48 protein-coding genes, 1 tRNA gene and 2 pseudogenes are annotated in these 57,671 nt (G+C 45.9%); 19 read left to right on the top strand and 32 right to left on the bottom strand.

Features of this window, described 5'->3' with window-relative positions; genetic code table 11:
• Positions 1–55 precede the first annotated feature (55 nt).
• Both AC3FZD_RS11900 and AC3FZD_RS11895 read left to right on the top strand, forming a co-directional pair.
• Positions 56–715 carry an NAD(P)H-dependent oxidoreductase gene (locus AC3FZD_RS11900; RefSeq protein ID WP_488736233.1) on the top strand — a complete coding sequence of 220 codons (660 nt, stop codon included), beginning with the start codon at positions 56–58 and terminating at the stop codon, positions 713–715.
• Between the two features lie 72 nt (positions 716–787).
• Positions 788–1,036 (top strand): hypothetical protein, encoded by a 249-nt coding sequence (locus AC3FZD_RS11895; protein WP_488736232.1) that lies wholly within the window; start codon positions 788–790, stop codon positions 1,034–1,036.
• A gap of 87 nt (positions 1,037–1,123) precedes the next feature.
• Here AC3FZD_RS11895 and AC3FZD_RS11890 read toward each other — a convergent pair whose 3' ends face one another.
• From AC3FZD_RS11890 to metH, 9 genes and pseudogenes are all read right to left on the bottom strand, one after another.
• On the bottom strand, positions 1,124–1,852 hold the full coding sequence (locus AC3FZD_RS11890) for a Bax inhibitor-1/YccA family protein (RefSeq protein ID WP_488736231.1): 729 nt from the start codon (positions 1,850–1,852) through the stop codon (positions 1,124–1,126).
• A gap of 89 nt (positions 1,853–1,941) precedes the next feature.
• Entirely contained in the window at positions 1,942–2,154 is a 213-nt protein-coding gene (locus tag AC3FZD_RS11885; RefSeq protein WP_488736230.1) for a hypothetical protein, read from the bottom strand.
• A 105-nt stretch (positions 2,155–2,259) separates the two neighbouring features.
• Positions 2,260–5,091, bottom strand: coding sequence for a HEAT repeat domain-containing protein (locus tag AC3FZD_RS11880; protein ID WP_488736229.1), 2,832 nt, complete (start codon positions 5,089–5,091; stop codon positions 2,260–2,262).
• Positions 5,092–5,180: 89 nt separating this feature from the next.
• Entirely contained in the window at positions 5,181–5,510 is a 330-nt protein-coding gene (locus tag AC3FZD_RS11875; RefSeq protein WP_017303085.1) for a type II toxin-antitoxin system PemK/MazF family toxin, read from the bottom strand.
• A complete protein-coding gene (locus AC3FZD_RS11870; RefSeq protein WP_488736228.1) occupies positions 5,498–5,758 on the bottom strand; it encodes an AbrB/MazE/SpoVT family DNA-binding domain-containing protein in 261 nt (86 codons plus the stop codon). The genes AC3FZD_RS11875 and AC3FZD_RS11870 overlap by 13 nt, the downstream gene beginning before the upstream one ends.
• 110 nt (positions 5,759–5,868) lie before the next feature.
• Positions 5,869–7,536: an NACHT domain-containing protein gene (locus AC3FZD_RS11865; RefSeq protein WP_488740330.1), complete on the bottom strand. Its 1,668-nt coding sequence runs from the start codon at positions 7,534–7,536 to the stop codon at positions 5,869–5,871.
• A gap of 443 nt (positions 7,537–7,979) precedes the next feature.
• Positions 7,980–8,072 (bottom strand): annotated as a pseudogene (locus AC3FZD_RS11860) (type II toxin-antitoxin system VapC family toxin); the annotation flags it as partial.
• Positions 8,073–8,116: 44 nt separating this feature from the next.
• On the bottom strand, positions 8,117–8,302 hold the full coding sequence (locus AC3FZD_RS11855) for a hypothetical protein (RefSeq protein ID WP_488736227.1): 186 nt from the start codon (positions 8,300–8,302) through the stop codon (positions 8,117–8,119).
• Positions 8,303–8,434: 132 nt separating this feature from the next.
• On the bottom strand, positions 8,435–11,968 hold the full coding sequence (metH, locus tag AC3FZD_RS11850) for a methionine synthase (RefSeq protein WP_488736226.1): 3,534 nt from the start codon (positions 11,966–11,968) through the stop codon (positions 8,435–8,437).
• A gap of 171 nt (positions 11,969–12,139) precedes the next feature.
• On the opposite strand from metH, the gene AC3FZD_RS11845 reads away from it, so the two are divergent.
• Positions 12,140–13,486 (top strand): hypothetical protein, encoded by a 1,347-nt coding sequence (locus AC3FZD_RS11845; protein WP_488736225.1) that lies wholly within the window; start codon positions 12,140–12,142, stop codon positions 13,484–13,486.
• Positions 13,487–13,507: 21 nt separating this feature from the next.
• Here the strand turns inward: AC3FZD_RS11845 and miaB are convergent, their stop codons facing one another.
• From miaB to AC3FZD_RS11830, 3 genes are read right to left on the bottom strand one after another with little or no spacing between them, the layout of a single operon-like run.
• A complete protein-coding gene (gene miaB, locus AC3FZD_RS11840; RefSeq protein WP_488736224.1) occupies positions 13,508–14,866 on the bottom strand; it encodes a tRNA (N6-isopentenyl adenosine(37)-C2)-methylthiotransferase MiaB in 1,359 nt (452 codons plus the stop codon).
• Positions 14,867–14,910: 44 nt separating this feature from the next.
• The gene (locus AC3FZD_RS11835) at positions 14,911–15,411 is read right to left on the bottom strand and encodes a PIN domain-containing protein (RefSeq protein WP_488736223.1); all 501 of its coding nucleotides are present in this window, start codon (positions 15,409–15,411) and stop codon (positions 14,911–14,913) included.
• Positions 15,408–15,653: a UPF0175 family protein gene (locus tag AC3FZD_RS11830; RefSeq protein ID WP_488736222.1), complete on the bottom strand. Its 246-nt coding sequence runs from the start codon at positions 15,651–15,653 to the stop codon at positions 15,408–15,410. Before AC3FZD_RS11830 ends, AC3FZD_RS11835 begins: the two co-directional genes overlap by 4 nt.
• A 122-nt stretch (positions 15,654–15,775) precedes the next feature.
• Between AC3FZD_RS11830 and pgsA the strand changes: the two genes are divergently transcribed.
• The 4 genes from pgsA (at position 15,776) to AC3FZD_RS11810 (ending at position 19,523) form a co-directional block, all read left to right on the top strand.
• Positions 15,776–16,288 (top strand): CDP-diacylglycerol--glycerol-3-phosphate 3-phosphatidyltransferase, encoded by a 513-nt coding sequence (gene pgsA, locus AC3FZD_RS11825; RefSeq protein ID WP_488736221.1) that lies wholly within the window; start codon positions 15,776–15,778, stop codon positions 16,286–16,288.
• Positions 16,289–16,412: 124 nt separating this feature from the next.
• Positions 16,413–18,491: an NAD-binding protein gene (locus AC3FZD_RS11820; protein ID WP_488736220.1), complete on the top strand. Its 2,079-nt coding sequence runs from the start codon at positions 16,413–16,415 to the stop codon at positions 18,489–18,491.
• A gap of 174 nt (positions 18,492–18,665) precedes the next feature.
• Positions 18,666–19,001, top strand: coding sequence for a photosystem II reaction center protein Psb28 (gene psb28 / locus AC3FZD_RS11815; protein WP_488736219.1), 336 nt, complete (start codon positions 18,666–18,668; stop codon positions 18,999–19,001).
• Positions 19,002–19,058: 57 nt separating this feature from the next.
• Entirely contained in the window at positions 19,059–19,523 is a 465-nt protein-coding gene (locus AC3FZD_RS11810; RefSeq protein WP_488736218.1) for a DNA phosphorothioation-associated protein 4, read from the top strand.
• A 46-nt stretch (positions 19,524–19,569) separates the two neighbouring features.
• Here AC3FZD_RS11810 and AC3FZD_RS11805 read toward each other — a convergent pair whose 3' ends face one another.
• The 3 genes from AC3FZD_RS11805 to AC3FZD_RS11795 all read right to left on the bottom strand — a co-directional run bounded on the left by AC3FZD_RS11805 (position 19,570) and on the right by AC3FZD_RS11795 (position 22,053).
• Positions 19,570–19,884: a hypothetical protein gene (locus AC3FZD_RS11805; protein ID WP_488736217.1), complete on the bottom strand. Its 315-nt coding sequence runs from the start codon at positions 19,882–19,884 to the stop codon at positions 19,570–19,572.
• A 96-nt stretch (positions 19,885–19,980) separates the two neighbouring features.
• The gene (locus AC3FZD_RS11800; protein ID WP_488736216.1) at positions 19,981–20,577 is read right to left on the bottom strand and encodes a GDSL-type esterase/lipase family protein; all 597 of its coding nucleotides are present in this window, start codon (positions 20,575–20,577) and stop codon (positions 19,981–19,983) included.
• Between the two features lie 171 nt (positions 20,578–20,748).
• Positions 20,749–22,053, bottom strand: coding sequence for a dihydroorotase (locus tag AC3FZD_RS11795; protein ID WP_488736215.1), 1,305 nt, complete (start codon positions 22,051–22,053; stop codon positions 20,749–20,751).
• 198 nt (positions 22,054–22,251) lie between these two features.
• Between AC3FZD_RS11795 and AC3FZD_RS11790 the strand changes: the two genes are divergently transcribed.
• Positions 22,252–23,586: an aminopeptidase P family protein gene (locus AC3FZD_RS11790; protein ID WP_488736214.1), complete on the top strand. Its 1,335-nt coding sequence runs from the start codon at positions 22,252–22,254 to the stop codon at positions 23,584–23,586.
• Positions 23,587–23,652: 66 nt separating this feature from the next.
• On the opposite strand, the gene AC3FZD_RS11785 is transcribed toward AC3FZD_RS11790, so the two are convergent.
• Positions 23,653–24,048 carry a bacteriohemerythrin gene (locus tag AC3FZD_RS11785; RefSeq protein ID WP_488736213.1) on the bottom strand — a complete coding sequence of 132 codons (396 nt, stop codon included), beginning with the start codon at positions 24,046–24,048 and terminating at the stop codon, positions 23,653–23,655.
• A gap of 220 nt (positions 24,049–24,268) precedes the next feature.
• Between AC3FZD_RS11785 and mrdA the strand changes: the two genes are divergently transcribed.
• Positions 24,269–26,026, top strand: a complete 1,758-nt coding sequence (gene mrdA / locus AC3FZD_RS11780) for a penicillin-binding protein 2 (RefSeq protein ID WP_488736212.1) — start codon at positions 24,269–24,271, stop codon at positions 26,024–26,026.
• A 49-nt stretch (positions 26,027–26,075) separates the two neighbouring features.
• Positions 26,076–26,651 (top strand): rhomboid family intramembrane serine protease, encoded by a 576-nt coding sequence (locus tag AC3FZD_RS11775; RefSeq protein WP_488736211.1) that lies wholly within the window; start codon positions 26,076–26,078, stop codon positions 26,649–26,651.
• A gap of 52 nt (positions 26,652–26,703) precedes the next feature.
• Here the strand turns inward: AC3FZD_RS11775 and AC3FZD_RS11770 are convergent, their stop codons facing one another.
• The 3 genes from AC3FZD_RS11770 to AC3FZD_RS11760 form a co-directional block, all read right to left on the bottom strand.
• A complete protein-coding gene (locus AC3FZD_RS11770) occupies positions 26,704–29,580 on the bottom strand; it encodes a sensor domain-containing protein (RefSeq protein ID WP_488736210.1) in 2,877 nt (958 codons plus the stop codon).
• A 215-nt stretch (positions 29,581–29,795) separates the two neighbouring features.
• Entirely contained in the window at positions 29,796–30,818 is a 1,023-nt protein-coding gene (hpnH, locus tag AC3FZD_RS11765; RefSeq protein WP_488736209.1) for an adenosyl-hopene transferase HpnH, read from the bottom strand.
• 115 nt (positions 30,819–30,933) lie between these two features.
• A complete protein-coding gene (locus AC3FZD_RS11760; RefSeq protein ID WP_488736208.1) occupies positions 30,934–31,209 on the bottom strand; it encodes a DUF3493 domain-containing protein in 276 nt (91 codons plus the stop codon).
• Between the two features lie 97 nt (positions 31,210–31,306).
• On the opposite strand from AC3FZD_RS11760, the gene rnhA reads away from it, so the two are divergent.
• A complete protein-coding gene (rnhA, locus tag AC3FZD_RS11755) occupies positions 31,307–32,167 on the top strand; it encodes a ribonuclease HI (RefSeq protein WP_488736207.1) in 861 nt (286 codons plus the stop codon).
• Between the two features lie 76 nt (positions 32,168–32,243).
• Here rnhA and AC3FZD_RS11750 read toward each other — a convergent pair whose 3' ends face one another.
• Entirely contained in the window at positions 32,244–32,516 is a 273-nt protein-coding gene (locus tag AC3FZD_RS11750; RefSeq protein WP_488736206.1) for a hypothetical protein, read from the bottom strand.
• Between the two features lie 105 nt (positions 32,517–32,621).
• On the opposite strand from AC3FZD_RS11750, the gene AC3FZD_RS11745 reads away from it, so the two are divergent.
• From AC3FZD_RS11745 to AC3FZD_RS11730, 4 genes are all read left to right on the top strand, one after another.
• The gene (locus AC3FZD_RS11745; RefSeq protein ID WP_488736205.1) at positions 32,622–33,551 is read left to right on the top strand and encodes an exopolyphosphatase; all 930 of its coding nucleotides are present in this window, start codon (positions 32,622–32,624) and stop codon (positions 33,549–33,551) included.
• A gap of 168 nt (positions 33,552–33,719) precedes the next feature.
• On the top strand, positions 33,720–34,454 hold the full coding sequence (locus AC3FZD_RS11740; RefSeq protein WP_488736204.1) for a DUF928 domain-containing protein: 735 nt from the start codon (positions 33,720–33,722) through the stop codon (positions 34,452–34,454).
• 37 nt (positions 34,455–34,491) lie between these two features.
• The gene (locus tag AC3FZD_RS11735; RefSeq protein WP_488736203.1) at positions 34,492–37,272 is read left to right on the top strand and encodes a CHASE2 domain-containing protein; all 2,781 of its coding nucleotides are present in this window, start codon (positions 34,492–34,494) and stop codon (positions 37,270–37,272) included.
• 175 nt (positions 37,273–37,447) lie between these two features.
• Complete coding sequence (locus AC3FZD_RS11730; RefSeq protein ID WP_488736202.1) at positions 37,448–38,899, top strand: phosphoglucomutase/phosphomannomutase family protein; 1,452 nt, start codon at positions 37,448–37,450, stop codon at positions 38,897–38,899.
• Between the two features lie 75 nt (positions 38,900–38,974).
• Here AC3FZD_RS11730 and AC3FZD_RS11725 read toward each other — a convergent pair whose 3' ends face one another.
• The 7 genes and pseudogenes from AC3FZD_RS11725 to AC3FZD_RS11695 all read right to left on the bottom strand — a co-directional run.
• On the bottom strand, positions 38,975–41,089 hold the full coding sequence (locus tag AC3FZD_RS11725) for a pentapeptide repeat-containing protein (protein ID WP_488736201.1): 2,115 nt from the start codon (positions 41,087–41,089) through the stop codon (positions 38,975–38,977).
• Between the two features lie 112 nt (positions 41,090–41,201).
• Positions 41,202–41,510: a hypothetical protein gene (locus AC3FZD_RS11720; RefSeq protein WP_488736200.1), complete on the bottom strand. Its 309-nt coding sequence runs from the start codon at positions 41,508–41,510 to the stop codon at positions 41,202–41,204.
• Positions 41,511–41,594: 84 nt separating this feature from the next.
• The gene (locus tag AC3FZD_RS11715) at positions 41,595–42,077 is read right to left on the bottom strand and encodes a TM2 domain-containing protein (protein WP_488736199.1); all 483 of its coding nucleotides are present in this window, start codon (positions 42,075–42,077) and stop codon (positions 41,595–41,597) included.
• A 118-nt stretch (positions 42,078–42,195) separates the two neighbouring features.
• Entirely contained in the window at positions 42,196–44,694 is a 2,499-nt protein-coding gene (locus tag AC3FZD_RS11710) for a vWA domain-containing protein (RefSeq protein ID WP_488736198.1), read from the bottom strand.
• Positions 44,695–45,189: 495 nt separating this feature from the next.
• On the bottom strand, positions 45,190–45,414 hold the full coding sequence (locus tag AC3FZD_RS11705; protein WP_488736197.1) for a hypothetical protein: 225 nt from the start codon (positions 45,412–45,414) through the stop codon (positions 45,190–45,192).
• Positions 45,415–45,607: 193 nt separating this feature from the next.
• Complete coding sequence (locus AC3FZD_RS11700) at positions 45,608–45,712, bottom strand: NACHT C-terminal alpha/beta 1 domain-containing protein (RefSeq protein WP_488740329.1); 105 nt, start codon at positions 45,710–45,712, stop codon at positions 45,608–45,610.
• 55 nt (positions 45,713–45,767) lie between these two features.
• Positions 45,768–46,763 (bottom strand): annotated as a pseudogene (locus AC3FZD_RS11695) (NACHT domain-containing protein); the annotation flags it as partial.
• A 377-nt stretch (positions 46,764–47,140) separates the two neighbouring features.
• Between AC3FZD_RS11695 and AC3FZD_RS11690 the strand changes: the two are divergent.
• The gene (locus AC3FZD_RS11690) at positions 47,141–47,374 is read left to right on the top strand and encodes a hypothetical protein (RefSeq protein ID WP_488736196.1); all 234 of its coding nucleotides are present in this window, start codon (positions 47,141–47,143) and stop codon (positions 47,372–47,374) included.
• A gap of 106 nt (positions 47,375–47,480) precedes the next feature.
• Here the strand turns inward: AC3FZD_RS11690 and AC3FZD_RS11685 are convergent, their stop codons facing one another.
• On the bottom strand, positions 47,481–49,934 hold the full coding sequence (locus tag AC3FZD_RS11685; protein ID WP_488736195.1) for a pentapeptide repeat-containing protein: 2,454 nt from the start codon (positions 49,932–49,934) through the stop codon (positions 47,481–47,483).
• A gap of 192 nt (positions 49,935–50,126) precedes the next feature.
• Complete coding sequence (locus AC3FZD_RS11680; protein WP_488736194.1) at positions 50,127–51,170, bottom strand: pentapeptide repeat-containing protein; 1,044 nt, start codon at positions 51,168–51,170, stop codon at positions 50,127–50,129.
• Between the two features lie 166 nt (positions 51,171–51,336).
• On the opposite strand from AC3FZD_RS11680, the gene AC3FZD_RS11675 reads away from it, so the two are divergent.
• Complete coding sequence (locus AC3FZD_RS11675; protein ID WP_488736193.1) at positions 51,337–52,212, top strand: SDR family oxidoreductase; 876 nt, start codon at positions 51,337–51,339, stop codon at positions 52,210–52,212.
• A 29-nt stretch (positions 52,213–52,241) separates the two neighbouring features.
• Here the strand turns inward: AC3FZD_RS11675 and AC3FZD_RS11670 are convergent, their stop codons facing one another.
• Both AC3FZD_RS11670 and AC3FZD_RS11665 read right to left on the bottom strand, forming a co-directional pair.
• Complete coding sequence (locus AC3FZD_RS11670; protein WP_488736192.1) at positions 52,242–53,093, bottom strand: class I SAM-dependent methyltransferase; 852 nt, start codon at positions 53,091–53,093, stop codon at positions 52,242–52,244.
• Positions 53,094–53,252: 159 nt separating this feature from the next.
• Positions 53,253–54,404, bottom strand: a complete 1,152-nt coding sequence (locus AC3FZD_RS11665; RefSeq protein ID WP_488736191.1) for a pyridoxal-phosphate-dependent aminotransferase family protein — start codon at positions 54,402–54,404, stop codon at positions 53,253–53,255.
• A gap of 201 nt (positions 54,405–54,605) precedes the next feature.
• On the opposite strand from AC3FZD_RS11665, the gene AC3FZD_RS11660 reads away from it, so the two are divergent.
• Together AC3FZD_RS11660 and AC3FZD_RS11655 are read left to right on the top strand one after the other, a co-directional pair.
• Entirely contained in the window at positions 54,606–55,766 is a 1,161-nt protein-coding gene (locus AC3FZD_RS11660) for a histidine kinase (RefSeq protein WP_488740328.1), read from the top strand.
• 86 nt (positions 55,767–55,852) lie between these two features.
• Positions 55,853–55,924 (top strand) — tRNA-Lys (locus tag AC3FZD_RS11655).
• A 164-nt stretch (positions 55,925–56,088) separates the two neighbouring features.
• Here the strand turns inward: AC3FZD_RS11655 and AC3FZD_RS11650 are convergent.
• Entirely contained in the window at positions 56,089–57,573 is a 1,485-nt protein-coding gene (locus AC3FZD_RS11650; protein WP_488736190.1) for a glutamate synthase subunit beta, read from the bottom strand.
• Between the last annotated feature and the right edge of the window lie 98 nt (positions 57,574–57,671).

Below are 57,671 nucleotides of genomic sequence, written 5' to 3'. Positions count from 1 at the left end.
CTTAAAATAATTCAGGGCGATCGCATCCCCACTAAACTTTCTTGAGAAAACATCTATGACTCTAGACACCCCCTCTGCTGATACCGTCCTCCATCAACTCCACTGGCGCTATGCCACCAAAAAATTCGATCCTACCCGTAAAATCCCTGATGCAGTATGGAACGTCCTAGAACAGAGCTTAGTCCTGACTCCCTCCTCCTTCGGACTGCAACCCTGGAAATTTTTTGTCCTCACCGACTCCCCCCTGCGCCAGCAATTAGTCGAGCATTCCTGGGGCCAAACTCAAGTGGTTGAAGCCTCCCATTTAATCGTATTAGCGATCAAAAAAGACTTTGGTGTAGCCGAAGTCGATCGCTATATCGACTATACAGCTCAAGTGCGAAATACGCCCCCAGAGCAATTAGAAGGCTTTGGGAAAGTAATCAAAGGGTTTATTGGGCGATCGCCCGATCAATTCAACGTCAACGACTGGTCAACCCGCCAAGTCTATATTGCCCTCGGTCAACTCATGACCACTGCTGCCATGCTCGGTATAGACGCTTGCCCCATGGAAGGCTTCGTTCCCGATAAATATGATGAAATGTTGGGATTAACCGACAAAGGCTATCATAGCGTCCTCCTCTGTCCTGTAGGATATCGGGCAGAAGACGATAAATACAGTGAACTGCCCAAAGTTCGCTATCCCACCGCAGAAATTGTAGAGTATATTCAATAGCTTTCTAGGGGCAATTGATGAATTGCCCCTAAAATCAAGATCCTATCCTCTTACTCTCCCCCAAAAACCTTCATGCTAGATGACCTGCTCGATCCCAAAAAAGCCAGGAAGACCTTTAAAAAAAGCTTCTCGACCTTTGAAAAACTGGCCACGAATAGTTTAAGCGATAAAGAAATTTCGGACTTAATCTATAAAGCTAAGAAAAATGGCTTAAGTGATGAAGAAGTGGCCAGTTTACTCGAACAAGGCACAAAAGGCTATAAATTCATTCAGGAAAACTTCATCAGCAAGAAAAAGAAAAAGAAAAAAGAGTATTTTTAATTGCTGATTCTCTAGGAGGAAACTTTACCGTAGTTATAGGGTGCGTTACGCTGTCGCTAACACACCCTACTATTCAAAGGGAATCCCTTAATCTCGGCCAACAATAGAAATTAGTAGGCGCAAGATAAAGATAAACAAGTTAATGTACGTCAGGTACATTGACAAAGCGGCGGATAGATATTGTTCATCTCGATAGGTACGGGGGAGAATAAAGAAATCTACCACCGCAACCCCACAGAAGAGGAAAACCCCAAAACCAGAAATAGCAATTTCTAACCAATTGGGGGTATAAACGCCAAACAGAGCAAAGAGAAACTGGGCTAAAATCACCACGACAAAGGCAACTAAGGCCATTTGAATCGTTTGGGTTAGGGCCAAGCCATCTTGCTCAGAGAGATTTGATCCAATTTGGCGAGCAAGGATAAAAGCTACGCCACAACCGAGAGCAGCAAAAGCAATGCCTTGTATTCCCACCCCATCAGTCCCTAGGGCAACGTAAACTAAGCCACTGAGGGTATAACCAGAGAGGAGACTATAGGTTGCCAGTAAGGGGAGAGCGGTGCTGTTGTTGGCTTTTTCCGCTACTCCTCTAGCGATAAAGAAAAGCACTAACTCAGCAATCATGGCCACAATAAAGCTGGACATGAAGATACTGGGGTTCGTGTTGATGACGGTTAAGCCGCCATAGGTTCCGAGGGCGGTTAAAACCAGACCTCCACCGACATAGGGAAGGGCGTTAGGAATTACATTGGGGCCAACAACGAGTTGTCCCTTTGCTTCGCGAATGTCATTGAGAAAGTTAGAGCTGTTACTCATGGGTGTTTAAGTCAAACGTCACAAAGCCATATCTTCTATTGTGGCGCAAAGCTCTGTAGAGTTTCCAAAAATCACTCAGTTTGTTTAATCTAAATCAGGATCAGCAGGACAATGACGGTCATCAGGGCGAGGATCAGGGCGGAGGGGCGATCGCCTTCATAATCTTGATAATGGCGATCGTGACGATCCAAAGATCGCTCTAATCCACATTTCAAGCAAACGTAGCGACGCGGGTTTCTGGGATCTTGTACAAAAGGACAATTATTTTGGGAACAATCGGTCAAACAAGTTTTTGGAGGCATAAGTAGAAGTCCTCAACCCTGTATAGTGTTGTCTTCTGCAAAGGGTTTAAGGTTCCTTCCGGATATTTATTAGGAATCATATTTTGCACCTAGAAAAAGCCGATATTAAAGCTTTGGGGGGTGAGGAGTGGTGGGGGAGTGCCAGGCTTGATAAAATTCGGGATAGGGGAGATTTTCGGCACACTGCCAGATGACTTTGTAGAGGTTTTTTGGGTAAACTTCATAGCTAAGGCAGCCTTTTAAGGCGGAAACCACCCCTGCATATTGTTGCGGTGTGGCGAGAATTTTTTGCAGACTCTCGGTCGCTTCCCTCCGGGTATCTTCATTCTCAGTTGTGGCGATCAGATTGCCCAAAACAGCGATCGCCTGGGCATTCCCGACACCGATTTTCCCTAAACTCCATGCCGTCCGCGTACGGATCTCTTTATGTTCAGAGGTGGAGATAATTTCGACGCTTTCCTCCAGTGTATGGATATCATAGATATCTCCATCCTCAGTGGTGCGGATAATTTCGACTAACCCAGCGATGGCATCGGCATTTCCTGGGTCAATTTTCCCTAAACTATATGCCGCCCGCCAACGGGTAGATTGATCCTCAGTAGTGGCGAGCATCTCAAGCAACTCAGCGATGGCATCAGCATTTCCTTGTCCGATTTCCCCTAAACTCTCTACCGCCTGATAACGGGTATCTTCATCCTCAGTAGTGCGGATAATTTGGAGCAACCCGGCGATGGCATCGGCATTTCCCCGTCCGATTTTCTCTAAACTACTAGCCGCCAGAGAAAGGGTCCAGTACTCTGTAGTGCGGATAACTTGGAGCAACCCAGCGATCGCTTCGGCATTTCCGACACCGATTTTCCCTAAACTCTCTGCTGCCTGAGAAAGGGTCAAGAGATCCTCAGTGCGGATCATCTCAAGCAACCAGGCGATCGCATCGGCATTTCCTTGTCCGATTTCCCCTAAATTATATGTCGCCTCCCTACGGGTAAATTCATTCTCAGTGGTGCGGATAACTTGGAGCAACCAGGCGATGGCATCGGCATTTCCTGGGTCAATTTGCCCTAAACTCTCTGCCGCCCGCCAACGGGTATTTTCATCCTCAGTGGTGCGGATAATTTCGACCAAACCAGCGATCGCATCGGCATTTCCTTGTCCGATTTTCTCTAAACTCTCTGCCGCCTGCCAACGGGTCAATTCATGCTCAGTATTGCGGATAACTTGGAGCAACCCGGCGATGGCATCGGCATTTCCTGGGTCAATTTGCCCTAAACTCTCTGCCGCCCGCCAACGGGTATTTTCATCCTCAGTGGTGCGGATAATTTCGACCAAACCAGCGATCGCATCGGCATTTCCCCGTCCGATTTTCTCTAAACTCTCTACCGCCTGCCTACGGGTATCTTTATCCTCAGTGGTGCGGAGTACCTCAAGCAACCCGGCGATCGCATCAGCATTTCCTTGTCCGATTTTCCCTAAACTTTCTACCGCCTGCCTATGGGTATGTTTGTTCTCAGTGGTGCAGAGTACCTCAAGCAACTCAGCGATTGCATCGGCATTTCCTGGGTCGATTTTCCCTAAACTCTCTGCCGCCTGCATACGGGTAGATTCATTTTCAGTGGTGCGGAACACCTCAAGCAACCACGCATCGGGACTTCCTGGGTCGATTTCCCCCCAACTCTCTGCCGACGGGCAACGGGTATCTTCATCCTTAGTGGTGCGGATAAATTCGACCAACCCAGCGATGGCATCGGTATTTCCGACACCGATTTTCCCTAAACTCTCTACTACCTGCCAACAGGTAGATTCATTCTCAGTGGTGCAGATAATTTGGAGCAAGCCGACGATCGCATCAGCATTTCCTTGTCCGATTTTCTCTAAACACTCTGCTGCCTGCTTACGGGTATCTTTATCCTCAGTGGTGGCGATAACTTTGAGCAACGCCTCAATTGCCTCTGGGTTGCCTTGTCCGATTTCCCCTAAACTCTCTGCCGCCTGCCGACGGATATATTCTTCTGGGCAATTCTCCATAACGGCACTGAGTTCTGGAATAGCCAGCCGTCGAATGGTTTCTGGTATTGCCTTTCTCGCCCCTTTTGAAATAGGATCGAGCAAACTTGTCCATTTCTGCTTCTGAATATTAAACTCACCAAACCCCCACTTCACCACCTGCCGCACAATCTCAGCCGCCAGGGAACAAGCCTTAAACTCATTAATTCCTGCTGCTGCCAGAAAATAGGCTTGATATTCATAAAAATCTCTGACCCCATCCTTAAACTCAACCAACGCCCGAATAAACGCCTCCTTCTTCTCATCCTCAATATCCCCACGCCCCAACCACAACAAAATCACCTGCTTCCACTGCTTCTCAAAAATCCGATACCGCTTCCCCGCCACCGGACAATTAACATGATTCCGAGGCAAAAAATAATCCCAATCCTCCACCGACAACGCCGCAAAATACTCCTGAAAGGTGGCATGATAAAACGCAAAAATAGCATCGCCGCGCCCATCTGTGCCCACCCGATTTAACCAGCCCAACCGCAACGCCAAATAAGCCAAGGAAGTCTGATCCCATTCCTCCCCTAGATACTCTTCCACCAAAGCCTGTGATAACCGAAATCGCTCCTGGGGCAAATTCAGCGCCGCCTTTGCCAGTTCCCCCAATTGCTGATTCAAATTCTGCTTTAATTTCGTGGTGGTCGTACCACAACGTTCAGCATGGTCTTCCAACTCATGCCAATTCTGATTCCACCCATAAATCTTTCGCAGGTAGCGAGCATATAACTCCGCCTGAGTTTCCGGCAAGGATGACCCATCCCAAGTCATGCAGAGCAAGGTCAAACGCAAGGGGTTTCGGACCAAATCAAGGAGGTGTTCCCGTCCCGGTTCATGGAGGGCGGCAATGAGAGCATCGGCAGGATTTCTAGTTGAATTTGTCATCACATTCTTGTTTGAAAAATCAAACGCTAACCATTAAAGTATTGTTTATCGTCCCGGTAATGAGCGATCGCATCCCCCCCTCGATTGGCTCATTCGGAAAACATCTCAGCCAAGGTGTCGAGAACTCCGCTTTGCTCATCTGGACTAATTTGACCCAGTTTTTTGACTAATCGAGTTTTATCAATGGTGCGGATTTGATCCAGAACAATTTGCCCTTCCTTACCCTGAAACTGGCAGGAAATTCGCGTCGGGTAGGCTTTCCCTTTTGTCGTCATTGGTGCAATGATCACCGTGGCAATATGGCGGTTCATTTCATCCGGTGAGATGATCACACAGGGTCGTGTTTTCTGAATTTCACTGCCAATTGTAGGGTCAAGATTAACCAAAAAAACATCGAAACGCTTGGCTACCACTCCCATTCACTTTCCTCCCAGTCGGTACTGTTGACTCGATCGAGAAGAACATCATCTTGTTCTTTCGCCATTGCTGCAAAGGCTTGATCCCAGCCGTTGCGTAACCGTCGTGCGGTGCGAATCGTGAGATGATCGCCCTCCACTTCAATTTCAACATCTGTCTGAATACCGCTTTGCTCTAAGAGTAGTTTAGGAATACGCACACCTTGGGAGTTGCCAATTTTAACGATTCGGGTTCTAATCACTGTGCTCATACTTAGACGATCTCAAAAGCAAATGTGATTACATTGTAGCTACCCCCGAAAGGGTCGTCAAGGGTTGCTCGATGTTCAATCCTAAGATATCAAGGAGAATCAAGATCGAATCACTGTTCTCGATCGCTCTGGGCAAAGAATCGCCGGATAAAGGTTTCCATTTGATCCGCTTCAAAGGGTAAATTCCGATACACATCAAACCCAGAAAAGGCATTTCGATCCGCTTCCCAGACATTCACCCGACAGGTAATCATCGCCCTTCCTAACCCCACCCACCCGGTTAATAACTGGGACACATGGGGCTGTTCAATCCGGGCTACCATTTCATCCAAGCCATCCATCAATAACCAGAGATGCTCTTTATGGTCTTGGAGAGAGGCGATCGCCCCTTCAACTCCCGCTAATTTCAACCATTTTTCTTGCAGATAATCCACTAGGGTCGGTTCGGTAAATCGTGCCAACTCAATCCAAATGGGGATGCCGAGATGTTCTGCCAATATCCAATCAGCGATCGCCTGTAATCGCGTCGTTTTTCCTGACCCCGGTTCGCCAATCACCGCAATCCGTCGCCCCTGACTTTGGGGACTTTTCCCCTGCCGCAAAACCTGATTAAAAAACTCATCCTCGGCGATTGGGGTAATGATTTCTTCATCCCGTTCTTGCTCCAGATTTTCCCGACTTTGCCCCGGTTTCCGTTGCTGAGTTTGGCGACGTTCTACTAATCCCAACGGCACATAGACATTCACCCGCTTAAATGCCGGATTAGCGGTTAATGCCTGTCGTTCAGCCAGCATTAACTCGGCAATGGGTCGCCATTCTGCCAAGGAAAGATGGGGGTTAGCGGCATCAAAATGGGAGCGAATTTCTGCCACCAAACTTTCTAGAGTCCTTTCCAGTCCTTGCAACAACTGAGTAATCTGGGTTTCCATCACCCCCAACCGCTGACAGACCTCCGCAAAACCGGAATCAATCCTGCCGGAAATATCGGTAAAAAACGCCTGCTGCTGGGTGACGTTTCCCCGTAACTGGGTTTCCAATTCCTGAAACTGTTGCAGGATTTGGCTTAACTCCCCAACATTGACCCCCCCTTGACTGGCTTGCAGTTGGCTCAGTTGTGCCTGCATTCCCGTGAGTAACTGCAACGTTAATCCCGCAAAGGCTTTCCCATCCTTGACAAAATCTTCTTTGAGGGTTTCTCGCAAGGCTTTGGGGAAGGTGGTATGGAGTAATTCCGCAACTTGTTGACGCACCTCGGAGGGAATGGGAAAGCCACCCCCTTTACAGGCTGCCATGTTGAGGCGGATGAAGATATCACCCCATTCTGTAGCGGTGAGGTTGCCTTGTTGGGTGAGTTGGTATTCTTCGGGGGTGAGGAATTGGTCGAGTTGGGCTTCTCGTAGTTCAGGGTAACGTTGCTGGGTGAGTTCCTGTTGGGCGATTTTGACCCAGTTATCCTTAGCTTGCGCGGCGATTTTTTCGAGATGTTGGCGGGTTTTGCCCCGTTGTGATTTGGCCGCAAGGGTGATGACGGCGGCTATGGCTTTCCCCACTGCTTTCGTTAAATCTTGATTCTCTAAGGATACCCTATCTGGGTCTTGCCCTGCGGTTAAAGCATCTAGGGCATTAGCGGTATTCCCAGCCGTAACACTGGCTAAAGCCGTCGCCAAGACTGTCCCCCAAACAATCTCTTGCCCAGCCAAGAGAGGCGGAAATACCAACCCGCCGACAACGCAACCAGTGCCAATAGTTAATTTTAGGAGCGATCGCCCTACACCCATTGCCATCTCCTCAAAACTGTCATTATTTTACCCCAGAAACCGGGTTTCTATGTAAGTTTCGGTGGGGTGGCAGAAGTTGTCTTAGAGAAACCCGGTTTCTTGTCCCGTTATTTGTATTACCCATTTTTATTTTAGCAATATGAGTAATTATTAATGAATATATATCTGGACTAGCAGGTAGAATAGATAAACACAAACTTTCATACCAATATCTAAAAACCTCAAAACAAGAGCTATATCGCAGACTCCATATTTCTTCTTCACAAAACAACTTAATACAGCGCTTCGCGCCCTCCGTGGGGGAATGGGGGAATGGGGGAGTGGGGGGAGTGAACAACAGACTCAATTTAGCTTTGGGCTATTCTGGCTATCGTTAAAAACCGCTATTTATGTACCGCATAGCAGAGGAAATTGCTATATCTTCCTAAAAAAAAATACTAAAATTAAATGTTTTCCTCCCAATCTTCAAGTTGTAAACTTTTTACTCTTTGAAACTCTTTAGTATTATGAGTTACCAAAATCAGATTATTAGCTAGGGGGTGACTACTATTTCAGATCTTTACGATTAAACTTGATATCTTTATGATGCTTTTATTAACTGAATAACCCCATGAATCAAGCGCAGTTCTTCAGGACTCCAGCCGTAGGCGTGTTTTTCTTGAATTAGTTGGGACACAAAAACGCGACTATTTGCAATTTTTGCCCAACTTTTAGCGTCAATTTCCAGGTATTGCCAAGTTACGGGATTGTCTGTGGTGAAGGTCATATTCAGGATACGGTAAGGTTAGAGGTTTTGCCGAAAGCCGTTTATCTTCTCGAAATCTTGGTGAAGATACACAAGGGCATTTCTTAAATCCCCTCCCTGTGCGTTTAAGAGAGGGGAGAATGTCAAACTCGCTTAAGCACTGAAGTATTTAGAAACGGGATGGTGGGTGATAATGGCGCTGGTGGATTGTTCGGGATAGATTTGCTCACTCTCATCCATGTACATATTAATGCGATCGCTCCCCAACAGTTCCAATTGCTTATACTGGTCTTGCATATTCGGACAAGCAGGATAGCCGAAACTATAGCGGGAACCATGATAGCGCTGTTTGAACATATCGCGCACATTATCCGGTTCTTCATCCCCAAAGCCTAATTCGCGGCGAATTTTGGCGTGCAACCATTCCGCCATTGCTTCGGCAGTTTGCACCGCCATACCATGGAAATAAAGATAATCTGTATAGCGATCGCCCGCAAACAACTTTTGCGCGTATTCCGTCGCTACCTCTCCCACCGTCACCGCGTGCATCGGGAACACATCCATCACCCCGCTCTCCTTCGGTGCAAAGAAATCTGCAATACACAAGCGACGGGAACGTTTTTGGCGCGGAAACTCAAAGGTATGTCGCACCGTTTTCGCCATTCCCCCCTTCATTTCCTCGGCATCATAAACAAAGACAGTATTGCCCTCCGACTGAGCTGGAAAATAGCCATAAATCGCTTGGGGCTTCAAGATATTTTCCGTTAAAATCTTCTCTTTCCATTCCTCTAAAATCGGATAGACTGTCTCTTGCAAAAACTCGTCGTATTCTTCACGAGATTGTTCTTTCGGCTTGCGGAACTGCCATTGCCCCACAAACAGAGCTTGCAAATCTAAATACCAGAAAACCTCTTCTAAAGGAATATCTTCCGGTTGCAAAATCCGACTTCCCCAGAAAGGAGGAGTCGGACGAGGAATATCAATCTCTACCGCTTCCGAGCGCCGAGTATCAATCACCTCTGGTTCTGAGGGCTTAGACTCCGTTGTTGATTCTGCTGCTTCCTCCCCTTCAACATCTCCCTTATCTACCTCATCCAAAAAGCCTTGCAAATCATCCCAATTATTCGCCGCTTTCGCTGGCATTAATTTGTCCATAAACGTCAAGTCAGAAAAAGCATCTTTTCCATAAATCACTCGACCTTTATAGGTATTTTGGCAATCCTGATAGACAAATTTCGGCGTTAGAGCGGCTCCCCCCAAAATCACAGGAACGGTAATTCCTTGCTCGTTAAACACCTGCAAATTATCCTTCATAAATGCTGTCGATTTCACCAGTAAGCCACTCATGGCAATACAGTCAGCATTATGCTCTCGATAGGCATCAATAATGTTATCGACGGGTTGTTTAATGCCCAAATTCACCACTTTGTACCCGTTATTAGACAGAATGATATCGACCAAATTCTTCCCGATATCATGGACATCCCCTTTCACCGTGGCAATCACAAAGATTCCTTTATAATTATTCCCCGATTCTGATTTTTCCATCATCGGTTCTAGGAAAGCTACCGCCGCTTTCATGGTTTCTGCTGATTGCAACACAAAGGGAAGTTGCATCTGTCCAGAACCGAATAAATCCCCAACCACTTTCATGCCATCGAGCAGAAAAACGTTGATAATTTCTAGGGGCGGATACTGTTCTAAGGCTTTTTTCAAGGAAGCTTCTAAACCAATGCGTTCGCCATCGATAATATGGTTTTTCAACCGCTCTTCAATGGGCAGATTTTCATCAGCAGAGCGATCGCGCTGCGCTTTTTTGCCTTCAAACAACTTAGTCAGTTCAGCGAGGGGATCGTAGATGCAAATATCGCCGTCAAATTCTCGTTGATCGTAGATGAGTTTGCGGCAGACTTCTTGATGTTCCGGCTCGATTTTCGCTAGGGGTAAAATTTTGTTGGCGCTGACAATGGCGCTATCTAATCCTGCTTGCATCGCTTCATGCAAGAACATGGAGTTGAGAACAATTCGCGCTGCTGCATTTAAGCCGAAGGAAATATTAGAAACACCAAGTAAAATATGACATCCAGGTAATTCTTCGCGAATGCGACGAATCGATTCTATGGTTGCTTTTCCGTTGGCTCGGTCTTCTTCAATACCCGTTGAAATAGGGAGGGCTAGAGTATCAAAAAAGATTTCATAAGGGGGGATGCCGTACTCAATGGCTTGATCGTAAGCGCGTTTAGCAATGGCAAACTTTTTATCAGCCGTTCGCGCCATGCCATCCTCATCAATGGTTCCCACCACAACCCCAGCGCCGTATTTTTTCGCCAGTTCTAAGACCTTAAAAAAGCGGGGTTCTCCATCTTCATAGTTGGTGGAATTCAGGATGCATTTTCCACCCACGACTTTTAACCCAGCTTCCATTTTTTCCCACTCAGTGGAATCTAACATTAAGGGTAGGGTAATATTGTTCACCAAACGGGAGGCGAGTTCCTTCATATCGCGCACCCCATCCCGACCCACATAATCGACATTCACATCTAAAATATGGGCCCCTTCTTTGACTTGGGCTTTACCTAAAGCAACCAAGCCATCCCAGTCTTCATTGTTGAGTAAAGTCCGGCATTGTTTGGAACCACTGGCGTTGAGTCTCTCGCCGACAATGAGGAAGGAATTATCTTGATCGTAGGGTTGGGGGCTATAGATGGAAGCAGCAGAGGGTTCAAAGAGGGGATGGCGTTCTTTGGGTTTGAGGGTAGCGGCAATTTCGGCTAATTGTTGAATATGATCGGGACGGGTTCCGCAACATCCGCCAATGATTTGCACGCCCCAATCTTCGACAAACCGATTGAGGGCGATGCGTAATTCCATGGGGGTGAGTTTGTAATGGGCATGACCGCCGACGTTTTCGGGTAGTCCGGCGTTGGGAATGCAGGAGACGATGAAGGGGGAATGATCGCAGAGGTATTTGATATGATCGGCCATGCGATCGGGGCCGGTGGCACAGTTTAAGCCTAATATGTCAATGTTGTAGGGTTCGAGGATGGTTAAAGCTGCGCCAATTTCGGAACCAACGAGCATGGTTCCCATGACTTCCATGGTGATGGAAACCATGATTGGGCGGCGTTCTCCTTTGCGTTGAAAGACGGTTTCTACGGCGTTTAAGGCGGCTTTGATTTGCAGAACGTCTTGACAAGTTTCAATAATGAAGAGGTCTACGCCACCGTCATAGAGTCCTTCGGCTTGTTCGATAAAGGCGGTTTCTAGGGTATCAAAATCGATATGACCTAATGTGGGTAGTTTGGTGGTTGGCCCCATGGAACCGGCGACAAATCGGGGTTTTTCTGGGGTGGAAAATTCGGCGGTGATGCTTTTGGCTAGTTCGGCGGCGGCTTTGTTGAGTTCGTAGGCTTGGTCGGCTAGGTTATATTCAGCGAGGACGATGGAGGCTGCACCGAAGGTATCGGTTTCAATGACATCACATCCGGCAGTGAGGAAATCACGGTGAACTTTGGCGATCGCCTCTGGTTTGGTTTTGATTAAATATTCATTACACCCTTCGTATTCTGGGCCGCCAAAGTCCTCTGCGGTTAAATTCTGGACTTGGAGGTTGGTTCCCATCGCACCATCGAATACGATGACGGGACGTTCTGGACTGTGTAGACGGTTCAGGAAGGCACTATTCATGGGAACGGTTTAGAAAAGGTTGACAAGCATATTCTCTTATTGTACTGGCGATCGGGGCATGGGGGAATGGACAATTGCTGATTGCGAATACCTGATTCTTGATGGCTTAATTAAATAGGGAAAGTTAGATATCCTGTAATTAGTTTTCCCTGTTATTCTCAGGCCAATCCCATGAACGAAGAGCATACCCCTAACTTGCCTTACCCGTCCTCTGAATCGGTTTCTGATCAGCCAACACCAGAACGGGATGAAACTCTTAACCCGGCCGATCTGGCTGAATTTACGGATGTTTCTGTAGAGCTGAATCTAGATGCCATTACCCATGATAGTCTCAACTGGCAAGGGATCGAAGAGTCGGCTAATCCATATGTTGCTCCAGAGATCTTAGAAGCTCTGCAACAGGAGATGGAGCAAGTGTTACATAAGAATGTGGCTCTGCTCGATCGCATCAGTCAACTTGAAAGTGCCCTCGCCCATTCTCAACAAGCCCTACAAACCTATCAAGAACGGCAACCGGCAACTGAAGCTCTCTTATCCCAGCGTCTAGAAGAAATTAATACCCTCCAGGAAGAAAATCAACGGCTTGCGCGGGAGTTAGAAAAGTCCCGTCAAAAGGGTCAACGGCAACAAATTTTAGTGCAAACTTTAACTGAACAACTCGACAGTAGCCAAACCCAAGTCGCTCAACTCGAACGAGATTGTGCGATCGCTCAACAACGCTATCATGAACAAGCCACCCAACTCAATCAACGGGATAAATTTTGCATCGATTTACAAACCCGTCTCCACCGTCAACAACGATATACTCTACAGTTTAAAAATGCCCTGGATCGGTGTTTAGAATTATCTCCCTCGAATCGCGAACAGATCCTCAATGACTCCTCTGCTTCTCTAGCTCATGCCCAATCAACCAAGATTGAACAGGGCTTAACTCCCAAAGTTATCGCCATTCAACCTTGGTCAGTGAATCAATGGCAAGACTCTTTATCAGAAACCCCTCTACCGAATCCGACATCAGAGGAAAAAGAGGTGAGAGATTTAGAAACCCCTGCTCTAGAGTCGATGGCTCAACTCCCGGTCAATCGCCCTCACTTAAAACTGTTCAAATCGGATGAGTTATCATCGCCCAATCCAGAAATAGGGGCATCTCCTGTTCCTGTAATCCATAATTCCCAAGATACTCAGTTTCCCACCCTCGCTGCTTCACCCAAGTCAGAACCTTTAGCAGAGCCAGAGGAGTTAGAACCGGAACCCCCCTCTTTTAGTGCTGAATTTGACGAGATAGAAGAGGATTTTACGGAGCAAGAAGAACCGAGCCAATCTGCTGAATTAAGCTCCGAGCCATCCCCACCCGCCGCAGATCTCTCGTCTGAAGAGCTTTCCCAACTGGAGCAACCCGAAGTTCCCCTCAATATTCCCCAAGGGAATTGGCCTTCTCCCTTAGTGTATCCTCTGCGACCGCAGAAAAAGCGCAAGTCTTTTGCGGCGATCGATTTACCTTCTTTTCCCCGTCCCTAATGGAGACGGTTAAACTCAAGGTTAGCGATCGCCAGCACCCACGGCTATCATCTGCTTTCCGGTTAGACTAAAGGCGCGAGTTTCTGTAATTTTCACCTGCACCAATTGGCCCTTAAGTTGGTGAATATCCCCGGTAAAGAAGGTTAACCGGTTGCCCTCCGTGCGTCCCATCACTTGGGTTGCATCCTTGGGATTTTGGTCTTCGACGAGGACGGTTTCCCTGCGTCCTAGATAACGCTGCGATCGCTCCTGTGCTTTAATGGCCACTAAATGATTCAGCCGTTGTAGGCGATCGCTCTTCACCTCTTCGCTTAACTGATCTTCCCATACTGCCGCCTCCGTACCCGGTCTAGGAGAATAGGCCGCCGTGTTTAAAAGATCGAAGCCAATCTCATCAACCAACTCCAGAGTATGCTCAAATTGCTCCTCCGTTTCTCCGGGAAATCCCACAATCGCATCCGCACTAATTGACGCATCCGGCATATAGTCGCGAATCTTGTCAATAATCCGGCGATATTTCTGATGGGTATACCCGCGCCGCATCACCTTGAGAATCTCATTATCTCCAGACTGAAACGGAATATGAAAATGTTTACACACCTTCGGCAATTGGGCACAAGCCTGAATTAAGCGCTCCGTGAAATAGCGGGGATGACTGGTAGCAAACCTGATTCGCTCTATGCCTTCCACATCATGGACAAAATAGAGCAAATCCGTAAATGTATTCTCCCGTCGTCCTTCCGGCGTAATTCCGGGTAAATCCCGACCATAAGCATCAATATTTTGACCTAAGAGCGTGACTTCCTTATATCCCTGCTGGCCCAACTGTTCCATTTCTTCCCGAATGGCCTGGGGAGTCCGAGACTGTTCCACCCCTCTGACTCCCGGAACCACACAATAGGAACAACGCTCATTACAGCCATAAATCACATTCACCCAAGCTGTAATCTTACTATCGCGCCGGGGTTTGGTGATATCCTCCATAATGTGAACGGGTTCCGTGGCCACCACCTGGTTACCTTCTAGGACTTGTTCCAACAAATCCCCCAAGCGGTTCGCATGTTGGGGCCCCATGACTAAATCGAGTTCCGGAACCCGACGCAACAGCGCTTCCCCTTCCTGCTGGGCCACGCATCCAGCCACAATTAGGGTTAAATTGGGGTTTTCATGTTTGCGTTTGGCTTGTCTGCCCAGATAAGAATAGACCTTTTGCTCGGCATTATCACGAATGGTACAGGTATTGTAGAGAATCACATCCGCTTGATAAGGGTCTTCTACGGATTCAAAGCCGATATCGTCGAGAATTCCGGCCATGCGCTCCGAGTCGGCCTTGTTCATTTGGCATCCAAAGGTAGTAATGTGATAACGACGTTTGGTCATAGGTTTTAGAGTTAAGAGTTAAGTACCATTTTTAATTTTACATTTTATTCTCCAGATTTAATTTCACCTGCATAATTCAAAATAGTATTGTAGAGTTGAGGATTGACATGAAATCCTGCCCTATTGATTAACGCATCCATGATAGGTCGTACAGCTTGAATTAACCCTTTTCGTTTGGTGGTGAGTAAAACTCCCAGAATACCAATAATATTCAGATCGAGGCTAGAAGCCACCTTTCTACCGCGTCCATCATCTATAATCAGTCTATCTGCTTGGGTTTCAATGGCTAGAGCGATCGCTTCTGCCTCACCGGGATCGATGTCTGTTTTGAGTTGTTCAACCAACTCAACATTGGAAATACAGACAACCTGAATCCAAGCTAAAGTTTGAACTTCTCTTGTTCCCGGAACTTCATACCCTACATTCACCAGTTCGTCATAGACGGCTTGGGGAATTAGAATAGTCTGATAAAGATGGTGCAGGAGTTCAAGTTGACCAATGGCTGAAAGGTTGGTAATTGGAGAGGTATTGCTAACAACAATCATAACTCTCCTAATCTTTTTAGGGTTTGAATATCCGCCTCAAAATCTTCTACATCATAATTGATATATATTCCTCTTTTAGACAGTTCTTGTTGAAACTGTATCAAGTGCATCCCGGCAAGACGGCGGGCTTGTCCTGTACTCAGTTTCCGTTGTTGATAGAGTGAGATCGCCAACTCTAGTTTAATATCGGCTTCGGACAGTTGAGCCGAGTTAAGGATTTCGTCAGGGATAGTAATATTCATTTTCACTTACTCCAGCAATCATTTCTTTTAAGCTACAACCAATCGTTTTTAATTCAATTTTATTCGTCCTTAAATTATAACTTATAATTGATTCAACGGACTTAAGATAGTTTTTAATTGATATGACGCTTCCGAATTGGATTACATTTTCTCGCTTGCTGGGGGTTCCCTTTCTGCTCTACGGGTTGCTGGAGCCGACGGTGGAGCGGCGCTGGTTTTGTTTGGCGGTGTTTTTGGTGGCTGCGGGAACGGACTGGTTGGATGGTTATTTGGCTAGACGGTTAAATCAAGTCAGTGAGATGGGTAAGTTTTTAGACCCGTTGGTGGATAAGTTGCTGGTGTTAGCGCCCTTGTTGTCGTTGGTGGAGTTGGGAGAAGTGCCTGCTTGGGGAGTGTTTCTGATTTTAGCGCGGGAATTGACGATCGCCGGATGGCGCGTCAATCAAACCAAGGTTTCGGGGGCGAATATTTGGGGAAAACTGAAAACTGTAGTGCAAATTGGGGCGATCGCCTTTTTAATTGCGCCAACTCCCCTTTCTTGGACTTTACCCATCTTAATCTTCTTTTGGTGTGCTGTCGCCCTTACCTGGATTTCAGGCTTAATTTATATTTGGCCGCAACCTTCCAATGAGTGAAAAAGATCGCTCACCTGTGAAAAAACTTGTTCGGCGAATTGAAGATATAGAAGAGAATTAAGTTAGATTTTTGAAGCATAAGTTTCAACCCCTGTTCCCCATTCCTCAAGCGAGAAACCTGGTTATGTCAAGCCTTTCACCCTTACCACCAGAAGTCAATGCTCCAGAGTCCCATGGCGATCGCTTTTTGATCTGTGGATTAGGTCGTCTTGGTCAAGAATGTGTCATAGCCTTGAAAAACTTTGGAGTCGTTGTCAGTGCCATTGAACAAATCTCTCCTATTCCGTGGGAATTATCGACAGTTCCTGAATTATTAGATACTTTAATTGTAGGAGACTGTCGCCAACTGCACATTCTCGAACAAGCTCAAATTCAAACCTGTCGAACCGTTTTAATTGTCACCAGTAATGCAGAAGTTAATGCCCAAACCGCTTTAGCTGTAAGGCAACTCAATCCCCATGTCAGAATTGTGGTGCGGTCTGCGGCCCATAACTTGAATCAACTGTTGAGGGAACAGTTGGGTAACTTTTTTGCAGCCGAACCTACGCAAATGATCGCCAGTGCCTTTGGTTTAGCGGGTTTGGGTGCAGAAACCTTGGGTTTTTTTGAGCTAGAGGGTCACAATCTCCAGGTCATTGCCGATCGACTTGAAGAGGGTCATCGATGGTGTAATGTGCGATCGCTTCAAGACCTGAATACCACTAAACGACGGGTTCTCTTTTACCTTCCTAAACCGGAATTAGTCCCCCATTTTTATCGATGGAATCCCAAAGACATAGTGAAACCTGGCGATCGGATTGTTTATGTGGAAGTCGTGGAAAAATTTTCCTTAACCGATAAGCGACAAGCACCCCTACTCAGGAGAAATTTGTCTGAACGAGGAACACCTGAAACGATCGGATCTAAAGTTCTTCACTTTGTACAAAAACAACTGTTAGATATTAAATTTTGGCAGTTTCAATGGGAAAAAATTAAGACCCCTTTCTTCATGACTGGCGTGCGAAAAGTGGCTGCAATCAATGGTATTATTGTCATCATTTTACTGATCCTAGGCACGGTTTTATTTAAGTCTTACTATGCCCATACAACTTGGATTTATGCCTTTTATGCCACTGGGATTCTTTTACTCGGAGACTATGGAGAATTATTTGGACAATTGGAACCGATCGCCAAAATTCATCCTGGGTTACAGTTATTTGCCTTTACCCTCACTTTAGTAGGAACTGCATTTGTGGGCGTTCTGTATGCTCTGCTTACCGAAGCGATTCTTTCATCTAAATTTGAATTGTTGCGTCGCCGTCCTCCCATTCCTAAAACCGATCATTTAATCTTAGTAGGACTCGATCGCCTCGGCCAACAAGTCGCCGGTTTCTTAGATAATCTAGAACAAGCCCTCGTGGCTATTCCCTTTAATCCCAATTTCGATCAGGGTTTATTACCCCGTATTCCTCTCATTGTCGGTAACTTAACCGAAGCCCTGACCAAAGCCAATGTGTTAACCGCTAAAAGTGTAATTATCACTACCGATAATGAAATGCTGAATCTAGAAATTGCCCTGATGGCGCGGCGGTTAAATCCCCATACCCGTTTAGTAATGGGCACATATGGTCAAGGATTAAGCCAATATTTAAGTCATTTATTAACCAATATACAAATTTTGGGAACCTATGAAGTGGCAGCAGAAGCCTTTGCGGGAGCAGCATTTGGTGAAAATATTATTAGTTTATTTCGCTATCATAAAACCATTTTAGTTACAGAATATCAAATTGAAGAAATTGATACATTACATGGATTACTCATTGGTGAAGTAGCTTATGGATATCGGGTGGTGGTGCTTCTTCACCAAACCCCACCAGAAACGGCAACCTTGATGCCTTCTGACGATCTGCGGTTGGGAGTGGGCGATCGCATTGTGGTATTGTCTTCCATTGAAGGCTTAAAACGAATTGAACAAGGAGCCATCATTACCCCAACTTGGAAAGTTCGGATCGATTCTGCTCCAACCAGGGATGCGGCTTTCGATGGAGCCAATGTGATTGCTCGGATTTCTGGATATAGTTTAAGCCTAGCTCGTGAGTTGATGGATAATCTGCCCAAAATCTTGCCGAAACGGCTCTATCTTCATCAAGCAGCCCGTTTAGTGGGAGAATTAAGGCGATCGCGAGTGATCGCCAAATTAATCAAACCCAAACCGAAGACGTAAGTCAACTAGATGTATGCCTTAGCCATCAGGATTGAATGGAGAGGAGGTATCCTCGCCAAATTCTCCCCCATACTCCCTAGCAACACCCAGTGCCTAAGTTGCACAAGTTCCCTGGGACTGACATGATAGTAAAATACCTTCAATTGGTTTGAATTACCCTAAATCACAAAAAATATGGCAGAAATCCAGTTAACCAAAGGAATCACAGAAAAAGATGTTCCTGAAGTGCGTCTAACCCGTGCTAAAGATAAAAGTAGTGGTACAGCAACATTTATTTTTTCCGATCCCACCGTCTTTAAGGAAGGCAATACCGATGAAGTCACGGGCTTACATCTGATTGATGAAGAAGGGGAAATCATCAGTCGGGAGGTAACCGCTAAGTTTGTTGATGGTGAACCCACCACGGTAGAAGCCTTTTATGTGATGAGGGGAGAGGATGAGTGGGATCGGTTTATGCGCTTTATGGAACGCTACGGCAAAGAGCATGGTTTAGGGTTTCAGAAAGCATAATCGCGATACTGGGGCGAATATCGTCCCTACTCACCTTCTGAAGGGGGAAAAGTTAGGATGGCAGTCTACCGCATTCGATTAGCGAAGGATAAGGGAGAGTTGGTTAAGCGGTTGGTGGAGTCTGATGAAGATAATGCACCGTTTGAAACTTATGCAGATGTGGTGATGTTTGCGGCTAGTTTAGGATATGAGCGCCATCAAACTGTGCCCCTGGATGATGTGATTGCTAAAGAACCTGCTCCCATTGCTTGGGATGTTTTTCGCTCGCGGGGATACGATCGCGCCATTCGCCTATTGGCGATCGCCACAACGGAGGATGTTAGTGTGCTTTCCCTGTCCTCTGAAGAGGCGCTCGCCAAACAAATTCAGATCCTAGAAGAATATGCCAATGGGGGATTACAGATCCTACAAGAGGAGTTGCGCGGTATTATTGATATTACCCATCATCTTCCCCTGATGTTGCATAAACAAAGGCATCCCCAAGAGTCACCCTCAGAATTCGATTTACGCCAGATCCTCTAGTCAACCGGTAGAGGCAAACCCTCGCTTATCTCTACTCTCCCAAGGTTTAGCGCAACTTCTGCACATCCGCCATAAAGGCATCAACTGCTTCTTGAGTTTTACCTAAATAATTGCCATCAGCCTCTAAAACATCTTTTAATTCTTCTGCCACCCCAATTAATCCCCCTTCTTCTGACCTATAAGCGCCTTTCATCTCAATCTCGCGCCAATACTCTTCTATGACACTGGTTCTCATAGCTTCATAGGTCTCAATTAGGGAAGCTTTGACTTTCTTTTGTTCCGCGTTGAAGTTCTCATACTCCAATTGACTAATTAATTCCGCTAATTCCGAAAGATGTCGGCGCACAGTTTCCCAGCTCATAACGATGTCCCTTAATATAGATCGGAGAGTTTCGACAGGTATCTTACCAGGTTCTTTGGAAGACCCCTGATACGTTACAAAGGTTAACACTTTTGCTTATGGCTCGATCGCCAGATTCTCAAGGTTTGGGGGAATCTTAGCCGCTTTGAGTAAGGGTTGTAGACCTTCAAAGATGCGATCGCCAATGATCTCATGGCCAGCAGCACTGGGATGAATGATATCATCTTGTCGGTATTTCTCCTCTCTGAGCAAACCCTTGAGAATCTGAGGGATCAAATAGGCTTGTGTTTCCTTTGCCAATTGCACAAACATCTGATCGTATTTATCTCCCACGACTCCCACATTAATGCCCAAAATTACGGCGATCGCCCCCTGAGCTTGAATCTGGGTAATAATTTGCCGCAAATTCTTCTCAGTCTCGGTTTCTGCGATGCTCTGTAGATAATCATTCCCAGACAACTCCACCATCACCAACCAGGGATTTTCATCCAGCACATCAGTTTGCAGACGTGCCAAACCCATGGCTGTTGTATCTCCTGCTACCCCCTTATTCAGAATCGGCACATTCAACCGGCGACTTAAAACACTAGGAAAAGCTTGCTCTGGGTTCAGTCCATAGCCAGAGGCAATGCTATCACCCAAAACAATAATCTGCTCTCCTTGACCCAGTTGCAAGTTTTTGACTGAGTTCACGGATGAGCTGCAACTGATGACGAAGCTCCAGGTAGCGAACAAGAGGACAACAAAAACGAAACTTCGCCGTTCCCACCACCTGAAACCACAAAAAGAGATCGCCTTCTGATAACAAAACCGCATCATCATTCCTAAGAATCTGATTGATTTGATCGAGACTATAATAGCCTATCAACTCCGTTCATTAATCTCAGGATACCCATCAAATCGGCGCATCACTCGACCCTGTAAAGGATGATGCAACCAAGGGGTATTATGGGCTAGAGACTTGAGAGTGTTGCGATCTGGAGTCCAAGGGGCTTGGGAATCGAAGACAATTAACTCGGCTGGTTGACCCACATTTAAACTGGGTGGGGTTTGATTTAAGCATAATGCGGGATGGGTACTCAAACTGCGCCATAATTGCACGGCTGAAAGTGCCCCAGTTTCTACTAATCCTTGCCAGAGTAGGGGTAGGGCTAATTCTAACCCGATCGCCCCCGCCGGAGCAGTTTCAAAGCCCACCGTCTTTTCTTCGTAAGTATAGGGGGTATGATCGATCGCGATCGCATCAATCACCCCTTGACGAATGCCCCAAATCAACCCTTCTCGATCCTCCGGATTGCCCAAAGGTGCAGCCAGACGGAAACTGGGATCGTAGGGAATAAATCCACCTTGATTATGGGGGGCGATCGCCTCCGTATCCAAGAGCAAATGCATCCAAGGGGTACTCGCCGTCACCGGAAGCCCCCCTTCCTTCGCCTCCTGGATTAATTGCACAGATCGAGCCGTAGACACCCGCATAATATGGATGCGGGTACGGATTTGGGCCACCAATTCCAGAAGCGCCGCCAATGCTGCGGTTTCGGCGGCTGCGGGAATTCCCGGTAAGCCTAACTGAGTAGAAATTAGCCCTTCGCGCATCACCCCATCGGCCGCTAAATCTAGCGCCAACGGCCAGATCGCCACCGGTTTACCCAAAGGCCCCGCATATTCCAAGAGTCGGCGCAATAGCAGTAAATTGGCGATCGCCCCACCATCACTAAACCCCACCACCCCCGCACCCGCCAACTCGCCCAACTCATTCATCTGTTGTCCCTTTGCCCCTTGGGTGAGCGCCCCCCAAAAAGAGAGCTTAACCCCCAATATCTGGGGCGTTTTCCCCTTCAACAGAGACACCGTTGCCGGGTTATCGATGGGGGGGTCAGTGGTTGGCAAAATACCCACTCGAATAAATCCCCCAGCCCTAGCCGCATGGACTAAAGACTCCAGAGTTTCCCGCTCCTCAAACCCTGGCTGGCCGCTTTGACTATACAAATCCACCAATCCCGGCCCCACAATCAACCCCTGGCCATCATGCACTTCGGTATCTGGGGGATACTGATTAATGGAGTCACCCATGGCTTTAATTTCGCCATGGTCTAACCATACATCTTGAATTTGGTCAGTTTGGGCGATGGGATTAATGGCCCGCACTTGTTTCAGCAGCGTACTCATGGCATGTTCAGGCGATGGGGGGATAATGGATGCCCTCTCCCTAAATCCCTCTCCCACAGGAGAAGGGGGCAGGGGGATGAGGGCGTAACCGTTGGATAAATAGGAAAATGTTATAGTTGGTCTTTAATTTTCCATTGCTCATTGTCTATTGTCCCTTGTCCCTTGTCTACTTGAAAGATTATGATTTTGGCTAACCTAATGAAATTGCGCCGCTCTCACCTCTGTCAACACATCGATTTTCCGGTTATCTTGTGGTCAGGTCAACCGAGTCCCCGCAACTTTCGGGCTAATGTTTATCCCTTTCGCGCCAATAGTCATTTTCTCTATTTTGCTGGTCTCTCCATTCCCGATGCAGCGATTCGTCTAGATCAAGGCAAGTTAGAATTATTTGTTGACGATCCTAAGCCAGGTTCTGTATTGTGGCATGGCCCCCAACCGACGGGTGCTGAATGGGCACAACGGATGGGTGCGGATGCCCATTATCCCTTGTCTGCTTTAGCTGAGAGGGCGAACCATGGGGCGACGCTACCGGTGCAAGATTGGACAACTCGCCAGCAACAGGGGCAAATTTTAGGCCGTTCTCTCTCTCCTCTAGAGGGTCAAGATTTAGAGTTGGCTAGGGCGGTGGTTGAGTTGCGTTTGTGCCATGACGAACCGGCGTTATCAGAAATTCGCGAAGCGGTGAAGGTGAGTGTGGAAGCGCACTTAGCGGGGATGAGGGGAACGATGAGAGCGGGTACGGAAGCTAGGGTGCGATCGCTCATTGAAGGGGTCTTTATCGCCCATGAAATGACCCCAGCCTATTCCAGTATTGTTACAGTTCATGGGGAGATTTTACATTGCGATCGCTCCCCCCATCCCTTAACCCCTGGTGATTTATTGCTTGTGGATGCGGGAGCAGAAACCCTGGGCGGATGGGCAGCCGATATTACCCGCACTTGGCCGGTGAATGGGCAATTTTCCCCCACACAACGGGCAATTTATGAGGTGGTTTTAGCCGCCCACGATCGCTGTATCGCCCAAATCAAACCGGGTCAAGACTATGAGAAAATCCACTTAGAGGCAGCTTTGGCCATAGCGGAAGGATTAGTGGATTTAGGCATTTTAATCGGCCATCCAGAAACCTTGGTCGAACGGGATGCCCACGCCCTGTTTTTTCCCCATGGTATCGGTCATTTACTGGGCTTAGATGTCCATGATATGGAAGACTTGGGGGATTTAGCCGGTTATGCTCCAGGACGCAAAAGAAGCGATCGCTTTGGCTTACAATTTTTGCGTTTAAATCGTCCTCTAAAATCGGGGATGGTGGTCACCATTGAACCCGGATTTTATCAAGTTCCCGCTATCTTAAACAATCCCCAATTGGGCAGTCAATATAATGATGTGGTCAACTGGGAAAAACTCGCCCAATTTAAGGATGTGCGCGGCATTCGCATTGAGGATGATGTATGGGTTACAGACCAAGGTTCCGAGGTGCTAACGGCGCAACTTCCCACCGCTCCAGAGGAAATCGAAGCGGCGATTGTTGGGTAATGAGTAATAAGTAAGAGTCTCCTGCTCATTTCCCCATCTCCCCAACTAACTAACCATACGCTTATTCTACTTCACCAAAGGTTCCAACTGTTTATCAATACCGCGAATATGATTCACAAACCAATCGAGTAAATTTTTCTGGACTTTATTGGCGACTAGATCGAAATTCTGATGAGTGTCAATTTCTCCCTTAATTTGGGTCAACATCTGCACAAAATTCTGATGGGCTTTTTGATTATCACAAGCAACAGGACATTGATAATTATTCATACAGCCTTCTTCATAGCGAAAATGAACCGCTACATAACCATCTAACATCTTTAAAATACTTTTAATTTCCTGGTTCGATTTTTTTGTTTTTAAACTTTCTAATAACCGATCCATTTCATCGAGCAGTTGTTGATGTTGAATGTCGAGTAACGGAATACCAATTTTGAGCGAATCTGTCCAAGTTCGTGGCATAATCCACCTCTTTCGGTTTAAATAAGAAAAAGAATTGAGAGTGATTCTAGCATGACCCACAGGACTGAAAGTTGAGCGGATAATAAAGATTTCTCCACAGTCCTGTCATAGAGTGCTAAAAAAAACAATTGTTGCCGATTGGTTCCGTGATTCCTCCGGATCGATCTAGGGTGCAGTAGAAAAAAACAATAACCCGAAGAAACAACAAAACCCAATTTCTATGACTTCTATTTCTTCTTGGTTTGCCCAAAGCACACCAGCCAAAATCGCCCGTAAACGGTTGCCTCAAACCTTGACTTTTGTTTTAATTTTTACCAGTATTTTCGCTGCGTATACTTGGAGATTAAGCCAACTGCAAATTATTCATGGAGAAGAAAATCGAGAAAAAGCAGACAGTAATCGCATTCGCCAAGTTCCTATGCCCTCAGACCGGGGCAATATTTTCGATCGCCAGGGAAAAATATTAGTCTCTAATCGTCTTTCGCGGTCGGTCTATGTTTGGCCCAAGGGGCGATCTCCACAAGCCTGGAAAGCAGCAGTCCCACAATTAGCCACTATTCTTAATATTCCAGAAAAGGAAATTATCGAAAAACTGGCCGCTGATGATTATCAATCTCGCTTACCCATTCGCATTTACCGCAATTTGAGCTTAGAGCAATTTACAGCTCTTTCCGAATTAGACCCAGTAGGAATCGAAATTCGCTCAGAATCCAATCGCCTCTATCCCCATGGAACCCTAGCCAGCCATGTCATTGGTTATGTGGGAGAAGCCACCCTAGAAGAACTGCAAGCTAATCCCGATTACCCCATGGGGATGATTGTCGGACAAATGGGCGTAGAGCGGTTAGCCAATCAGCAGCTCAAGGGAGAATGGGGGGGGCGGTTAGTGGAGGTAAATGCGAAAGGAGAAGAGTTACGAGAATTAGGCTTAGATGAGCCTCGCTCTGGAGACTCGGTGCAGCTCACCTTAGATCTAGAGTTGCAAAAGGCAGCCGAACAAGCATTAGGAAATCGCCGGGGTGGGGTAGTCGCCCTCGATGTGAAAACGGGGGGAGTCCTAGCGATGGCGAGCGGGCCGACATTTAACCCCCAAATTTTCACCCGTCGCGTCACCACTCAGGAGTGGGAAGAGCTACAGGGGGAAGATGAACCCTTTTTGAATCGCGCTCTTCAGGGTTATCCTCCAGGGAGTACATTTAAGATTGTCACCGCAGCAGCAGGGATGGAGTCCGGTAAGTTTAGCCCCAATTCTACATTGATGACTGCCGCTTATATTACGGTGGGAGGTATTGAGTTCCACGAACATAGCGGCGGTTATGGGGTGATTGGTTTTCGGGATGCTTTGGCTTACAGCAGCAATACCTTTTTCTATCAGGTGGGGATGGAAGCGGGGGTAGAGGCAATTGCGGAATGGGCCGAGAAGATGGGAATTGGTAAAACCACAGACTTAAATTTATTGGGGTTGGAGGGAGGACGTAATGGTTCTGTTCCCACCCCCGAACAAAAGCAAGAACTCTATGATGAGCCTTGGTATAGCGGCGATACGGTGAGTATGGCGATTGGTCAGGGGTTGGTGTTGGCTTCTCCCTTGGAGTTGGCGGTGATGGTGAGTAGTATTGCTAATGGGGGAATGCGGGTTAAACCCCATTTATTGGCTTCGCAAACGAATACAGAAATCACTAAACCGGAACCCACCGGTTTATCTCCTGGCACAATAGGGGCCATTCGTGAGGGTTTGGTTGCTGTGGTGCAAAAGGGGACGGGACGAGGGATGAATGATGGCACGATTCCCCTAACGGCTGGAAAAACGGGGACTTCGGAGGTTTTGGGGCAAAAATCCCATGCGGTGTATGTGGGATATGGGCCGGTTAGTGACCCCCAAGTGGCGATCGCCGTTGTGGTGGAAAATGGCGGTTATGGTGGGGCGACGGCTCTACCCGTAGCTCAAGCCATTTTTAAGGCCTATTTTCGCCAGTAGGCCCAGAGAAATTGTTACCCTGGAGAAGATATCCTTTGAGTCATGAAAGATGAGTAGTCAGGAAGGAAAGGCGATCGTTAATGAACTAAAAACCCAGATCTCGATCTTGGCTGGGTTTGTCACCACTTTCTGGGTAGTGGAAATTGTGGATTTGCTCTTTTATCAAGGCAAACTGGATCAATATGGCATTTATCCCCGCCATATTTTCGGTTTACGCGGCATCCTCTGGTCTCCATTCTTGCATGGTAATCTTCCCCATTTAATCGCCAATACGGGCCCGTTTCTCATTTTGGGATGGTTGGTGATGGTGCAAGAAACCACAGATTTCTTTTGGGTCACCGCCATTACGATGTTAGTTGCCGGGGGTGGGGTGTGGCTCTTTGGGGCCCCAGCCTTTCATATTGGCGCGAGTAGTTTAATTTTTGGCTATTTGGGGTTTTTACTCTTTCGAGGCTTGTTTGAGCGCAATATAGCCTCGATCGCCCTTTCCCTAGTTGTCGGTTTTATCTATGGGGGTTTCATCTGGGGTGTCCTTCCCGGACAACCCGGTATTTCCTGGGAAGGTCACCTCTTTGGACTCATTGGAGGTGTTCTCGCTGCTCGCTTTTTAGCCAGCCGGAAATAACTCAGTAATGGGTAATGGGTAATGAGTAATCTTCCCCCATTCCCCCATCTTCCTATCTCCCTATTCCCCTAAGATAGTCCCGAAACTTTTCAGCCGTTAATGGTTTGCTAAAATAATAGCCTTGCCCATAGTCGCAACCTAAGCTTTGCAAAAATGCTTGCTGTTCAGCCGTTTCAATTCCTTCGGCGATCGATTTTAAGCTCAAGGACTGGGCCATTCCCAAAATCGTTTTTACCAAAGATACCGCTTCTGGATCTTCGGGAATTTCCGTAATAAAAGAGCGATCGATTTTTAAAACTTGGAAAGGATAGCGTTTGAGACTACTTAGAGAAGAATATCCAGTGCCAAAATCATCAATCGCTAACCGAATTTGGCGATCGTGTAATTCTTGAATTAATTCTTTGGCATTAGGAATATCTTCCATCAGCAATCTTTCGGTAATTTCCAACTCTAAACAATAGTTGCTCAGGTGATAGCGTTTAACAGTTGCCAAAATCTCATTGATAAAATTAGATTCCCGAAATTCGCGGGGAGATAAGTTGACCGCAACCCAGAGGGGATAATCATGATGAAACTCTTGCCATTGAGCCACTTCTGCACAGGCTTGATCTAGGGCCCAAGCTCCCAATTGTACAATTAATCCCGTTTCTTCGGCAATGGGAATAAATTGGTCGGGTCTAACTTCACCCAGTTCTGGATTCGACCATCGCATTAAGGCTTCTGCACCCACAACACATCCAGATTTCAGGTCAATAAAGGGTTGATAGACCATATACAATTCATTTTGAGAAATAGCATGGCGCAGATATTTTTGGACTAAGTTGCGCGTCTGCACTTGCTGATTAATTTTAGGGGTGAAAAACTTAAAGGTATTGCGTCCTTCGTTTTTTGCTTCATACATGGCAGAATCAGCATTTTTCATGAGCATGATTGCATCAAGTCCATCATCAGGATATAGGGTAATCCCAATGCTGACAGAAATAAAAATTTCTTCTCCTTGAATCTCAAAGGATGTCTTAAAGACTTGCAAGATATTATGGGCAATATTTTCAGGATCGTAAATGGACTCAACGTTAGGTAGAAGAATCAAGAATTCATCTCCCCCTAATCGCGCTAGAGTATCGCTTTTTTGGATACAGAGAAGGAGTCTTTGGGCTACTTCTTGCAGCAATTCATCACCGAGTTCATGGCCTAAGCTTTCATTGATTTGCTTAAAATGATCGAGATCTAAAAGTAAGATCGCCACCTGATTTTTTTTCTGCTCGGCTTGGGCAATAGCTTGCTGAAGGCGATCCCGTGCTAAGATCCGATTCGGTAAGGCTGTTAAGATATCATAATTAGCCTGATATTCTAGGAGTGCCTCATTTTGCTTGCGTTGGGTAATATCTTCTTTGACGGCAACAAAATGGGTGATTTCTCCTTCAAGGTTTTTAATGGGCGAAATAGAAGCGTATTCCCAAAAGAGATGGCCATTCTTGCGTTTATTTTTAAATTCTCCATACCATTCTTGTCCGGATGCAATCCTTTCCCACATCATCTTATACTCTTGATCGTTGGTATGACCGGATTTCAAAATTCTGGGATTTTGTCCTTTGACTTCTTCGGCACTATAGCCCGTCACTTTTTCAAATTTGGGATTCACATATTCAATATTTCCCTCAGCATCAGTGATGACGATAGAAGCAGGACTTTGTTCAGACGCTTGATAGAGAATTTGTAATTTTTCTTGAGCTTCTTTGAGACTGGTAATATCAATCAGGGAAACCAAATGAGCCATTTCTTTTTCCCAAGGAATTTCTACAGCTCTCACTTGCAAGATAACTGGGACTTGTCCCCATTTTTCTAAGACTATTTCTGTAGTCTTCCCTGATCTGTCTACGGCAAAGTAAGTTCCAATTAAATCTTCTTTTTTCTGGTTTAATAAGTTCTCTGCCACTGGATTAGCAAAAATGATTTGCCCTTTTTGATTTAAGACCACTAAGCCATGAATATGAGTGGAAATAATATTTTTGAGCCGTTGTTCGCTTTGACGCAGGTCTCGATCCGCTTGATAGCGATCGCTAATATCAGTATACACGGCAATTGTGCCGGTAAATTTACCACTGACATCTAACATCCGCTTAAATTTGACTTCAAACCAGCGTTGACCTGTCTGAGTCCAGAGTTGAGTTTCATAGCGCTGTTCTGATTCCTCGGAGTTGATAAAATTGAGTACCTGTTGATTGAGCCAAGGCAGTTCGAGTTCAATCGGTTCTGGGCTATAATAAAGGGAACCTGGAACAGTCATTTCTGTAAAGGTGCGGGCAGCAGAGGCATTTAAGTTAACAATTTTATTGTCTTGATTCAATAAAAATACTGCATCGGCAAGGCTTTCAAATAAGGTCAAATACTTATTCTTAATATTGGCTAAATTGCGATTTTCTTCCTGTAGCTCTACGATAGATTGATTAAGATTTTGACTCACCCATTCTCCACAAAATCCTAGCTCAATTCTATCAAAAAAACGGTTAATAAATAAGCGATATAATTGGCATTGGTGGGGGCTAAAATTTCCCATGTCGAGTAAATCAAGATAGGATTGCCGATAATATTTAAATAACCCCAAAAATAACTCGATAGTGATTCCTCGACTCCGATGGCGTTGCGCTTCTACCATGCCAAACTCAGTGCCAATATCTGGTGTTTGCGAGGGATTGGGACTTAATTCTTGAATGCCAGAATTTTCGGCGATCGCCTCTATCAAAGGTTCGGATAACCCACAAATCGACACGCGCCAAGCTTCAGCTAAGGTTGAGGTATAGACTGCATATCCCTGTTGCTTGGCATAGTGCAAGATTTGATGCATTAACCACTCTTCATGACTCGCAATTAAATCAGATAAGGGTTGAAAAGGATTTTGAGAATGATTATACTGGCTGGCCTTACTCATAGGTGATTGTAGAGGGATGAATCCTATCGCATCTACTCCATCAATTCATGGAGAAATTGGGAGTTTTTAATCTCTCAATTACAACGTCTTTAACTATTGTAAATCTAGCACCCTGACAACGGATGGGTTTTGTTTCAGTTTGTTACACTTGCAAATATTTTACCTATGTTATTCATCCCTGATAGGCATTATGGAGCCTTAACCCGACATAGGGTTTAACGCGCTATGCCAAATAGGGAACCAAAAGAGCGCCCCATATTCTTCGGATCTAAAGCATCAACGGCTGCGGTGGGTTCATAGCCACAATGTACCATGCAATCGGCGCATTTGGGATTGCCACTGCGGTGACCATATCGATCCCAATCGGTCTGATCTAGCAATTCTTGGAAGGTTTGATAATAGCCTTCATTGAGTAAATAGCAGGGTTTTTGCCAACCTAAAACGCTATAGCTGGGACTTCCCCAAGGGGTACAATCATAGTCTTTTTCTCCGAGGAGAAAGTCTAAAAATAGGGGATTATGGTTGAAATTCCAGTTTTTTTGGCCGGATTTGAAAGGGGCGAGAATTTCCCGGAATAGCGCTCTGGTTTGTTCCCGTTTGAGGAAATGATCTTGATCAGGGGCCCAGGCATAGCTATAACCAGGAGAAATCATCATGCCATCAACGTTTAGGGTGGCGAGAAAGTCAAAGAATTTTTGCATTTCTTGGGGGTTAGTGCCCTCAAATACGGTGGTGTTGGTGGTGATGCGGAATCCTTTGGCTTTAGCAGCGCGAATGGCTTGTACGGCGATGTCAAATACGCCTTCGCGGTCTACACAGCGATCGTGTTGTTCCCGTAAGCCATCTAGGTGAATGCTAAAGGTTAAATAGGGGGAGGGTTGAAACTGGTCTAAATATTTTTCTAGGAGTAATCCATTGGTGCATAAATAAATAAACTTTCTGCGCTCAATTAATCCCTTGACAATTGCCCCAATTTGTGGATGTAAGAGGGGTTCTCCGCCGGGAATGGAAACTACGGGCGCACCACATTCTTCTACGGCAGCAAAGCATTGTTCTGGGGTAAGATGCTGTTTGAGAATTTCTTTGGGATGCTGAATTTTACCACATCCAGTACAAGCCAAATTGCACCGAAATAGGGGTTCGAGCATTAAGACGAGGGGAAATTTTTTGCGCCCTAATAGTCTTTGGGTGACTAAATATTTTCCGACTTCAATGGCTTGTTGCAGGGCAATGGCCATGATTGCTCCTTTTAGGGTAACTGGGGATATGGGGCTTTAGTATATAGCATTTCCCATGGATTCGTCAGCTTAAATTGCCTCTGCCTATACCCATCTGTTATGGATGGGGAATAATTTATTTTCGGTTTTCCAGACGATAAAGCCATACCATCAGGGCAATTACGCCAATTTGCACGGCTAGGTTGCCTAAAGTGGTGCTGATATCTTCTCCGGAAGCGAGTTTAGCGAGGAAAATAAAGGCTCCGATGAAACCGGATGTGGCAAAGGTGGCGTAAATAAACTGACGTAATCCTCGATAGGGAGCTTTAGCTTCGGCTTTGAGGCGAGCATATTTTTCTAGACTGAGGGAGGTTTTGCGCCCAGGTTTGGAGCGGGGAAGATCGGAAGGCATGGGTTGGGGGAGTAAGAAGTCTGGGAAGATTTTACCATGGAGAAGGCTTAGGGCCAGGAAAAGCAGAGTATAGTATAAGGTCTAGGTTTAACTTGAGATGTTTGTGCAATTAATGGAATCTGAACGTAAGGTTAAAAGCGTTTACACCGATGGAGCCTGCTTAGGAAATCCTGGGCCAGGGGGATGGGCTGTAGTTGTCAATTTTACGGATGGCTCTGTCTATGAAATGGGGGGATCAGAGGCGGATACGACGAATAACCGTATGGAGTTACAGGGGGCGATCGCCGGTTTAAGGTTGGTGGTGGCTTTAGGTCAGACTGAAGTGGTGACGATGTTTACAGATAGTGAATATGTGCGTAAGGGGATTACCCAATGGATTCAGGGCTGGAAAAATAAGGGCTGGAAAACGTCTCAAGGAAAACCAGTACAAAATCAAGATTTGTGGGAAAGTTTAGACCAGTTAAACTCGAAGATGGTGGTGTGGGAATATGTGCCAGCCCATAGGGGCGATCGCGATAATGAACGCTGTGATACGATTGCAAAAGCCTTTGCCAGTGGTCGCTCTCCTAACTTAAAACAAGCTTTAGATACTCACAAGGGATCGACCCTTTCCCCCCTAAATGGGCAGAACGCGCTACAATCCACGGATGTTGCTTTGAACAGTGGCATGACAGATGTAAGCGCTTCTTCTAATCCTCTTTCCTCCGACAGTACGGAGAATTTGCCCCGTGATGTACGAGTTGGACAACTGCGAAACCTGATCGAAACCTTACGCATTGCTGACGAAATTGCCAGTCATGCTTATCTCATTACTAGCTCAGAGTTGGCAGATTTAATGGATGTCAATGCCAGTGCGGTAACGAGTCGCGGCGATCACTGGGTTTGGCGAAACTGGGTAGTTTCTAGGGTTCGACGTGAGGGAAATCAGATCCTATGGCAACTTGAGAGAGTGGATTAGGTTCTGATGGGGTCAATTCAATTAAAACTTAAACATTTTCAGGTCGGTGACAGCCGAAACAATTAACAATTGACCCCTATCCTCCCATCCCCCCATCTAGTGGGTCATCAATAACTTCATAGCTGGTAACATCGATCGCGTCAATCCCTTCCGTCGGTTCAGCCGGGTTAGTCTCTGGTTTGCGGATCGCTTTTTGAGTCCATTGCCTGGCTTGCTCAAAATTGGAGGCAACAGCCAAGAGTCCCCCGGCAACTATAAACACAGGAAGGGGAACCGATAGCTCTTGGAGCTGTTGAATAATTTCAGCTAACACTAATAACAGGACAAAACAGCTAATCCAGAGTCTCATGAGTTTCTTAATTGGTTGATAGCACGGCTATTGACTATACTATACTCGAAGATTATCCCAGAGTCCCTGGTTGATGGCAGTTCGTTATTTAATAAGAGGTTGGTAATGGTTGATTCACAATACCGGTTAGTTACTCGCAGTGATTTTGATGGGTTGGTTTGTGGGGTTCTTCTCAAAGAGCTGAATTTGATTGATGAGATTAAGTTTGTGCATCCGAAAGATATGCAGGATGGCAAAGTGGAAATTAGCGATCGCGACATTACCACCAATTTACCCTATGTCCCAGGGGCCCACTTGGTGTTCGATCACCACTTGAGCGAAACCCTACGCATCGACTCTAAACCAGACAACTACATTATCGATCCGAATGCTCCTTCTGCCGCTAGAGTTGTCTATGACTATTATGGCGGAAAAGAAAAGTTTCCCGATATTTCCGCAGAGATGATGAAGGCAGTCGATCAAGCCGACTCTGCCCAGTTTTCTGCCGAAGAAATTCTCAATCCTACCGGTTGGGTTCTCCTCAATTTTATCATGGATGCCCGCACCGGCTTAGGCAGATTTAAAGAATTCAGAATCTCCAATTATCAATTGATGATGGAATTAATTGATTATTGTAAAGCCCACACCATTGACGAAATTCTCGCCCTCCCGGATGTCCAAGAGCGAGTCAATCTTTATCAACAACAGCAGGAACAATTCAAGCAACAATTACAGCGCTGTTCCCAAGCCTATAATCACTTGGTAGTCATCGATCTGCGTAAAGAAGAAACCATTTATGCCGGAAATCGGTTTATGATTTATGCCCAATATCCTGACTGTAATATTTCCCTGCATATCATGTGGGGATTGAAACGGCAAAATACAGTCTTTGCTATGGGTAAATCGATTTTAAATAAGACTTCAACCCTGAATATTGGCGAGCTGATGTTGGCCTATGGAGGGGGAGGCCATGCCAATGCCGGGACTTGTCAAATTGATAACAATCAGGCTGAAGGAATTAAGGCGGAATTCATTGATAAACTTCAGAATACTTAAGGATTCTATGGCATTTTAACCCCTTCTCGCCCAGGAGAAGGGGAGCGATCGCTTCATCAACTCTTCAAGCAATGGTTGTCATTCTTTACCAAAACTTGTTGGATTTTTATCGGAAAAGCCAGCACAATAGAACTAAGCCCCCTGTAAACCCTCATCCAAGGATTGATCATGAGACCTGCCTATCCCGTTTCGCGATCCCCACTGCTGGGTTTAATCGCAGCAGTTACCCTGAGTTTAATCGCAGCAGTTACCCTGAGTTTAATCGCCCCTTCAACACAAGCGGTAATCTTTGAACCTCCAGAAGATCCAGCCCCCGACTCTACATTGGGGGGAGGATCTCGCGATCTACAGCAGTGTGTTTCTGTTCAAGAGGGTTTGCTCCCCGTGACTCCTCTACTTCCAGAGAGCCAAATCGGGTTTACGGTGGCTGCCAAGCCAACGATTTATATCTATGTTCCCCAAAGTCCAGCTCAAAAGGTGTTTTTTAGTCTGCAAACTGAAACGGGAGAGAGCCATTATCAACAGGAAATGGAGCTACCAGGAACCCCTGGAATTATGGGGTTTCAACTGCCAGAAGATGCACCTGCTTTAAAAGAAAATGTCAATTATAAATGGGCGATCGCCTTCATTTGCGGGGAAATGCTGCAACCCGATAGTCCAGAATATACTGGGTGGATTCGTCGCTTACCCCAACAAGAGTATTCTATTTCCTCCGATCTGTCTTTAAAGCAAGTGGAAGATCTCGCTCAAGCCCAACTCTGGTATGACACGGTTTTTGCTTTAGTGCAATTAAAATTACAACAACCGGATAATCCAATGTTGACCGAAAATTGGACAGAGCTATTATCATCTGTTGGACTAGAGGCGATCGCCGATCAACCGATCCTCAAATCCCAACCTTAAACTCTGCATACTCCGTGGCAACAGTAAAGATCTCCCTATGTGGCATCATCTCAAGCAATATTTTCAGCAATGGCAACCCTTGCTCACCATTGCTCCGAGTGTCACCGCTACGGTGATGGTTGCGGGAATGGCTGGAGGATTTCAACTGCTCGAATGGGCAACCCTAGACCAATTTTTCCGCTATCGTCCTCTGGAAGATCCAGAACCACGCATTACCACGATCACCATTGACGATCGCGATATCCATGAAATGGGCACTTGGCCCCTCAGTGATGCTACATTAGCCCAAATAATTTCTATTCTCAATCAACATCATCCGCGGGTGATTGGTTTAGATTTATATCGGGATCTACCGGTGGCTCCAGGGACTCAAGAATGGATGCAGGTTATGGCTCAAACTCCCCATTTAATCGGCATTAAAAAGGCAGTGGGACAACGGGTTGCGTCCCCTTCTGCCCTTGAGGAAAACCAGCAAGTTGCCCTCGCTGATTTGGTGGTAGATGCAGATTCTAAAGTCAGGCGAGCGCTGATTGTGTCTGTGGATGAAGAGGGACAATTATTACCGACTTTGGGTGTGCGAACGGGTTTGGATTATTTACGCGGGGAAGGAATTGAACTAGAGACGGTTGATTCAGAGCGCAAGTTTTATGGGTTAGGAAGAGCAATATTTCGCCCTTTAACCTCTCAAAATGGCAATTATCGCCAAGCGGATTTGGGCGGCTATCAAATTATGCTGAATTATCGGGGAACTGAAGATCGGTTTGACTCCATCACCATTACAGAATTGCTTAAAGGGGATTTTGATCCCCAATTAATTCGCGATCGCCTCATTCTTATGGGTTCTGTTGCCGAAAGTACCAACGATTTTTTTCATACCCCCTACAGTAATCGCAATCAAGAGACCTCCGAGCCAATGCCTGGAGTCTTTATTCATGCCAATATTGCCAGCTTAATGTTAAGTTCTGCCCTAGATGGCCGCCCGTTATTATTGGTATTATCTTTACCCTTAAAAGGTCTCTGGGTCTTTTTTTGGTCTGAGGTGGGAGTGCTGTTAAGTTGGATACTCCCTACCATAAAATTTTCCCCAACCCGCAGTTTTCCCGGTCTCACCATTGTAGCGGTCAGTGTCAGTGGCTTGACAATCTTTGGGGCGGGCTATGGTGCGTTTTTAATGGGATGGTGGATGCCGGTGATTGCCCCCCTCTCTGGGTTAACCGTTGCTGCCATTTTCGCTATGAATAGCCGCTATCAACGGCAATTGCAGCAGGCGAATATAAAATTACAGGAGTATTCCCAGACCTTAGAGCAAAAAGTTCGCGATCGCACCCAAGAATTGGAACAGGCTAAAATTGCTGCCGATTGTGCTAATCAAGCCAAAAGTGAATTTTTAGCCAACATGAGCCATGAATTACGGACTCCCCTCAATGGAATTTTAGGCTATACGCAGATTCTCCAGCGATCGGATAATCTCCTCAAATCTCAAGTTGATGGAATTCATATTATTCATCAATGCGGCTCTCATTTACTAACTTTAATTAATGATATTTTAGATTTATCAAAAATTGAAGCTAGAAAGCTAGAACTACAAAACACTTATTTTCATTTTCCTTCATTTTTGATGGGGATTGTGGAAATATTTCGCTTGCGAGCAGAACAAAAAAATCTAGAATTTATCTATCAGCCCGATCCCTTTCTACCCGTTGGTGCTTATGCCGATGAAAAGCGTCTGCGACAAGTTTTGATTAATTTACTGGGAAATGCGATTAAATTCACGGATCGAGGACAAGTAATTTTTAAGGTTATCAATCAGTTCTCTAAAGGGGAGACTTTGACTATTCATCAAAAAATCTGGATTCATTTTGAAATAGAAGATACCGGTTTCGGCATGTCTGATGACCAAATTAAACACATTTTTGAACCCTTTGAGCAAGTGGGAGAAGCAAAAAAAAGATTAGAAGGGACTGGCTTAGGTTTAACCATTAGTCAAAGAATTACAGAATTGATGGGCAGTCAAATTCAGGTAGACAGTAGCTTAGGAGAAGGAAGTCGCTTTTGGGTTGATTTACCCCTAACGGTCGCGGCTCAAGCAACCGATAATTTTTATGCTCATCAAGATCGAAAAATTGTCGGTTTTCAAGGAGCAGTTAAAACGATTCTTATGGTCGATGATAAGTGGGAAAATCGGTCAGTTATCGTCGGTTTGTTAGAATCAGTAGGGTTTAAGTGTCTTCAAGCCAATCAAGGGGAGGAAGCCTTGAAGATAATGCAGAATAATAAACCTGATTTGCTGATTACTAATATTATGATGCCGGTGATGAATGGCTTAGATTTAATCCAACATATTCGCCAATCCGATCGCTGGAAAAATATACCGATTATTGTGTCTTCTGCTAAGGTTTTTGCCGCCGATCAAGAAGAAAGTTTACAAGTAGGTGGCGATGCCTTTTTGCCCAAACCTGTACAAGTAGATCTCTTATTTTCATACTTACAAAAATACTTGAATTTAGAATGGATTTATGCCCATCAAGGATCGGGAAATTCTGAGGTACGAGTACAGAAAGATATAGTTCATTCAGCAGAAAATGATCATCTCGAACAACAGATGATTTTCCCGGAACAGAAGATTTTAGAGAAATTGCTGGATTTAGCCCTAAGAGGTAACATTCATAGCTTGGGGAAAGAAGCGATCGCCCTGAAAAACCATAATCCTGCCTATGTCCCGTTTGCGCTCAAGCTGCAACAGTTGGCGGATAGCTTTCAAGTGAAAGAAATTCAACATTTGATCAAATCTGGCTTAAATACAGAAATTAAACGTTAATCCTGGAGTAGGGGCAAAAAAAAAATCGCTTTTACAGTATGTTCTCTAGCCCAGAGCGCTCTATTCTGCTTTTGAGAGAATTTGTAATAAATATTGATATTTTTCTAGATAGCAGATGGGCCGAAAATTGGCGGTAAACTCAAGAAGTAAGTCTTTATGGAAAGAGGCAGCATTTATGGCAAGAATGTCTTTTAAAAACCCGATTAAATTTGGTACAGATGGCTGGCGAGGGGTGATTGCGGCAGATTTTACCATGGAACGGGTCGCTCAAGTAGCCCCGATCGCCGCCCAAATTTTAGCAGAACGATATGGCGATCGAAATAGCCGTACCATAATCGTCGGCCACGATCGCCGGTTCTTAGCCGAAGAATTTGCCCAAGTTGCTGCCGAAGCCATGCAAAATGCCGGTTTTAATGTCCTGCTCACGAATACCTACGCCCCCACTCCTGCCTTTAGTTGGGCAGCCAAAGAAAAAGGGGCCCTCGGTGCAATTGTCATGACTGCTTCCCATAACCCCGGTCAATATTTAGGCTTAAAAGTCAAAGGAGCCTTTGGGGGTTCCGTCTCCCCAGAAGTCACCCAAAAAATAGAAGCTCGACTCGACCAAGATCCGCCCCCAGCCGCCGCACCGGGAACCCTAGAGCGGTTCGATCCTTGGCCCTCCTATTGTGAAATTCTGCGCTCTAAAGTGGATATTGGAGCGATTCAATCGGCTATTATCCAACGTAAATTGACCGTGTTTGCTGATGTCATGCATGGAGCAGCAGCCGGAGGACTAGCCCAAATTTTAGGGGTGGATATTCGAGAATTAAATAGCGATCGCGATCCCCTATTTGATGGCGGTGCGCCGGAACCTCTGCCTAAATATTTACCCCAATTATTGACCGATATCAAAGCCTTTTCTAGTTCTGGAGAAAGTTCAGATTTAGTGACCGGTTTAGTTTTTGATGGCGATAGCGATCGCATCGCTGCCATTGATAAAGATGGGACATACATGAGTACCCAAGTTCTGATCCCTGTCCTGATTGAACACTTAGCCACCCGACGGGGGTTTACCGGGGAAGTGGTTAAAACCATCAGTGGCTCCGATCTAATGCCCAAAGTCGCCCAACTCTATAACCTATCTGTCTATGAAACGGCGATCGGGTATAAATATATTGCCGATCGCATGTTAGAACAGTCCGTTCTCATTGGCGGTGAAGAATCCGGTGGTGTTGGTTATAACACCCATATCCCCGAACGGGATGCCCTGCTTTCCGCCCTCTATGTTCTCGAAGCCGTCGTGCAATCCGGGCAAAACCTCGGTTATTTATATCGTAAATTACAAGAAAAAACCGGGTTTTCCTCCATGTACGATCGCATCGATCTCCCCTTAGCCAGTATGGAAGTGCGATCGCGTCTTTTACAAGAATTAGAAACCCATCCCCTAACCGAAATAGCAGGCAAAACCGTCACCGACTGCAATACCATTGACGGTTACAAATTCCGATTATCAGATGGAAGTTGGCTCCTGGTTCGCTTTAGCGGAACCGAACCCGTTTTACGTCTCTATTGTGAAGCATCTACCCTAGAAAACGTTCATCAAACCCTCAATTGGATTAAAGATTGGGCGAATCAATTTACTTAAACTACCGCACAAATGGTAGGGTGTGTTAGCGACAGCGTAACGCACCCTAAACCAAACCAACAGGTATTCTCCAAGCTATTGACAATTCGGGTGAATGGCTCCTTGAGAGCAAAGATAACTTAATTGCTTCTCATCTAAGTTTTGGACTTCACTAAAATCAACCCCTGTAAACCCTTTAGATGCTGTTGCCGGAGATTGTTTTTCAATAAATTCATCCTTGTTGGGAGATTTTGCCCCGACTTCAAACACAGCACCCTCAAAGTTAGCACCCGCTAATTTTGCTCCTTGAAAGTCTACATTCACTAAAACTGCGCCCGTAAAATTCGCATTTTGGAGTTGGGCATTATTCAAATCAGCTCCTGTTAGTTGACTTTGGGAAAAATCAGCCGACTGTAATTGGGCGTTGCTGAAATTAGCTTGGGATAAATTGGCATTTTCCCAAGTTGTTTCTGTGAGATTAGCAAACTTAAATTGACTGGAAATCCCCTGAACTTGTCCTAAGCGCGATCCCTGTAAATTGGCAAACGAGAAGTTGGCATCATTTAAATCGGCTCCGGTTAAACTAACGGTTTCCAAGAGGGCAGACTGGAGCGTAGCACCAGCTAACTGGACACTACTGAGATTTGAACCCGTTAGTCGTGCTTCATTTAAGTTAGCTTTATTTAAGATAGCGCGAATTAAATTGGTGCGGCGAAGGGTAACATTAGATAAAACAGCCCCTGTTAAATCTGCTTCTTTTAAGTCTGCACCACTTAAATCGGCAATTAGGTCATCAAATGTACCCAAGCGCTGATCTTCCCCAGCACCATAAAATCGACTCCATTTTAAGCTGGCTTGGGAGAGGATAGCACCGCGAAAATTAATCCCAGAAAGATCGGTTTTTTCCATGGCAGCAACAAAGGCAACGGGGGCAGAGGTTTTGCCTAAATCAACTTGCGCCAGAGAAAAGGTGTTGGGATTTCCTTGGTCAATCGTCAGGATTTTGACGATCGCCTGTTTGGTCGCCCGCAACCGTAAGCGGATCGTATTTTGTTGGGTTTGGCTACTCCCTGGACTGAGGGTTTCCATGTCCTTTCTCAGAGCTAAATTTGCCCGTTGCAAATAGGGTAGAGCATCGGGCCCCATGCTAAACAAAGCCTGTTGAATGGCATCGACTAAACTAGGGTTGGTTTCTTGTACCAATAAATCGACTAAAAATTGGTAGGCTTTTGGGTTATTGAGCGTACCCATGGCTAAAACAGCTTCGCGGCGTTTTTGGTCAGAATTCGCCACTGAGGGGTCAAGCTGTTGCACCAGTTCAATGAAGAGTTGATTATCCTGAGCATCCCCTTGGCGCACCGTGGTTTGGGACTGGATAAAAATTTGCGTTCCCACAAATGTGATCAGTACAGAACCCAAGCCTAACGCGATCGCACTCACTAGGGTGATACCGGGATGGGTTTGCATCCAATACCATAAGCTGGGTTCATCTTTCCCCGTTTTAGGCATAAGGGCTAAAGCACCAGGGGGGTCTTCTTCCGAGCTGGTATAGCTGATGGGGAGAGGTTCGGAGATGGGATAGGTTCCCGCAATGCGGTCATGGAAAGCGCGATAATAGCGGTCAAAGAGGCCGCTAAACACTTCCACGGTAAGCATTAAACCCGATAGTCCTAGTAAAATTGCCAGTTGCGGAAAAGCTCCACTATAGCGCCAAATGCCATAGGCCACCCCCAGGGGCAGTCCCCAACGCCCGATCGCCTCCCGCACCACAGCCCGCCCGATACCCGGAACGCCGCCATTAAAGGAGATCACCCGCACCCCTAACCAGCGTTTGGGGGAAGTTTGGCCGGTGGTTCCCAGCAGATAGAGTTGCCATCCTCCTACGGCTACGGGAGCAATAAAGGCGACTGACCAGAGTAAGTTGGTGAGGGGAGAAACCGGTTGTTGGCGATCGCTGATTTGTAGGGCTAGGGTTTTGGCGATCGTCTCTTGGCCCGTCGCTACCATAGAATTCACCGGTACTGGGGGTTGATTCCCTCGATCTTTAACCTGGTTTCCCAAACTATAGGGAACTGCCGCACTCACCACCACCATTGACACTTCAACCACCCAAGCACTAAACCGACGCAGGGATAAGGGAGGACGACGGAGCTTCAGGGTGGGGTTAGAAAAAGGGGAATTACTCTCTTTCGGGGCCGTTGAACTTGCCATAGGGTCGAGTTTTGAACTGGGAATGAACTAAAAGAATGCGTTCCCCAGGGAAAGACCCGATCCTATTCCCTCTGGTCTGTCTTTCCCTAGATCAAGCTTTTTGCACTTTAGCTTAATTTTGGGAGGGGTCAGATTCAATTAAGAATTTGTAACCTAAGTACAAGGCTCCCCCCAATACGGCTAAGGTGATTACCGTGGTAACCAAGCGTAGGAAGAGACTGAGAAGCCCAAATCCAATCACTACAGCCACGCCAGCGACCACCAGTTTTCCTGTATTGGATAGGCTTTGATACCAGGTTTGAATCTTGGTCAAAAGGGCTTTAATCGACCCAGAGCTGAAGGTTGGTTCAGATGGAGGATTGAGTTGTTCTTCGATCTCTCGCAGACGGCGATTCGGATCGCGGGGATTTTCTGGATTCATCGGTTCTCCTCTGCAAACAAGGTGCTGATGGGCAACTCTATCAGGATAGCGTTTATTCGTCCCAGAGGGGGTTGAATAACCGTTCTATAGTTCTTCAAATCTGTACAAAACCACCCCGGTATCGGGATGATTATCTACCGTTGCATACCCTTTTTTGAGCATCTCCATCAACAGGCGTTCCACTTCATCAAAATCTAAACCGGTATCGATTACGGCTTGAGTTACAGAAATCTCTCCTCCCCGTGCAGCAGCAGCTTTGACTAATCTTACCTTGGCGGGTTCTGGTGCTTGTTTTTCGGTCACTTCCACGACTTGACAGGGGATAGTCCGAGGGGTTAAAGGGACACCGGTTGGTGATAAATTATGTTTGGCCCGATATTTAAGGTTATATTCATCAACCATATTGGGGATAAAGAGTAAGTCAATAAATTGACCGACTCCAAATAGTCCGAATGTACAACACCAGAGAATGCCTGTAGCAATCTTACCATTATAGAGGCGATGAATACCGTTGGCTCCAAACATGCCGAGGAACCAGAGCAGATAGCTTGTGCTAACCTTATTCATGGATTGAGTCTAGGGAAAATTTGAAAAGCATAAAGCACTGTTTCTCCTATGCTAACATGAGAAACAGTGACCGGTTGGGGGCGATCGCCAAAATCGCCCCCTAATCCTTTGGAATCACCTAAGACACGCTATAATACTCAGTCGTAGGATAAACACTGATGATGAGATCCCCGACTTCAAAAAATAGACCCTCTTTTTCTGACTTGGAAAACTTCAAATCCCCTGATTTGGCAGCGAGTTCATCGGCAGTATAAGCAACTGCTTCTAGCTCATCAGGAATCAGTCCCGTTGCTCCAATATAAAACACCAAGGGCGAAATTTTTTCTCGATACAGTTTTTCTAAGGCTTGATTAACCTTGGTCAAACCTCCAGTTAAAGCTTCCACAAACTGCTCTGTTTCAACTGTTTCCTCTTGCCATTTTTTCTCCAGCAAACTCACGAGATCGGCTGCACCTAACTCGTTCAAAAGCTCGGTGACGCTACCATTTTTTTCCAAGCCCAGAAATTCATCAAAAATTGACTTCATCAAGTCATCTACTTTGGTCACTTTAGTGCGCTTTGATAATGTCTTGTGACCAAAAACTACCCCATGATCTAGGGTTTGATCGAAGGTCGGTTTATCGAGTTTTTCTCCTGTCTGCCGATTGTAGACTTCATAAAACCGGTCTAAAAACTTGTTGGCTGAATGCAATTGACCCAGATTGAGAATTTCACAATTGCCTAGCTCAATTTTATAACTCACCCGCGAGTCAACTTTACCGGTATTGATTGCTTCTTCTAAATCAGCATATTCAGTTGTTGTGGGAAAGTTCAGATACAAATTCTTGGATAAATAATGCGCTTTAAGAGCTTCTAATTGATCCCCAGTATAGGTATCTGAAACCTCTTTGAGATGGGCAGAAAAAAGACTCGACAATACCCGCAAAATGGCCAATCGTGAAAATACTCCCTGGACTTGAGTATAATCGGCTGCCATGGGCACAATGGGCAATGGGGTTAAGTCAACTTCGTATTCCCTATTACTATCAAATGCATCTGCATTGGAGAGTAAATGCTGTTCTTTGAACACCTTAAAGACTTTGGGGTTACTAAATTTTACCCTTAAGCTCTCCACATTTAATACGCCATCGCCAATGAGAGTATAGTTGTTGTAAGATTTCAACTCATTGAGCAAAATTCCAGCAACTTCGGTAATGGGGGTTTCATCCTCAGCTTTGACCAATTTGACTGGACGGGTAATGAGTAAATTGATGGTGGCGGTATTGCGATTGATGTCAAATGACCCCATTTGTACATAGTCACCACTATCCACATATTCAGTCTTCAGCCAAGGTTTGACTAAGTGACCATCAGCGTCTCGCTGGCCAGGAATGCGCTTAATTCCCCGGCGCTGATAACAATCTTGGAGATGTTTAAGATTGAGAATAATTTGCTCTTTGTGGGTCTCGAATAATTGGATCAGGTCTAAAATGGGCAAGTTTTTGTTAATGGGAACTTCGGACAGAATTTGGTGTTCTGCTAAATTCTGCGGTTCATAGATTGCCTGGTCTAAAGCTTGGGAAAGTTCGACCAGTTGACTATTGGTGATGGCTTTGCCATGGCGCTGGGATAAGGTGGCATCAAAGGTGCTGACAAGGGCATATTTTGCCAGGTTTAAGTTGCCATCAATCAGTTGCGCTTTGGCGAAGGCAAAGACGGATTCATCGGTTTGAGCGAGGGGAATATCGGTTAATTGCTCAAATTCGGTTGGGGTGAGTTTTTGATATTTGTAGAAGATGCCATCATCGTCTTTTTTGAGTCCCAAAATTTTCAATTTGCCCGCATTACCATTGAGCTTGTGGGCGCTGTGGGAGAGGAAGATCTGATAGTCATATTCTTTGAAGAGGGGTTCTTCAATGGCTTCGGCGATCGCCTCCCCTAGAAGCTTGGAAGTGTTATAGAGGGCATCATAGACTTGTTTTACACTGCCTGCTTGTACGCAAGTTCCCGACACCAGGTTTGCCAAACGGGAGAGTAATTTAAAGTCAGAACTGGCAGAATAGGCGATCGTGTTCAGAAAAACATTGCTCTGGTTCAAATTCTGACAAATTTGTTCGAGGGTTTCCACTTCCGATCGCACGTTGGGATGGTTGGCATAACCATCACTATGCAGGGTAATAGCGGTTAATTCATCGGGTTGAACTAGCTCGGTTGCCAGTTGCAGCGCTTGGGATATGCAGGTTGCACCAGAAACTTGTATATTTTGAATCTCCTGAAGATAGGAAGAGTTCAGTTTCATCACTTCTTGAATGGGGATGCGCTGAAAATGACAGATCAAATTGCCTTGAGATGAGTAGGAAATCAGGGTTATTACCAGTTGGCTATGGGTGTATTCTTCTAGAGTCAGAAGCTTGATGAGGGTTTCCTTGAGGGGGTTGATGTCATGGTACATCGAGCCGGAGCGATCGATCGCTATAATACTATGGGCGATCGCATCTACTGCTTCCGTATTCGAGTTCTCTTGCTTCTGACTTAACCGTTGGCGATCCACTCGATAATAAGCCTTTGGCTCACCGGTAAGGTTGTAGAGGACAAACTTAGTTGTCGGTACAGGGGTGACAGCAGTGTTCTTAACCATAGGTGATGGGAGCTTCTTGCATCATTACTCCCTTATCCTAACTAACGTTGATTATTTTGTCAACATTTTCATCATCGGTGGCGGTGCAAGTAAGGCTATTGAAAAATCTCAAAAGTCAATTCATCGAACTCAAAGTATTAAAGTTATTTCTATTTAGCGGCCTAGAAACCGGGTTTCTTCAAATCTTTGGGTAAGCAGGAAAAGTTATGGCAGAAACCCGGTTTCTTAAATCTCCTCTAACCAGTGGCATAATAATCGAAATCGTTTGGTTTCTGTGTTTTCGATAGATTGTAAAATCACTATCTAGGGTGATAATTTGGCTATCTTCATACATTTCACTCATTCTCACTAAACAGGCATCGGCTAACGACATAGGGACTGAAACATAGCGTTGCATGAGGCTCTCTATCGCTTCTATTTCTTGGTTTAAAGTAAAGGGTATAACCAGATATACTTGTTTGATTAATTTTAAGATAGTTGCTTGTCCTTTCCTTCTCAATATTGAGGATTGTAGGACAAATCCTCTAAGTCACTATCGAGACAGCCCATAAATTCTTTCGCTGCTTCTGCGAATGAAACTTCAGGTGATTCTATGGTTTTGGGCGCTGTTTGCTGGTGGCTAGATTGGTATTCTAAGAATTCTAGGAATTCAAGTAACTTTTGCCATTGTTCAGGGGGCAATTGTCGAATTTTTTGGATGGCTATTTCTAGGGTAAGCATGGTTCGTTAATATTGATTCGCAGTTTTCAGCTAGGTCAGGTTCGAGTTCAATAGTGAGTTGAGTGGCAATTTCTCTTGTTTCCTCTTTTTGTCTATCAAAGGATATTTTAACCTAAAATTTCAGAAACCGGGTTTCTAGCAAAATATCGGGTTTGTAGCAGAAACTCTCGCAGAAACCCGGTTTCTTGGCTGCTCAAATCTCCTCTAACCAGGTTTCAATGGCCGATATCAGATTCGGTTGATTCGGCGGAAAGCCTTTTAAGGGCGCTTCTAGGGGTTCCTCCGTGAGGAAGGCAATGGCTACGGTGTCGGTGAGTTGTTGGCAAAAGGCGATAGGTTTGAAAGTTCTGTAACTGGCTGGGGTTGGCTTGCCACAAATTCAAGCGACAGGTCATAATAATCTGTGCCTTGCTCACCCAACCTTGTAAATCTAAAGACTGTTGCTCGCTCTGACTCATTTCATCGAAGCCATCTAAAAGCAACCAGACTGCACCCGCCTCAAATTTTTTCCTCCAGTCTGCTTTGATTTGCTCCGTTGCATCAACTAATGTTTGATCAATCCAATTTTCTTTTAAATATTTGTGAAGTGGCTGATTGCCCAATTTTGCCAAGGATACCCAAACCACTAAATCATCGGTTTTTTGTAATAACCAAAAGGCTAATTTCTGGAGTAACGTGGTTTTCCCCGCCCCCGGTTCCCCAATAATTACAATATTTCTCTCGGTGCGTTCGCAGATGATTTTATCACGAAACTTTTCGTAAGCGAACTTTTCCGTTTCCTCCACTTCCTGCCTGGTGAAAAAATCCGAACCCTTTGCAGCGTCAATATCTTGGGGGTGTTTTGGGTTCTCACTCTGTTTCGGTTTCACCAAAGCTAAATCGACAAACAAATCCTCATCAATTAAGTTGCGATTGCGATTTCCATCAACCTGACCGATAATTTCATTAATGGTTAAGTATTTCTGTTTAAGTAACATCCGACGGCAAATATTTTGCCATTCATCAATGACATATTCTACCTGAAACTCCCCAATTTTTTCATTGATCAGGGTTTTAAGCTGCTCATACCCGGTTTGGGAACTCTCCACAATCAGGATAATACTGCCTTCCTCAACCTTGGTAATGGAGAGGGTTTTATCCTTGAGGCGGTTTTGCAGGGTTTGGGTAATTTCCGTGAGTTTCTGTTGCGCCTGTTGATAGTTGCCTTTGAGTCCTAAAATACAGCGCTTTCTTGCATTACTTTTCTCATACTGATCCAGCAAGAACTGGTACAAAATTGGCAGCTTACCGTGAGATGGCTTTTGTAGTGCAGGGCAATCTTTTCCAAACTTATTATAAATCTCTTGCATTCGCTTGGTGACAGCCTCTTGACCAATTTGATATTTCTTCTCTGAAATGCCTTCATTGAGTACCTGAGTGAATTGGGCTTCATTTTTAATATAACTCTCTTTCTCTGGGAATCGCTTCAATAAAGTTTCTTTCGCTTCTTCAGAGAGACAGTGATTTTCGGCTTTTTTTTTGAGAAAGTCTTGCCAATCCATGACCATACTCTTGACTCCATGCACTCTTTTTCTAGTTTAAATCATTAACTCAAAATTGCGACTCAAAGCCTTGAATTATAAGGGGTTACACTATTTTCCACTTTATTCCACTTCCCGTTCCAATTCTCTTCTTTCAGATCTCAATAGTCTAGGTTTTGTCCTCAATAAAACCGGGTAGATGAAAGATGGGGACTCAATGGAATCGCATTAAACAACAGCAAGAAGCGTTACGACAACAACGGGAAGCTTTAGAAGATGCCTACGCCAATTTCGTTGAACCCCAGATGAATCAACAGATTGAAATTCCAGTTCATCCCTTACCCCCTCCTCCCGTCAATTCTTCGGTTTGTTACTACGTCTGCGGATGGTTGCTGGTGACTCTGGTTTATTGTCTCTGCATCCGTTACCGTAATCAGTGATCTTGTAAAGATTGCTTCACTCCACTGCGTTCCGTTCGCAATGACTTATCTCTCCTTCTCCTGCGGGAGAAGGGGTTGGGGGATGAGGATAACCGATAAACAAACGCTAAAACTGCGCTCCGTCTAAATTGGCATCGCTTAAGTCAGCATGGGTTAAATCTGCGCCCTCTAATTGTGCATCAGATAAGTTAGCTCCCATGAGTTTCGCTTGCCTTAAATTCGCGCCTCTGAGGTTGGTTTGGCTTAAGTTTGCGAAGATGAATTTAGTGCCTTGAAGTTGGGCGTTTTCTAGGTTGGCTTCCTGAAATTGGGTGTGGATAAAATTGGCTTGGGATAAGTTAATTCCCGGCAGTTGAGCGCCTTTTAAGTTCATCCCTTGGAAGTTTCTATCCCCGGCTGTGTAGCGATCGATGACTTCACTGATATCGGTGAAAGAAAGCGATCGTCGGGACTGATGGGGAAGAGTAAAAGTTAGACTATTGTCCGATTTTAGCAGTCGATGAAATTCCTGATAAAGAGGATAGTTTCCTACTCCACTTATTCTAACCCAAGCTCTGGTGCGAGTCAAGGCAATAAATAGGTGATTTCGCAGGGATAAATTGCTCTCATCTTCGGCAATATTGTCTAGGGCGATCGCATAAACCATATCTGCCTCATTTCCCTTCGCTTTCTCAATCGATGAAACCGTCACACAGCCTTCACACCAAAAGTCATTTTCTGAGTCATAATCTTGCTTTTTACCCGGAAGATAGACATCAATACCCTTTCTTAACAGCACCTCTACCACCATCGGCTCCAGTTGGCGCGTTTGAATGCGAGAACCCAACAAAATTACTAAAATATCTCGACTCGGTTTTAGTCCATCCTGGCGTAAATTTTGCTTTAAACAATCAGCTAAATGAGCTAATTCTTCCTGGCGCGAGTCATAACTTTGAAACTCAATCAGCGCTCCTGACGCTAACTGACTGACGGGATTTAGATCGATATCAAAAGGACGAGTCAGGGTAATCTGATTACCAGGAATTAGCTCTCCCTCGACTTCAAAACCTAGAGCTTGCCAATCCGATTTTTGGCAGAGCTGGCTTAAACATCCTTGGGGGCGAAAAATTCCCATGGCTAAACCGTAAGCAACCCTTAATACTTGCGCGGGAGTGCGATAAGACTTACAGAGTATTTCAGTTTTGGCAATATTGCCCGGATAAACCCCATTTAAAAGATGTCCTAACTCCGCGCCAAATAAATCGCGAACCGTCGTCACCTGCTGGGGATCGAGATGTTGATATTCATCCATTGCCCAAATTAAGCGCCGTTGCTCTGGATGCAAGGAATTGCAAGGGCGCAGGGCTTGGTAAGCCAACCAGTAAAAGGGTTGCTTTTGTTCAAATTTTATGCTATCCTGGACGAGAAAATCTTGACCTTCATCAATTAAAATAGCATCAAACACTTGGGGGATTTTTCCTCGATGTAACAGATCAATACAAACCTCCGCTAAGGCTTCATGGGGGGCAGATCTTAGGGTATCAGAAACGGTACGGGGAGGGACACCAGAGAGACGAGATAAAAAGCGATAAAAACCGGGTTGTCCTTTGGCTCCCCAACCGTGAAAAACCCGCAAGTTGCGGTTACGAGAATTGTAGCCCACTTGCCCATCGCTAAAATGGCGGAGCCAGCGATCGAGTTGCTCGGTAATGATTTGGTAAAGACTGCGGCTAAAGAAAACAATCGCGATTTTCCAATCGGGATGTTTCAAGTGCATGTGAGCTGCTTTTTGGCAGAGAATCACGGTTTTCCCCGATCCGGCAATGCCGCGAATCCTTTGCACTCCCGGCGGAATGGTTTTGGCAATAGTTTCTTGGGCTAAATCGAGTTGAGAAAACTGTTGCCTGGCTTGGGTTAAAATTTCGGCGCGACTGGGAGAAGGATATAAGCGCCATCGGGTACTGGGGTTAGGTTGAAAAGTGGGCGTGCCACTGATTAAAGAGAGCAAAAGTTGCCATTGCTGTTCGCTTAGGGATGTGCCTGGAGTGAGGGGGCTGATATTTTCAACTTGCTGACAAAATTGGGTAATAGCAGTTAAGCGCAGATGGTTTTCAAACAGAATAGGAGGAGCGGAAATGAGGCGATCGAATTGCTTTTCCTGCCACTGTTCTTGGGTAATATAAGGTAGGGCAACAATCGCCCGACTCATCAAACCAGACGTTAATCCCGGTTCCCTCTCACACCGTTTCAGAAGCGCCCAAACCTGCTGTTCTGCCTGCTGATAGGGCGATCCCGTTTTCTGGTAAAATCCTTGATAATGCCAACGATGACCGTTAATATGGCTAATTTGGTGAATCCGTACAGACTTCACCTCAATGATGATGATTCCCAATTGGCGATCGAGAATCAGAATATCCGGTTCCTTGCGTCCTTTTCCCTGGGGAGAAAATAGGGGATAGCGCCAATAGGCAAGACAGGATCTTTCACCAAACCCATCCTGCACCCTTTCCCATACCCTAAACTCTCCCCGCTCTCCCCCATTTCCAGCAAATTCAGTGGTAATAAACTGCCCCTTTTTCATGGCTTATATCAATTAAAAATTAAAAATTAAAAATTAAAAATAGGTCTCATTTGGGGCTAGTTTGCTCGCCGCCTAGCTGGAGATTGCTCAATCCCTCACTACAAACAAAATCTAATGCATCAAATTAGATGAAACAATCCACTACGATGATTGGATGTTGCCGAAATGAAAATTGTTCATTGTTCATTGATATTACTCCACAATTGCCCCTTTATCGCGCAAATGTTGCTTCAGGGCTGAGGACAATTTGGGGTTATCTTTAAAATAGGCTTGATTAACATTTGCTTTCTCAATATTCACCTGTTTTAACAGCGCTCCTGTTAACTGTGCCTGCTCCAGATTCACATCTGTTACATCCGCATAGGAAAGATCGGCATTCGTTAAATTAGCGCGGGATAAATTCGCCCGTTGCAAATACGCCCCCGATAAATTCGCCGCTTCTAAATTGGCATCACTCAGATCGGCGCGAGGTAAAATGGTGCGTAAATCTGCCCCTTGCAAATTCGCATACTGCAAATTAGCATCCCGCAAATTCGCATTACTTAAAATCGCCTTTTCTAGGTTGGCATGACTTAGCTGGGCATGGGATAAATCAGCTAAACTTAAATCTGCACCGCTTAAATTGGTTGCGCTTAAATTTGCGCCGCCTAAATTGGCATAATGAAAATTCATCTGGGCTAAATTGGCTCCGGCAAAATCCGAGAGGGGATCTAATCCCACCTGTTGAGCAATGTCTAAAATATCTTGGGGTTGTTTTTCTAGTAACTGCTTGGCGATCGCCCATTGCTCCTCTAAACAGCGCTGTTCCTGCTCCCGATCTTGCATCGCTTGATACACTTGACGCAGATTAAACAACGCCTGCCCTTGCAGCCCTAAATCTCCCCATTCCTGAGCCAAATTTAAGCTTTGTTGATAATAGCTCAGAGCTTCGGGAAAATCGGGCAAACTGCTATAAGCATTCCCCAAATTATTCAGGGCATTCCGTTGTCCTGGGCGATCGCCAACCTCTTGTGCTAAACTTAAATGTTGCTTATAGTAGGCGATCGCCTCCTCAACCCTATCCAACGCCTGACTCACCGCCCCCAAATTCCCCAAAGCCGCCCCTTGGCGCTGGGCATTCTCCAGGCTACGGTAGATCGATAAAGCCTTTTCCCAGAGAGACTTTGCCCCCTCTAAATTCCCCCCTTGATACTCCTCAATTCCCTGTTTAAATAGCTTGTCGGCATCCTGAGACATAAGATAATTAGAATCAACTCTATCAAAATATAGCGCTTTCAATTGAGATTCGCCCTCTCCCTAAATCCCTCTCCCACGGGAGAGGGACTTTTCTCCCCTTCTCCTGTGGGAGAAGGGGCTGGGGGATAAGGGCAAATCTTTGCTCTTCCTACTCCAAACAACTCCCATGAAAAAACTACTCATCACCGGGGCAAGTGGCTTTTTAGGCTGGAACCTCTGTCAAATTGCCCAATCTGATTGGCAGGTTTACGGCACATATCATACCCATAGCCTCAGCTTACCCCAGATTCACCTAAGCGCCCTCAATCTCCTCGACTTCAGCGCCCTAGAGCGTCTTTTCAGCGACATTCAACCCGATGCCGTCATCCATACCGCCGCCCAATCCAGTCCCAACTATTGCCAAACCCACCCCCAAGAAACCGATGAGATTAACATCAACGCTGCTGTTAAAATTGCCCGCATCTGTGCCCAACGGCAGATTCCCTGCGTATTTACCTCTAGCGATCTCGTCTTTGATGGTACAAACGCCCCCTACCTAGAAACCGATCCCGTTTCCCCCATAAACCATTATGGAGAGCAAAAAGCAAAAGCAGAACAGGCAATGCGCCAGGTATATCCCCAAGTTACGATTTGTCGGATGCCCCTGATGTTTGGCGCTGCCCCTAGCCAGGGTAGCAGTTTTATCCAACCCTTTATTCGCACCTTGAGATCCCATCAACCCCTCCCCCTCTTCACCGACGAATGGCGCACCCCCGTCAGCGCCACCACTGCTGCTCAGGGACTCCTCCTTGCCCTCAACCATCCAGGAGAATTGCTTCATCTTGGAGCAAACGAGCGTATTTCCCGCTATCACTTTGGGCAACTCATGGCAGAAGTGCTACACCTACCCACGGAATTGATCCAACCCGCCCGCCAACAGGATGTCCCCATGGCAGCCCCCCGTCCCCAGGATGTTTCCCTAGACAGCTCCAAAGCCTTTGCCCTTGGTTATAATCCCCCTCCCCTACAAGCCCAATTAGAAGCACTCCAGGGAAAAATTTAAGAGTTCAGAAGACAATCTCTCTGTGTCCTTTATGTCTCCGTGCTTCCTTCCGATTCACTCATCACCGACAGGGTTTGAATGACCGATAAATAGGAAGTTTCAAACTCTTCGATTCCCTGATTTTCTAAGGTATCTTTTATCTCTTGAAAAAGGCGATCGCGCTCTAATTTCTCTAAAACAATATAAGGCGACAAGGTGCTTAACAAGCCCAGATAGTCATCAATAGTATAGAGGCGATCGCAAATTACCCTATCAGAGCGCAGACGATCGAACACCTCAGCACGACTCAAGGTTTCCCCCAACTGGTCTAAACTTCGTTGGTGATCCTCTAAATCATTAAAATGACTGAGGGAGCGATCGTAATCCTCATAAATGCGATTGAGAATAGCGCATACCTTGGCTTCCGGTCGAGGTGGAGTATTCCAGAGTAAAATTAGTGACCCATTCGCCTGTAAACATTCAACAATCTTGCGATCGCGACCTTCTGGGGAAATCCAATGAAAACAGGAGGCAGCTACCACCGCATCAAACCTTTCCCCCTGGCGATCCCACTCTTCAAACGTAGAATTCACAAACCGCACATGAGCCAGCCTTTCACCCTTTTTTCGAGCCATTTCATAAGCCTCATAACTCGGCTCAAGTGCTACAATAGACTCCGTAATTTCCGCCAAATCAAACGTCAAGATTCCCGGCCCGCATCCGATTTCCAAAACTCGCGAATCAGTAGACAAAACACCCCATTCCAGAGCGCGATCGAGTAAAATTTGCGGATACCGAGGTCGAGTGCGATCGTAGGCTTCAGCAACCGATGAATACCAATCCTTTTTTGCCTCTAAACTCTGAGAGTTGACCCACTCTAAATACTCTTTTAAATCAGCCATCAGTCTAACTCCAAGATCCACAAGTGATATCAAGTCCGCTTATTCATGTCCGCGAAGCGGAAATACCCTTATTAAAAATCCAGAGCGCAAGATGCTCCCACTCCACTAAGATCAAAGCATTGAGGGAGTGCGGGCATCTTGCCCGCTTCTCTTTTCCCATTAACCCCTGGGCAACAACTCACCCAAAACACTTAACAACCGTTCAACACTCTCCGGACGGCTATTATGGCCCATCAAACCAATACGCCAAACCTTACCCGCCAAATCACCCAAACCGCCGCTAATCTCAATATTATAATCATTCAACAATTGGCGACGAATTTCAGCTTCTTGTACCCCATCCGGAACCCGAACCGTGGTCAGTGTCGGTAACCGGAACTCCTTGGGCACATGACAGATTAAACCCAACTCAGCCAACCCATCCCAAAGCATTTGGGCATTCTTTTGATGGCGTTCCCACCGAGACTCTAAACCCTCTTCCGCCACCAGACACAGAGCCTCATACAAGGCATAATTCATATTAATCGGAGCCGTATGATGATAGGTGCGCTCCTTACCCCAATACTTACTCACCAGGGACACATCCAAATACCAATTCGCCACCTTCGTTTGCCGATTATGGATCTTATCGAGTGCCCGTTGATTCATCGTTAACGGCGAAGCTCCGGGAGGACAACTTAAACCCTTTTGACTACAGCTATAAGCTAAATCAATTTTCCAATCATCAACAAACAACGGGAAACAGCCCAAACTCGTCACCGCATCGACCACCAGCAAACAGTCAAACTCACGGCACAAGTCCCCCAGACCTTCCAACGGTTGACGAACCCCCGTTGAAGTTTCCGCATGGACAATTCCCAAAATAGCAGGGCGATGGGTTTCCAAAGCAGAGCGCAACTCAGCCAAGGAAAACGCCTCTCCCCAAGGCTTATCAATTTGTCGCACATCTGCCCCATAGCGGCCGGCCATATCGACCATACGACGACCAAAATACCCCTTCACGGCCACCAAAACCACATCATTAGGTTCTATGGTATTGGCAAAAGTCGTTTCCATAGCCGCGCTACCCGTTCCACTCACGGGAATCGTTAAGCTATTATCCGTCTGAAAGCTATAGCGCAACAACTCTTGAATTTCCTCCATCAGCTTGAGGAAAGACGGATCTAAATGACCCACCTGGGGACGACTCATGGCAGCAATTACCCTAGGGTCAGCATTAGACGGCCCCGCACCCAATAGCAGACGGGGAGGCATCTCTAAACGAGGCGAAGAGAGTTTATGGGAATTGTTAATTGCGAGGACAGCGGTCATGGAACTTTTGTGTAGTAACTATATGTTGATTGAGCCTAAGAAATCCATCATACCGAACCATAGTCTTTTATGATATTGCATGTTGTTAAGTTCACTCATTTGGTTCTCCCGCTCTAAAATGCAGCCGATTTACCACATTTAGTAAATATATGGATTAGACTCTTAAGTAAATCTAAAGATTGGTCATCTTTGTCCGTCACTATGCAGGCGACTCCCGAACAGCCACTGAAACCAGATCCCCCTCTTCAACTGCTCTTATTTGTGGATAAGCGTCCCTATGCAGGAGAGCAAATTCGACAAATTCGCTGTCATATTGACACTCTTGCCCAAGATCTGGATTTTGAGCTAATGGTGGTCGATGTCAGCGAACAACCCCAACTGGCGGAAAACTTTAAGGTGGTAGCCACTCCAGCATTAATTAAAATTCATCCCCAACCCAAGCAAACCTTAGCCGGGAGTAATTTAATTAATTTGATTGATAATTGGTGGCCGCGCTGGGTGCAGTCGGTGGAAGAATACTTAGAACAGGAAGCATTAGTCGGGTCAGAACCATCACAGTTGAGTTCTTCGATCGCCTATTCTGCTGAATTAATCCGCTTATCTGATGAAATTTTCCGCCTACATCAAGAGACAGTTGAGCTAAAAGAGCAATTACAGTTCAAAGACCGGATTATCGCTATGTTAGCCCACGATCTGCGAAATCCTTTAACGGCAGCAGCTTTAGCCGTTGAAACCTTAGAAATCGGCTATAGTGCAGATGATGGCCGCGCTTCCCGGTTTACCACTACCCTCACGACTCAACTGCTTAAACATGCTCGTACTCAAATTAAAGCCATTGACCGGATGATTACGGATATTTTGCAAGTTGCCCAAGGGAGTAATACCCAAATCCAGGTTCATCCAGAGAAAATAGACCTGAGAGCGCTGTGTATGGCGGTATTAAAAAATTTGGGTGAGCAACTCCAATATAAATCCTTAACTCTGGAGACTGATGTCCCTCAAGATTTACCTTTGGTCTATGCTGACCCAGAGCGAATTCGCCAAGTGATGACTAATTTGCTCGATAATGCGATTAAATATACACCTCCTCAAGGGAGGATTAAAGTCTCGATTCTGCACCGCACAAGCCAAAAGATTCAAGTGAGCTTTTGCGATACCGGGCCGGGAATTCCACCTGAGAAACAGGAAAAGATTTTTGAAGACCGCTTTCGCTTAGAACGCGATCGCACCAAAGAAGGATATGGTATCGGCCTATCCCTCTGTCAGCGCATTATTCGCGCCCATTATGGCCAAATTTGGGTCGAATCCCCCGATCGCCAAGGCAGTTGTTTCCACTTTACCTTGCCCGTCTACCGTCCTTAACCCTAGCTCCAAAAAAATTTTCTCTAAGCCTTGACTTCTCGCAAAATATTGTGCTACCTTAGTTAAGGTTTGGTTTTATTACCTCTGGGTCGCTAACTCAACGGTAGAGTACTCGGCTTTTAACCGATTAGTTCCGGGTTCGAATCCCGGGCGACCCATAAATCACTGAAAAACAACAAAAAATCATGGATTGCGTAGGGGCGAAAAATCTTTCGCCCCTACTACAGGTTGTCTCTGGGAGTGGGAGCATCTTGCTGGTTTCCTAGAGAAAGGGCGGCGGGCAAGATGCCCGCACTCCTAAAATCCCTTTATACAATAGAAACTAAGGTAAATCTGTCGATCCCATCAGGTAGCGATCGCACTCCCGCGCCGCACCACGACCCTCATTGATCGCCCAAACCACCAAACTTTGACCGCGACGGCAATCCCCCGCCGCAAAAACACCCCTGATGCTAGTCGCAAAACTGCCATGGTCAGCTTTCACATTACTGCGGCCGTCCCGTTCCAAACCCAGAGCCTCTAACAACGGTTGTTCCGGGCCCAAAAATCCCATCGCTAACAGCACCAATTGCGCCGGTAACACCCTCTGGGTTCCCTCAATAGGTTTAGGCATAAAGCGCCCTTGCTCATCTTTAGCCCATTCCACCTGCACCGTATGCACCGCCTTCACCTGACCTTGCTCATCCCCCTCAAACCGGGTTGCAGTCGTCGTATACACGCGGGGATCATCACCAAACATCGCCGCCGCCTCTTCCTGGCCATAATCCATCCGGTAAACTTTCGGCCATTCCGGCCAAGGATTATCCGCAGCGCGAGTTTCTGGCGGTTTGGGCATAATTTCCAACTGCGTCACACTCTGACAGCCATGACGCATCGAAGTCCCTACACAGTCCGTTCCCGTATCCCCACCGCCGATAATAATCACATCCTTACCGGCTGCGGAAATATAATCCTCTGTAGGACTCCCTTCAAGTACCGTGCGGGTATTACCCGTTAAGAACTCCATAGCAAAATGAATGCCCTTGAGATCCCGGCCTTCAATCTCCAAATTGCGCGGTTTCGTTGCTCCCGTACAGAGAACCACCGCATCAAAATCATTAAGCAGATTCTCCACCGGTAGATCCTTGCCAATTTCCGTATTGCAAACAAACGTCACCCCTTCCGCTTGCAACACATCCAACCGGCGCAACACCACCTCTTTCTTATCCAACTTCATATTGGGGATACCATACATCAGCAGGCCCCCTGGACGGTCTTCCCGTTCATAGACTGTCACCCAATGACCCGCCCGATTGAGTTGGGCCGCTGCCGCTAAACCCGCCGGCCCGGAACCGACTACGGCCACTTTTTTCCCCGTTCGTTGGGGGGGCAGAGTCGGCGAGATCCAGCCTTCATCCCAACCCTTTTCAGCGATGGAATACTCAATATTTTTAATCGTGACTGGAGGGTTAGTAATGCCCAAAACACAGGCCCCTTCACAAGGTGCAGGACATACTCGGCCGGTGAATTCGGGGAAATTATTGGTCTTATGTAATCTATCTAGAGCTTCTTCCCACAACCCCCGATAAACCAAATCATTCCATTCTGGAATCAAATTATTAATTGGACAACCACTCGCCATGCGGCTAATTTCTAATCCCGTATGACAAAAGGGAGTGCCACAGTCCATACAGCGAGCGCCCTGGGTTTGCAGGCGATCGTCTTCCATATGTAGATGAAACTCATCCCAATTTTGTATCCGCTCTTGGGGCGACACCTCGGCTGCGACTTCCCGCAGATACTCCATAAAACCTGTTGCTTTTCCCATAATTTACTTACCTACAAAAACGACAATAGATTAATTCAAGATATTGAAATTCTCCAACCTCTAACTATCCTGGACTTTTACCAGAAAAGAGTTCAATT

The organism is Roseofilum sp. KMC-1 (assembly GCF_057802075.1).
This window is presented reverse-complemented; position numbering and strand designations above follow the sequence as displayed.

What these genes read in the sequence shown, in the direction of transcription:
- AC3FZD_RS11900 (WP_488736233.1), top strand. Translation starts at nt 56, where the DNA reads ATGACTCTAGACACCCCCTCTGCTGATACCGTCCTCCATCAACTCCAC.
- AC3FZD_RS11895 (WP_488736232.1), top strand. Translation starts at nt 788, where the DNA reads ATGCTAGATGACCTGCTCGATCCCAAAAAAGCCAGGAAGACCTTTAAA.
- AC3FZD_RS11890 (WP_488736231.1), bottom strand. Translation starts at nt 1,852, where the DNA reads ATGAGTAACAGCTCTAACTTTCTCAATGACATTCGCGAAGCAAAGGGA.
- AC3FZD_RS11885 (WP_488736230.1), bottom strand. Translation starts at nt 2,154, where the DNA reads ATGCCTCCAAAAACTTGTTTGACCGATTGTTCCCAAAATAATTGTCCT.
- AC3FZD_RS11880 (WP_488736229.1), bottom strand. Translation starts at nt 5,091, where the DNA reads ATGACAAATTCAACTAGAAATCCTGCCGATGCTCTCATTGCCGCCCTC.
- AC3FZD_RS11875 (WP_017303085.1), bottom strand. Translation starts at nt 5,510, where the DNA reads ATGGGAGTGGTAGCCAAGCGTTTCGATGTTTTTTTGGTTAATCTTGAC.
- AC3FZD_RS11870 (WP_488736228.1), bottom strand. Translation starts at nt 5,758, where the DNA reads ATGAGCACAGTGATTAGAACCCGAATCGTTAAAATTGGCAACTCCCAA.
- AC3FZD_RS11865 (WP_488740330.1), bottom strand. Translation starts at nt 7,536, where the DNA reads ATGGGTGTAGGGCGATCGCTCCTAAAATTAACTATTGGCACTGGTTGC.
- AC3FZD_RS11855 (WP_488736227.1), bottom strand. Translation starts at nt 8,302, where the DNA reads ATGACCTTCACCACAGACAATCCCGTAACTTGGCAATACCTGGAAATT.
- metH (WP_488736226.1), bottom strand. Translation starts at nt 11,968, where the DNA reads ATGAATAGTGCCTTCCTGAACCGTCTACACAGTCCAGAACGTCCCGTC.
- AC3FZD_RS11845 (WP_488736225.1), top strand. Translation starts at nt 12,140, where the DNA reads ATGAACGAAGAGCATACCCCTAACTTGCCTTACCCGTCCTCTGAATCG.
- miaB (WP_488736224.1), bottom strand. Translation starts at nt 14,866, where the DNA reads ATGACCAAACGTCGTTATCACATTACTACCTTTGGATGCCAAATGAAC.
- AC3FZD_RS11835 (WP_488736223.1), bottom strand. Translation starts at nt 15,411, where the DNA reads ATGATTGTTGTTAGCAATACCTCTCCAATTACCAACCTTTCAGCCATT.
- AC3FZD_RS11830 (WP_488736222.1), bottom strand. Translation starts at nt 15,653, where the DNA reads ATGAATATTACTATCCCTGACGAAATCCTTAACTCGGCTCAACTGTCC.
- pgsA (WP_488736221.1), top strand. Translation starts at nt 15,776, where the DNA reads ATGACGCTTCCGAATTGGATTACATTTTCTCGCTTGCTGGGGGTTCCC.
- AC3FZD_RS11820 (WP_488736220.1), top strand. Translation starts at nt 16,413, where the DNA reads ATGTCAAGCCTTTCACCCTTACCACCAGAAGTCAATGCTCCAGAGTCC.
- psb28 (WP_488736219.1), top strand. Translation starts at nt 18,666, where the DNA reads ATGGCAGAAATCCAGTTAACCAAAGGAATCACAGAAAAAGATGTTCCT.
- AC3FZD_RS11810 (WP_488736218.1), top strand. Translation starts at nt 19,059, where the DNA reads ATGGCAGTCTACCGCATTCGATTAGCGAAGGATAAGGGAGAGTTGGTT.
- AC3FZD_RS11805 (WP_488736217.1), bottom strand. Translation starts at nt 19,884, where the DNA reads ATGAGCTGGGAAACTGTGCGCCGACATCTTTCGGAATTAGCGGAATTA.
- AC3FZD_RS11795 (WP_488736215.1), bottom strand. Translation starts at nt 22,053, where the DNA reads ATGAGTACGCTGCTGAAACAAGTGCGGGCCATTAATCCCATCGCCCAA.
- AC3FZD_RS11790 (WP_488736214.1), top strand. Translation starts at nt 22,252, where the DNA reads ATGAAATTGCGCCGCTCTCACCTCTGTCAACACATCGATTTTCCGGTT.
- AC3FZD_RS11785 (WP_488736213.1), bottom strand. Translation starts at nt 24,048, where the DNA reads ATGCCACGAACTTGGACAGATTCGCTCAAAATTGGTATTCCGTTACTC.
- mrdA (WP_488736212.1), top strand. Translation starts at nt 24,269, where the DNA reads ATGACTTCTATTTCTTCTTGGTTTGCCCAAAGCACACCAGCCAAAATC.
- AC3FZD_RS11775 (WP_488736211.1), top strand. Translation starts at nt 26,076, where the DNA reads ATGAGTAGTCAGGAAGGAAAGGCGATCGTTAATGAACTAAAAACCCAG.
- AC3FZD_RS11770 (WP_488736210.1), bottom strand. Translation starts at nt 29,580, where the DNA reads ATGAGTAAGGCCAGCCAGTATAATCATTCTCAAAATCCTTTTCAACCC.
- hpnH (WP_488736209.1), bottom strand. Translation starts at nt 30,818, where the DNA reads ATGGCCATTGCCCTGCAACAAGCCATTGAAGTCGGAAAATATTTAGTC.
- AC3FZD_RS11760 (WP_488736208.1), bottom strand. Translation starts at nt 31,209, where the DNA reads ATGCCTTCCGATCTTCCCCGCTCCAAACCTGGGCGCAAAACCTCCCTC.
- rnhA (WP_488736207.1), top strand. Translation starts at nt 31,307, where the DNA reads ATGTTTGTGCAATTAATGGAATCTGAACGTAAGGTTAAAAGCGTTTAC.
- AC3FZD_RS11750 (WP_488736206.1), bottom strand. Translation starts at nt 32,516, where the DNA reads ATGAGACTCTGGATTAGCTGTTTTGTCCTGTTATTAGTGTTAGCTGAA.
- AC3FZD_RS11745 (WP_488736205.1), top strand. Translation starts at nt 32,622, where the DNA reads ATGGTTGATTCACAATACCGGTTAGTTACTCGCAGTGATTTTGATGGG.
- AC3FZD_RS11740 (WP_488736204.1), top strand. Translation starts at nt 33,720, where the DNA reads ATGAGACCTGCCTATCCCGTTTCGCGATCCCCACTGCTGGGTTTAATC.
- AC3FZD_RS11735 (WP_488736203.1), top strand. Translation starts at nt 34,492, where the DNA reads ATGTGGCATCATCTCAAGCAATATTTTCAGCAATGGCAACCCTTGCTC.
- AC3FZD_RS11730 (WP_488736202.1), top strand. Translation starts at nt 37,448, where the DNA reads ATGGCAAGAATGTCTTTTAAAAACCCGATTAAATTTGGTACAGATGGC.
- AC3FZD_RS11725 (WP_488736201.1), bottom strand. Translation starts at nt 41,089, where the DNA reads ATGGCAAGTTCAACGGCCCCGAAAGAGAGTAATTCCCCTTTTTCTAAC.
- AC3FZD_RS11720 (WP_488736200.1), bottom strand. Translation starts at nt 41,510, where the DNA reads ATGAATCCAGAAAATCCCCGCGATCCGAATCGCCGTCTGCGAGAGATC.
- AC3FZD_RS11715 (WP_488736199.1), bottom strand. Translation starts at nt 42,077, where the DNA reads ATGAATAAGGTTAGCACAAGCTATCTGCTCTGGTTCCTCGGCATGTTT.
- AC3FZD_RS11710 (WP_488736198.1), bottom strand. Translation starts at nt 44,694, where the DNA reads ATGGTTAAGAACACTGCTGTCACCCCTGTACCGACAACTAAGTTTGTC.
- AC3FZD_RS11705 (WP_488736197.1), bottom strand. Translation starts at nt 45,414, where the DNA reads ATGCTTACCCTAGAAATAGCCATCCAAAAAATTCGACAATTGCCCCCT.
- AC3FZD_RS11690 (WP_488736196.1), top strand. Translation starts at nt 47,141, where the DNA reads ATGGGGACTCAATGGAATCGCATTAAACAACAGCAAGAAGCGTTACGA.
- AC3FZD_RS11685 (WP_488736195.1), bottom strand. Translation starts at nt 49,934, where the DNA reads ATGAAAAAGGGGCAGTTTATTACCACTGAATTTGCTGGAAATGGGGGA.
- AC3FZD_RS11680 (WP_488736194.1), bottom strand. Translation starts at nt 51,170, where the DNA reads ATGTCTCAGGATGCCGACAAGCTATTTAAACAGGGAATTGAGGAGTAT.
- AC3FZD_RS11675 (WP_488736193.1), top strand. Translation starts at nt 51,337, where the DNA reads ATGAAAAAACTACTCATCACCGGGGCAAGTGGCTTTTTAGGCTGGAAC.
- AC3FZD_RS11670 (WP_488736192.1), bottom strand. Translation starts at nt 53,093, where the DNA reads ATGGCTGATTTAAAAGAGTATTTAGAGTGGGTCAACTCTCAGAGTTTA.
- AC3FZD_RS11665 (WP_488736191.1), bottom strand. Translation starts at nt 54,404, where the DNA reads ATGACCGCTGTCCTCGCAATTAACAATTCCCATAAACTCTCTTCGCCT.
- AC3FZD_RS11660 (WP_488740328.1), top strand. Translation starts at nt 54,606, where the DNA reads ATGCAGGCGACTCCCGAACAGCCACTGAAACCAGATCCCCCTCTTCAA.
- AC3FZD_RS11650 (WP_488736190.1), bottom strand. Translation starts at nt 57,573, where the DNA reads ATGGGAAAAGCAACAGGTTTTATGGAGTATCTGCGGGAAGTCGCAGCC.